The following is a 57671-nucleotide window of genomic DNA, read 5'->3' on the forward strand; positions in this document are numbered from 1 at the left end:
GTTTGCGACCGTCACACTCCTCGACGTAAACCCCCTGTAACTCCGGCGCAAAACCCGGCAGCAGATTGATCCCGTCTTCCAGCGCGGCGAAATAGCGCAGCACGGAACCGCCCCAGACTTCTCCCGGCACCACGCACAACACCCCCGGTGGGTAAGGCAGCGCGCCTTCCGCGGCGATACGGCCTTCCGCGTCGCGCAGGGACACCAGCTCGACCTCACCGCGCAGATAGGCATAGTTCGCCTCCTGCGGGTTCATCATGACGCGTGGGAAGTGAGACTTGCGGAACATCTCTTTTTGCAGTTGCTTCACGTTATGGCGGGCGTAGAGGTCATGCATCTCCTGACAAATCTGACGCAGGGTATAATCCGCATAACGTTCCGGATGTTGCTTATAAAGAGAGGGCAGAACCTCTTTCAGCGGCACATCGCTCTGGAGCAGTTTTTCGAAGCGCACCAGCTGGGCGACGAGCTGCTGCAATTTGCCCATGTCCTCCGCCGGGGTGAGCAGGAACAGAATGGAATTGAGGTCGCATTTTTCCGGCACGATACCGTTTTCACGCAGGAAGTTGGCGAGGATGGTGGCGGGCACGCCGAAATCATCGTACTCACCGGTGCGGGCGTTGATGCCCGGCGTAGTCAGCAGCAGTTTGCAGGGATCGATAAAATACTGATGCTCGGCATATCCCTCAAAGGCGTGCCAGCGTTCGCCCGGAACGAAATGGAAGAAGCGCAGATCGGTAGCAATCTCGGCCGTATCCCAGCTTTCCCATGGACGGCCGTCCACCGTCTCCGGCACGAACGGACGAATAAACTGACAGTTCTGAAGGATCAGTTTCCGCGCTTCGATACCCGTCACCACGCAGTCCATCCACATGTTGCGCCCACTTTGCCCCTCGTGCATGCGGGCGTTGATATCCAGGGCGGCAAACAGCGGATAAAACGGGCTGGTGGAGGCGTGCATCATAAAGGCGTTGTTGAGGCGTTTATGCGGGACATAGCGCGGCTGGCCTTTTATGTGGCTGTCCTTCTTATGGATTTGCGAGGTTTGCGAGAAGCCCGCCTGCTGCTTATGCACCGACTGGGTCACCAGAATGCCCGGATCGTTTTCGTTCAGCTCCAGCAGCAGCGGCGAGCAGTCGGCCATCATCGGGATAAACTGCTCGTAACCCACCCAGGCGGAGTCAAACAGAATGTAATCGCACAGGTGACCAATCTTATCCACCACCTGACGGGCGTTATAAATGGTACCGTCGTAGGTGCCCAGCTGGATCACCGCCAGACGGAACGGACGTTTATCCCGCGCACGGCCAGGCGCGACCTCTGACACCAGCTCCCGCAGGTAGCTCTCGTCGAAACAGTGTGCGTCGATACCGCCGATAAACCCGTACGGGTTGCGCGCCGTTTCCAGATACACCGGCGTCGCGCCCGCCTGTAACAGCGCCCCGTGGTGATTAGATTTATGGTTATTGCGATCGAACAGCACCAGATCGCCTGGCGTGAGCAGGGCATTGAGCACCACCTTGTTGGAAGAGGAGGTGCCGTTCAGCACGAAGTAGGTTTTATCCGCATTAAAGACTTTTGCCGCATGCTGCTGGGCGATGCATGGCGCGCCTTCGTGGATCAGCAGATCGCCCATTGCCACGTCGGCATTGCACAGATCGGCGCGGAAAAGCGTTTCGCCAAAGAAATCGACAAACTGGTTTCCGGCCGGATGGCGGCGGAAGAACTGGCCTCCCTGATGTCCGGGGCAGTCAAACGCGCTGTTCCCCTGCTGGACGTAATCGACCAGCGCGCGGAAGAACGGCGGGCGGAGCTGGGTTTCGTACTTCTGCGCAGCCGCTTCAAGCTGGCGTCCGTAGTACGCATTGCTGGTGTCAGAGTACTCAAAAACGCCGTGAATACGCGACAGAAATTCAGCCGGAACCCTTTCTTCTTTATGCGTGGCAATAAACACCGGGATGCCGAATCCCGTGGCTTCTATTTCTTCTATGGCGCCATTGAAAATATCGCTGACGGCCAGAACCACGGCTGCCACATCAATATAATCTGATGCGGTGATATCCACGATGTCGCGCGAAGTGGTAAAGCATTCAGGGCAGGCACGGCTGACGGCAATTTTTAACGTTTTCATCTTTATCTCTTTATTTCAGGCAATATGGGGCCCTCGACTTCTTGCGGTAAAGAAATCGATTATTTCCGGAAAAAAAAGCAAAGCGTGTCCGCTGATACGAAATCAGTTAATTGCTTTTTTGCGGAGTAGAATTCAGTCCGCCCGGTTGCGGAGAATCTGAATCACAAGGAGTGAGCGCAGGTGTTCACAGGCAACAGCCTGTAAAATAGCGTTTTTCAGGATAACCTGTAAGCAGATGCGCCAGAAGTCGAAGGACTACCGGGCGTTAAAGAGATGAAAGTCAAAACAGTTACGGTGGGCAAACATCATGATATGTGTTGTCCGCCTTATATGGGGCATTAAACGATTATTGTTTTCCATGTTCAGTTTCCTTTCAGTAATTGAAAGCATGGTCATTTTATCCAGGAAAAAGGGATTAACTGTGAAACAGATCACCAATAACCGATCATTTCAGAAATAATTAGTCGTTTTGAGTGAATAACGCAGATCAAAATGCTGTTTTGTTGGTTCGGTGTTAAATTGATGTTTTTATTGTGTTTAAAGAGGGCGAATATAGCCATGAAAATACTCTCATCGTTATTTTCATGGCTATATTTAGGCTGGTATGTTCTTTATTTAAAATTAAAGTGAATACTTATTCAGATCATAAACCGATATCCGATACCGGTTTCTGTTAATAAATGACGAGGACGCGCGGGATCGGCTTCAAGTTTCTGGCGAAGGTGTCCCATATAAATGCGTAAATAGTGACTATGCTCGACAGCATTCGGTCCCCAGACCTGGCTTAACAGCTGTCGCTGCGTTAACACTTTTCCGTGGTTATTGAGCAGCACGGCCAGCAGACGAAATTCGATAGGCGTAAGGTGGATCTCTTCTTCCCCTCGCACGATGCGGCGGGCGGCAAGATCGACGCGAATATCGCCAAAGGCGTACACCGGATCGGAAGAGGACGTGGCACTGTGTCGACGCAGCGCCACACGAAGCCGGGCCTGTAACTCGCCAATGCCAAACGGTTTGATCAGATAATCATCCGCTCCGGCATCCAGCGCGGCGATTTTATCCGTCTCTTCGGTGCGGGCAGAGAGCACCAGAATGGGCATCTGGCTCCACTGACGCACCTCACGAATAAAATCGATGCCGTCGCCATCCGGAAGTCCCAGATCCAGGATCACCAGATCTGGCTTGCGGGTGGCGGCTTCAATTAACCCCCGTTGAAGCGTACCGGCTTCATGCACGCGCAAGCCGTCGCCTTCCAGCGCGGTACGCAGAAATCGGCTGATAGCGAGCTCATCTTCAACAATCAGAACGTTAATCACAAATCCTCTGGTAATTCATCAAGTTCTGGTGGGGTTTCAAGAGGAAGTGTAACACAAAAGCGTGCCCCACCTTCCGGGCGGTTCTCTGCGGAAATGGTGCCACCATGCACGTCGACAATCGCCTGGCAGATCGCCAGACCCAGCCCAACGCCCGGAATGGCGGATTCCTTATTACCGCGCGCAAATTTTTCGAATATGGCGCGCTCCTGACCGGCCGGAATACCCGGCCCGTTATCCCAGACGTCGAGCCGCAGCACACGTTTATCCACCCTGGCAGCAATCCCCAGCCGGGCCTTTGTCCCGGCGTATTTAGCCGCGTTTTCCAGCAGATTAATCAGCACGCGCTCAAACAGCGGGCCATCCACATGGATTAACGTCAGGGGTTCCGGCATGTCCAGCTCAATATGGCGCCCGCCGAGACCCGGCTCCAGCATCTTCAGCGCACTGCCGACAACCTCCTCAAGGGTGAGCCACTCTTTTTTGAGGTTAAACCCGCCGGACTGAATGCGCGCCATGTCCAGCAGGTTGTTCACCAGGCGCGTGGTATTCAGCACGTGCTGGCGAATTTCGCTGGCCTGCATCGCGTGCTTTGATCCTTCCGCCGCCAGATCCAGCGTCAGAATTTCGGACTGGCCAAACAGCACGGTAAGCGGGGTGCGCAAATCGTGAGACAGCGCTGCCAGCAGCGAATTGCGAATACTTTCGCGCTCGCTTGCCAGCCGCGCCTGCTCTTCGCTGGCGGTGAGCGCCAGCCGTTCAAGGGCGCTGGCGACCAGCAGGGTGAAGGTTTCCAGCAGGCGCTGCTGCTCTGGGATCATCAGCTGACGCAGGTTAGACGGCTCGACGATGACCAGCCCGTGATTTTTATCCGCGCTGCGCAGCGGCAGGATCTGGTAAGGCACGCCGGGCAGCGTGTCGGTGCCGGCGCCGGCAGGTAACCCCTTATCGAAACTCCAGCGGGCAATCGCTTCATCCCAGGGCGTCATCCCCGAAGGGGAGGTCAGCGGGCGAAGGCGCCCCTGTTCGTCGGGGAGCAAAATCAGGTTACTGGCATGAAAGGTCGAACGAATAAACTGCTCGCTGGTCTGCACGATATCCCGCTGCGTGCGGCCAACCGCCAGCGATTTTGACATTTCATACAGATGGCGCGTGCGCTGCTCGCGATAGCGGGCAATGCGTGCCTGGTAGCGTACGCCTGCCGTCAGATTCCCGATCACCAGCCCGACGGTAAGCATCACGGCAAAGGTCAGAATGTACTGCACGTCCGAGACAGCAAGCGTCCCGCGCGGAGCGATAAAAAAAAGGTCGAAGCTGATGACGTTGATCACCGTTGCCAGCACCGACGGCCAGCGGCCATAAAAGAGCGCGACCACAACGACGCCGAGCAGATAAATCATGACCAGATTGGCGGCGTCGAAGGCGATGAGCCACTGGCTGGCAATCACCGTAATCAGGGCGCAAAGGACCACGGCCACCAGGCAACCCCGGATCTGAATGCGCCATTTATCGCCAAAGGTGCGAGCATCCGGCGTACGGTTGGGCAGAGGGGCGGGCTTGTCATCCAGCGCGACGATGACTAAATCAAGATCCGGCGCGCGGCGGGCCAGCCTGTCGGCAAAAGATTCGCGGCTAAACCAGCGGCGATGCTGTCGACGTCCAATGACAATCTTGCCCAGGTTGTGCTCGCGCGCGTAGCGCAGAATGGCTTTATCTTCCTGCGGTTCGGAAAGGGTGGCGGTTTCGGCACCCAGCTCCTGCGCCAGCCGCAGCGCGCTCAAAATGGCGCGACGCTGATTTTCTGGCAGACCATGCAGCTGCGGCGTTTCGACGTAGACCGCGTGCCAGACGCTGCCAAATTTCGCTGCCAGCCGGGCGGCGGTGCGAACCAGTTTTTCGTTGCCGCTGCCGTGACCAATGCATAACAGAATGGCGTCCCGCGTGTGCCAGACGCGCTCTTGTCCCTGTAGGTCTCGCCAGGCGCGCATCTGGTCATCAACGCGATCGGCGGTGCGGCGCAGGGCCAGCTCGCGCAGGGCAATCAGGTTTCCTTTGCGGAAAAAATGTTCGATGGCGCGTTCGGCCTGGCCGGCAATATACACTTTGCCTTCGTGCAGGCGCTGGCGTAGATCGTCCGGCGGCAGGTCAACCAGTACGACTTCATCGGCAGAATCAAAAAACGGATCGGGGACGGTTTCCCGCACCTGGATACCGGTTACGCCGCTCACTACGTCGTTCAGGCTTTCCAGATGCTGAACATTCACCGTGGTGAAGACGTCAATGCCTGCCTCAAGCAGCTCCTCAACATCCTGCCAGCGCTTCGGATGGCGGGAGCCTGGCGCATTGCTGTGCGCTAGTTCGTCCATCAGGATCAGGGCAGGGCGGCGGGCGAGGGCGGCATCAAGATCAAACTCCGTGACCAGCCGCCCGCGATGGCTGATACGCTGGGGCGGCTGCGTCGCCAGCCCCGTCAGCAGCGCAGCCGTCTCTTTGCGACCGTGGGTTTCCACCACGCCGATGAGAATATCAAGCCCCTGCGCCCGAAGCCGCTGGGCTTCCGTCAGCATGGCGAAGGTTTTCCCGACGCCCGCGCAGGCGCCGAAGAAAATTTTCAGCTTGCCGCGGTGGGCTTCAGCCGTCTGTTCAAGCAGCCTGTCCGGATCCGGGCGCATGGGCTCGTCGGTCATTTAGTTTTTCCTTAGCGCGTCCAGCGCCAGATTCAGCTCAACAATATTCACTACCGGCATGCCGATAAAGCTGACCAGCGGCTTTTGCGTATGTTCTGCAACCAGCTGGCTCACCTGCTCGACGGTCAGCTGACGGGCGGCTGCCACGCGTGGGATCTGCCACACCACCGCATCCGGCGTCAGGCTGTAATCCAGCCCGCTCGCGGAAGCGGTGATCAGCTCAACCGGCACCTCACGGCTGGCCTGCGGATTCGCGGCGCGCAGGGCGGCAACGCGTTCAGCAACGGCTTTGTCCAGGTCAGGATTACTGCCAGCCAGATTGCTGCCGCCGGAGGCCATTGGATTATACGGGCTTTCCGCAGTGGCGGAAGGGCGTCCCTGGAAGTAGCGCGGGTCCGTAAAGTTCTGCCCAATCAGACGCGAGCCGCGGTTTTCACCGTTCTGGATAATCAGCGAGCCGTTGGCCTGATCTTTAAACCACCACTGGCCCAGCGCGGTAGTCATCAGCGGGTAAAGCCCGCCGGTAATCAGAGACAGCAGAATAAACAACAGTATAGCGGGACGTAACATCGTCATTGGATCCACCTTTTAAACCAGCCCGAACAGCGTTAACAGCATGTCGATAACCTTGATCCCAATAAAGGGCACCCCCAGCCCACCCAGACCGTAAATCCACAGGTTACGGCGCAGCATGGCGGCGGCCGTCAGCGGCTTATAGCTCACCCCTTTCAGCGCCAGCGGAATAAGAAAGACAATAATCAGCGCGTTGAAGATCACCGCGCTCAAAATGGCCGAGGCCGGAGAGTGCAGGTGCATCACGTTCAGGGCATTCAACTGCGGGTAGGTTGCCGCAAAAGCCGCCGGAATGATGGCGAAATACTTCGCCACGTCGTTGGCGATACTGAACGTGGTCAGCGAGCCGCGCGTCATCAGCATCTGCTTCCCGATATGTACCACTTCGATCAGCTTGGTCGGGTTCGAGTCGAGATCCACCATGTTGCCCGCCTCTTTTGCCGCCTGGGTACCGGAGTTCATCGCCACCGCCACGTCGGCCTGCGCCAGCGCTGGGGCGTCGTTGGTGCCGTCGCCGGTCATCGCCACCAGACGGCCTTCCGCCTGATACTGGCGAATGAGTGCCAGCTTCGCTTCCGGCGTCGCTTCGGAAAGGAAATCATCCACGCCCGCTTCGGCGGCAATGGCCGCCGCAGTCAGACGGTTATCCCCGGTGATCATCACTGTTTTAATGCCCATCTTACGCATCTGGGCGAAACGCTCTTTAATACCGCCTTTAACGATATCCTTCAGGGCGATAACCCCCAGAACGCTTGCACCTTCCGCCACCACCAGCGGGGTTGCTCCCTGACGCGCCACGCTTTCCACCAGGTTGTCGACTTCCGGGGGGAAGTGTCCATTATTGGCTTCAATATGACGGCGAATGGCATCAACGGACCCTTTACGGATCATCCGGTCCTGAATGTTAATTCCGCTCATTCGGGTTTGCGCTGTGAAGGGCACGAACGTGGCGTGCAGGCTCTGAACGTCGCGCTGGCGCAGGTTAAAGCGCTGCTTGGCGAGGATCACGATACTGCGGCCTTCCGGCGTTTCATCGGCCAGCGAGGAAAGCTGCGCCGCGTCAGCCAGCGTTTTTTCATCCACGCCGGGAGCAGGTAGAAAGTCAGAGGCCTGACGATTGCCCAGGGTGATGGTCCCGGTTTTATCCAGCAGCAGCACGTCTACGTCACCCGCCGCTTCAACGGCGCGTCCGCTGGTGGCGATGACGTTCGCGCCCAGCATCCGGCTCATCCCCGCCACGCCAATCGCGGAAAGCAGGCCGCCGATAGTGGTGGGGATCAGACAGACGAGCAGGGCGATCAGTACGGTGATGCTAACCGCTGTACCGCCGTAGGCGGAGAAAGGCCACAGGGTCGCCGTTGCCAGCAGGAAAACAATGGTGAGCGCCACCAGCAGAATGGTCAGGGCGATCTCGTTCGGCGTTTTACGACGCTGTGCGCCTTCCACCATGGCGATCATCCGGTCGAGAAAGGTTTCGCCCGGGTTAACGCTGCACTGGATCACCAGCCAGTCGGAAAGAATGCGCGTTCCGCCGGTAACTGAGGCGAAATCTCCGCCCGACTCACGGATCACCGGTGCGGATTCCCCGGTAATGGCGCTTTCGTCTACCGATGCGCCGCCCTCAATCACCTCACCGTCGCAGGGGATGATGTCGCCAGCTTCCACCAGCACCACGTCACCTTTGCGCAGTTCATCCGCCGGAACGTGGTCCATCTGCGCGCCGTATTTAGGTTCGCGTAATTTGCGCGCAAAGGCGGTCTTTTTTACCCCTTTCAGGCTGTTGGCCTGTGCCTTACTGCGGCCTTCCGCTAACGCTTCGGCGAAGTTGGCGAACAGCACGGTAAACCACAGCCACAGGCTGATGGCGGCGGTAAAGGTTGCATTCCCTGAAAGGTGTCCCGTTCCCATGGCAATCGCCAGTGCGGTGGTGAGTAAACTTCCAGTCCAGACAATAAACATCACCGGGTTGTGCCACTGCACGCGCGGGCTCAGTTTTTTTACCGCATCCATGAGGGCCTGACGAACTAACGTCGGTTCGAGCAGGGCCAGTTGTTTACGACTCATGACAAATTCTCCGCAAAATCAGCGTAAAGAGAGATATTCCGCAACCGGGCCTAACGCGAGGGCGGGGATAAAGGTCAGGGCACCCACCAGCAAAACGGTGCCAATCAGCAGGCCGACGAACAGCGCGCCGTGAGTCGGTAACGTACCGGTGGTGGTCGGCTGGATCTTCTTATTCACCAGTGTTCCAGCGATCGCCATGACGGGAATAATCACGCCGAAACGTCCGATGAACATGCAGAACGCCAGCAAACAGTTCCAGAACGGCGAGTTGGCGCTTAATCCTGCAAAGGCGCTGCCGTTGTTGTTGGCGGCAGACGAAACGGCGTAAAGCACTTCGCTAAAGCCGTGAATGCCCGGGTTAAAGATGCCGTTGCGCCCGGCGTCGGTCATCAGCGCCAGCGCGGTACCGAGCAGCACAAGGGTGGGGGTGACCAGAATTGCCAGCGCGGTTAATTTCATTTCGCGGACGTCGATTTTTTTGCCGAGATACTCCGGCGTGCGACCGATCATTAGCCCGGCGATAAACACGGCGAGCAGAACGAACAACAGCATGCCGTACAGCCCCGAACCGACCCCACCGAAAACTACCTCGCCAATCTGCATCAGCCACATCGGGATCATGCCGCCGAGCGCGGTAAAAGAGTCGTGCATGGCGTTCACTGCCCCGCAGGAGGCCGCCGTGGTGACCACCGCATAGAGGCTGCTGGCAAGAATGCCGAAGCGGCTCTCTTTGCCTTCCAGGTTGATATTGCTGTTAGCCCCCAGCTGCATGAAGTGGCTGTTGCCGTTCCATTCGGCCCACATCACCAGTGCTACGCAGACCACGAAGATCAACGACATCGCCCACAGCAGCGTACGTCCCTGGCGGCGATCGTTAACCACATCGCCAAAGGCGAAGCAGAGCGCGGCGGGGATCAGGAAGATCGCCAGCATCTGTACAAAATTGGTTAATGCCGTTGGGTTTTCAAACGGATGCGATGAGTTGGCGTTGAAGAAGCCGCCGCCGTTGGTGCCCAGCATCTTGATCGCTTCCTGCGACGCCACCGGCCCCATAGGAAGGAGTTCCCTGGCCCCTTCAAGCGAGGTGTAAGGGGTATAAGGCAGCAGGTTTTGCAGAGTGCCTTGCTGAATAAAGAACAGGGCAATAATCAGCGCAACAGGCACCAGGATCCAAAGGGTGATGCGCGTGACATCAACCCAGGCGTTGCCGAGGGTGCTGACATTCTGACGGGCAAACGCGCGCGTCAGGGCGAAGATCACCGCGATACCGCTGGCCGCAGAAAGAAAGTTTTGCACGGTTAACCCGGCCATCTGGCTGAAGTAGCTGAGCGTGGTTTCACCAGCGTAAGACTGCCAGTTGGTGTTGGTGACAAAGCTGACCGCCGTGTTCAGCGCCAGATGCCAGGATAAACCCGGTAACTGCTGCGGGTTCAACGGCAGACTGCCCTGGAGCATCAGCAGCGTAAAGAGGGCAATAAGCCCCAGGATATTCAGAAGCAGTATCGCCATCAGGTACTGGCGCCAGTTCATTTCCCGATCGCTGATACCTGAAATGCGCCAGAGCACGTTTTCAATATTTCGCGTGCCCGGCAATGGCACGTTGTTTATCAGACGCGCCAGCGCTGTTCCCAGCGGCCTGGCGAGCACAAACAGCACCAGTAAAAAGCTGGCAATAAGCAAAAACGCCTGAGCAGCCATCAGAATGCCTCCGCATTAATCAGGGCATAAATCAGATAACCCAATAACAGGAACACCAGCACGATGCCGGCAATCAGACCTGCACTCACAATCCACCTCCGGGTGACTTTTGTTGTTGTACAAACGGTAGGATTTATGGCGCAAAGATTTCGCAAAAATCAGAAGGGCAGGTGTAAAAAAAGTATAAAAAGGGAAAGACCACAATTTAACTATTGGTAAGTAAATCGTTAACTTTTTTGTAACTTAATTACAGGCGGGAATGTAAATATTCACGAAATGGATGAAAATAAGTGGTCGGATGAGTAGTAAAATTACAAACAAAGCGGTATTATTTTAACCAGGTCACAGATTTCACATTTTCCGGAGACGGTTTCCGGCCAACTACAGGGGAGAAAATTATGGATCTTTATAAAGAGTTTCCGGTTCATATCATTTTCATGCGTCGCACTTTCGCCGTAGTGGCTGGCGTGCTGGCCCTGCCGGTGATGCTGTTCTGGAAAGATCGCGCACGTTTCTACAGTTATCTGCACCGCGTCTGGGCGAAAACCAGCGAGAAACCGGTGTGGATGGATCAGGCCGAGAAAGCAACCTGCGATTTCTACTGATACGGTATGACATCGTAGCCATAAAAAAACCGCCTACAGCAATGTGGCGGTTTTTTTGTCCCTCGGGATTCGCGGTCCGTTGGGTAATCTTGCAGCCCCTACCCGGGATTTTTATCATACCCTTCTTTAAAAAGTTCACAATCCACTTCACCTTTATAAATTCCTAATTTTACTGAAATAACTTACTTTTGGTGTTGGTGCTAATTATGATGCCACGTCCCTTTCCGCCATCTCGCAAATGGGCATCGGTCCTGGGAAAGGTGTATCCATAGCCGTAAAGCAGCCCACCTACCCGGGCTTGTGTCCACCGATTTATCACCGGTGGTGATAGGTGGAGCGGTTAGCAGCAGGGACCGCATAGTGAAACGCTATTTATGCATCGCGTTCATTGTCGCCAGCGCACTCGTTGTAAAGAGTGATAAACCGGATGTGTTTATTGCCTTTACCCTGATAGCGCAGGACAAGTAGCGTTAAGGCCGCCTCGGGCGGCCTTTTTTATTTCATCCCGTCTACACTTCATGGCAAAGTAGTTCAATGCATGCCTTTTTCCTTTTACGGCATGCCCTTACGGACATAATGGACAATTGCCTGGAGTTTTATGCCCACCCATCTGGTTTGGTTTCGCGCGGATTTACGCATTCACGACAACTTCGCTCTCGCGGCGGCCTGCCGCGCTAAAGACGCGAATGTGCTGGCCCTGTTTATCGCCACGCCTGAACAGTGGCGGCAACATGACATGGCGCCCCGGCAAGCGGCACTACTCAGCGCGTATCTGAATGACCTGCAACATTCACTGGCTGAAAAAGGCATTCCGCTGATCTATAAAGAGGCCCATGATTTTGCCGCGCAGCGCCAGACGGTGCAGGCAATCTGCCAGCAGCACGCAGTAACGCATCTTTATTACAACTATCAGTATGAATTCAACGAGCAACAGCGGGATCGTAAGCTGGAGAAAACCCTTGCGGGCGTGGTCTGTGAAGGCTTTGATGACAGCGTGATGCTCGCGCCGGGCAGCGTAATGACCGGTAGCCACGAAATGTATAAAGTTTTCACGCCGTTTAAAAATGCCTTTATCAAACGCCTGAAAGAGGGGCTACCTGAGTGCGTTACCGCCCCGACCGTGAGAGGGGAAACGATAACGGATCTGCCGGCGATCAGGCTGAATTATCCCCAGCAGTCGTTCGATGAAACGGTATTCCCCGCCAGTGAGAAAGCAGCTATTGACCGGTTGCGTCAGTTCTGCACGCAGGGGGCGGCTGAGTACGAGGCGCGTCGGGATTTTCCAGCGACTGAAGGCACCAGCCGCTTGTCGGCCTGTTTAGCGCTGGGCGCGCTCTCTCCGCGCCAGTGTTTACATCGCCTGCTGGCGGAACAGCCTCAGGCCTTAGACGGGGGGGCGGGCGCAGTGTGGCTGAACGAACTGATCTGGCGTGAGTTTTATCGCCATCTGATGACGTATCATCCTGATTTGTGTAAACATCGGCCCTTTATTCGTTGGACCGAACAGGTACAGTGGCAGTCGAATGAGAAGCTGCTTAAAGCATGGCAGCGTGGGCTCACCGGCTTCCCGATTGTTGATGCGGCTATGCGGCAGCTCAATGAAACCGGGTGGATGCATAACCGTCTGCGTATGATTACCGCCAGCTTCCTGGTGAAGGATCTGCTTATCGACTGGCGAACCGGAGAACGTTATTTTATCTCTCAGCTGATCGATGGCGATCTGGCGGCGAATAACGGCGGCTGGCAGTGGGCGGCCTCCACCGGAACGGATGCGGCTCCCTATTTTCGGATCTTCAATCCGACCACGCAGGGACAACGATTTGACGCCGACGGCGAGTTTATCCGTCGCTGGCTGCCGGAGCTTAAGGATGTCCCGGCCAAAGCCATTCATGAACCCTGGGTATGGGCGGATAAACAGCGTGTTACCCTGAACTATCCCCGTCCCATTGTCGACCATAAACAGGCGCGCGTCGCCACGCTGGCGGCGTACGAAGCCGCCCGAAAAGTTTGAGAGAATGATGATGAAAAACAGTGAACTGGAACGCCTGATTAACGAAAAACTCAACACGGCTTCGTTTAGCGACTACGGCCCGAATGGCTTGCAGGTGGAGGGGCGCGAGGCGGTGCAAAAAATCATCACCGGCGTAACGGCAAGCCAGGCGCTGCTGGATGAGGCGGTGCGTCAGGAAGCCGATGCGGTGATTGTCCACCACGGTTATTTCTGGAAAAACGAATCACCGATTATTCGCGGCATGAAGCGCAACCGACTCAAAACGCTGCTGGCGAATGACATCAACCTGTACGGCTATCACCTGCCGCTCGATGCGCATCCTGAACTGGGAAATAACGTTCAGCTTGCGCAGCTGCTGGGGATTACCGTGATGGGCGAAATTGAACCTCTGGTGCCGTGGGGCGAACTGTCGATGCCGGTTCCGGGTCTGGAGCTGGCTTCGTGGATCGAAGCGCGCCTGGGGCGTCGTCCGCTGTGGTGCGGCGACACCGGGCCGGATACCGTGAAGCGCGTGGCATGGTGCACCGGCGGCGGCCAGGGCTTTATTGACAGCGCGGCGCGTTTTGGTGTCGACGCCTTCATTACCGGCGAAGTCTCCGAGCAGACCATTCACTCAGCCCGTGAACAAGGCCTGCATTTTTACGCGGCGGGCCATCACGCCACCGAGCGTGGCGGCATCCGCGCCCTCAGCGAGTGGCTGACGGAAAATACCGGTCTGGATGTGACGTTTATTGATATCCCTAATCCGGCCTGATGAGAGGTAGTTAAGTGCAGCGAGCGCGTTGTTATCTTCTGGGTGAAACCGCGGTAGTTCTGGAGCTTGAGCCTCCGGTGACGCTTGCTACGCAAAAGCGTATCTGGCGTCTGGCTCAGCGACTGCCCGAGCTACCCGGCGTGGTTGAAGCTATTCCGGGTATGAATAATATCACCGTGGTGCTGCGTGATCCGCACACGGGGGCGCTGGATGCCATTGAGCGTCTGCAACGCTGGTGGGAGGAGAGCGAGGCGCTGGAGCCGGAATCGCGGACGATTGAGATCCCGGTTGTCTATGGCGGCAAGGGAGGTCCCGACCTTGTCGTGGTGGCCGAACACTGTGGATTAACGGAGAAGCAGGTTGTGGAGCTGCATAGCTCAGTCGACTATGTTGTCTGGTTTTTGGGATTTCAGCCGGGTTTCCCCTATCTGGGCGGGTTATCGCCCCAGCTGCATACGCCGCGCCGGGCTGAGCCGCGCCTGAGCGTACCGGCGGGCAGCGTGGCGATTGGTGGCGAGCAAACGGGAATTTATCCGCTCGCCTCACCGGGAGGCTGGCAGCTGATTGGGCACACGTCCACGCCGTTATTTGAACCAGGCCAGGACGCGCCCATACTCCTGCGTCCGGGGGATACCCTGCGCTTTATCCCGCAGAAGGAGGGGGTATGTTAACGCTTATTCGCGCAGGGCTTTACACCTCGGTACAGGATGCCGGGCGTTTTGGGCTGCGTCAGTCGGGCGTGAGCTACTGCGGTGCGCTCGATCGCCCTTCGCTGGAGATTGCCAACCTGCTGGTAGGTAACGCAGGCAGCACGGCGGCGTTAGAAATTACGCTGGGTCAGTGCGTGATTGAGTTTGGTCAGGAAACCTGGTTTGCCTTAACCGGCGCGGGCTGTGACGCGACGCTGGACGGCAAAGCGGTGTGGACCGGCTGGCGATTGCGGGCGAAGGCCGGGCAGCGTCTGACGCTCAAGCGTCCTCTGCACGGCGTGCGCAGCTATCTTGCGGTGGCGGGGGGGATCGACGTGCCGGAGGTGTTGGGCTCATCCAGCACCGACCAGAAAGCGGGAATGGGCGGCCATGAAGGACGGCTGCTGCGTGACGGCGATCGTCTGCGGATAAAGACCTCAACGCGCCATTTCACCACCACGCAGGGCGTGAAACAGCTGCTGTGGGGGAACGTGATCCGCGCCTTACCAGGACCGGAATACCATGAGTTTGATGAAGCCGCGAAAGAGTCTTTCTGGCGCTCGCCGTGGAAGATCAGCCCGCAGAGTAACCGCATGGGTTACCGGCTTCAGGGCCAGCCGCTGACCCGCACGACTGACCGGGAGCTGCTTTCCCATGGTCTGTTGCCCGGGGTGATTCAGGTGCCGGGCAACGGGCAGCCCATCGTACTGATGAACGATGCGCAAACCACGGGGGGATATCCGCGTATTGCCTGCATTATCGAAGCGGATCGCTACCATCTGGCGCAAATTCCTCTAGGTCAGCCCATTCATTTTATGCAGTGTTCGCTGGAGGAGGCGCTGAAAGCCCGGCAGGATCAGCAGCGTTATCTCGAACAGCTGGCCTGGAGGCTCGATGGTAAAGATTGATTTAAACGCCGATCTGGGGGAGGGCAGCAACGCCGATGCGGCGCTGATGACGCTGGTCTCCTCGGTGAATATCGCCTGCGGGTTTCATGCCGGCGATGCGCAGACCATGCTGGCGAGCGTGCGCAATGCCATGAAAAACGGCGTGGCGATTGGCGCTCACCCCAGCTTTCCCGACCGGGAAAACTTTGGTCGCACAGCGATGGATCTGCCGCCTGAGACGGTTTACGCGCAAATGCTCTACCAGATCGGCGCGCTGGAGGCGATAGTGCGCGCTGAGAATGGCGTGTTGCGCCACGTCAAGCCGCACGGCATGCTCTATAACCAGGCGGCGAAAGATCCGGCGCTGGCGGATGCCATTGCCCGCGCGGTGCGGGACTGTAATCCACAACTGATTCTGGTAGGCCTGGCGGGCAGCGAGCTTATTCGTGCCGGAGAACGGCTGGGGCTGACTACGCGGCAGGAAGTGTTTGCCGATCGGGGATACCTGCCGGACGGTAGCCTGGTTCCGCGTACGCAGGCCGGTGCGCTGATCACCGACGAAGGTAAAGCACTGGCGCAGACGCTGGAGATGGTGCGCTTCGGGCGAGTAACCTCAACGGAGGGGACAACGGCAAACGTTCAGGCTGATACGGTGTGCTTACACGGTGACGGCGAGCATGCGCTCCAGTTTGCGCGACGCCTGCGGGCGGCGTTCTCGGAAGAGGGCATTGTTGTCAGCGCAGAATAATCATGAAAGGACAATAACATGCCAGAAGGTCCGGAGATCCGCCGCGCGGCGGATAGCCTGGAGGCGGCGATAAAGGGCAAACCTCTGACACACGTCTGGTTTGCCTTTCCTCAACTCAAGCCGTTTGAATCGCAGCTGGTGGGGCAGACGGTGACCCACATTGAAACGCGCGGCAAGGCGTTACTCACCCACTTTTCCCATAACCTGACGTTATACAGCCATAATCAGCTTTACGGTGTCTGGCGGGTGGTGGAGGCGGACGAGCAGCCGCAAACGACCCGCGTGCTGCGCGTGCGGCTACAAACGGCGGATAAGGCGATCCTGCTTTACAGCGCCTCTGATATCGAAATGTTAACGCCGGAGCAGCTGCTGACGCATCCGTTCTTACAGCGGGTCGGGCCGGACGTGCTGGATCTGCGCCTGACGGAGAGCGACGTGAAGGCCCGGTTGTTATCACCTAAATTCCGTAACCGGCAGTTTTCCGGCCTGTTCCTCGACCAGGCCTTTCTGGCCGGGCTGGGTAACTACCTGCGGGTGGAGATCCTCTGGGAAGTCGGGCTGGCGGCGCAGCACAAGGCGTCTCAGCTCAATGATGAACAGCTTGATGCGTTATCCCATGCGCTGCTGGATATCCCACGCCTGTCGTACAACACGCGCGGCGTGGTGGATGATAACAAGCATCACGGGGCGCTGTTCCGCTTCAAGGTGTTTCATCGGGCAGGTAAAAAGTGTGAGCGGTGCGGCGGGGTGATTGAGAAGGCGACGATCTCTTCCAGGCCGTTTTACTGGTGTCCTGGGTGCCAGATGTAAAAAAGCCGGGTGGTGGCTACGCCTTACCCGGCCTACATCTCGCACTTGTAGGCCCGGCAAGCGAAGCGCCGCCGGGCGTGTTTTTTAGCGCTTAATGTCAGACTTAAAATCACGCTGCTCGTAGCCGGTATACAGCTGACGAGGACGCGCGATTTTCATGCCTTCGCTGTGCATTTCGTTCCAGTGCGCAATCCAGCCCACGGTACGCGCCATGGCGAAGATTACGGTGAACATGGAAGACGGAATGCCCATCGCTTTCAGAATAATGCCAGAGTAGAAATCGACGTTCGGGTAGAGTTTCTTCTCGATGAAGTACGGGTCGTTCAGCGCGATGTGTTCCAGCTCCATCGCCACTTCCAGCAGATCATCTTTGGTGCCCAGCTCTTTCAGCACTTCGTGGCAGGTCTCACGCATGACGGTCGCGCGCGGGTCGTAGTTTTTGTAAACACGGTGACCGAAGCCCATCAGACGGAAGGAGTCATTCTTGTCTTTCGCGCGGCGCACGAACTCAGGAATGTGCTCAACGGAGCTGATCTCTTCCAGCATCTTCAGCGCCGCTTCGTTCGCGCCGCCGTGCGCCGGTCCCCACAGGGAGGCGATGCCCGCAGCGATACAGGCGAACGGGTTCGCGCCGGAAGAGCCCGCGGTACGGACGGTAGAGGTCGAGGCGTTTTGTTCGTGGTCAGCGTGCAGGATCAGAATACGGTCCATCGCGCGTTCCAGCACCGGGTTCACTTCGTACTCTTCGCACGGCGTGGAGAACATCATACGCAGGAAGTTACCCGCGTAGGAGAGGTCGTTGCGTGGGTACACAAACGGCTGACCGATAGAGTATTTGTAACACATCGCCGCCATGGTAGGCATTTTAGACAGCAGACGGAACGCCGCGATATCACGGTGACGTGGGTTATTCACGTCCAGAGAATCGTGGTAGAACGCCGCCAGCGCACCGGTAATACCGCACATGACCGCCATCGGATGAGAGTCACGACGGAACGCATGGAACAGACGGGTAATCTGCTCATGGATCATGGTGTGACGGGTCACGGTGGTTTTAAATTCATCGTACTGGGCCTGCGTCGGTTTTTCGCCGTTCAGCAGGATGTAGCACACTTCCAGATAGTTGGATTCGGTGGCTAACTGATCGATGGGGAAGCCGCGATGGAGCAGGATACCTTCGTCACCGTCAATGTAGGTGATTTTGGATTCGCAAGATGCGGTGGAGGTGAATCCAGGGTCAAAGGTGAATACCCCTTTGGAACCCAGCGTACGGATATCAATAACATCCTGACCGAGCGTGCCTTTTAGCACATCCAGTTCAATAGCATCATCACCATTTAGGGTGAGTTTTGCCTTTGTATCAGCCATTTACGGTCTCCTTAGCGCCTTATGCTTAAGACTGCGCTTTACCGGATTTGCTTTCAGCTGTTAATCATCGTTACCAGATTGTTATTTGGCTTACCGCTCAGCTCACGAGGAGAAACCAGGGTACAGAGCTATGGCGCCTTGCAGGTAAACGAATGAAATATCAGTGAAACAACAGCAAATCAGCGTTTTTGCAGTCCGAATTATTCAAACCTGTATATCACTAATAACTGTCCTGATAACTTCGGTCAATACCATCACACTGTTACATAACTATTTGTCAGGTGAAAGAGAGACCTCATAACTTTTGCGCATTATATGCCTTTTCTGATGACGTTTGTAACAATATTGTTTAACATTTGTCAAATCAGATGATTAAAAATTAAAAAGATGTTGTTATCGTGACCCCGATCACTGTTCCAGAGAAAACCCAACAAACTGTATGTAGGTTAATTGTAATGATTTTGTGAACGGCCTATACTGCCGCCAGGTCTCCGGAACACCCTGCAATCCCGAGCCACCCAGCGTTGTAACGTGTCGTTTTAGCATTTGGAAGCAATGTTTTGCATGACGCGCAGTTATAGAAAAGGAACGCTGTCTGACCCGCATCGCAGTCCGGAGGAAGGAAACAATAAGAACAGCATGTGGGCGTTATTCATGATAAGAAATGTGAAAAAACAAAGACCTGTCAATCTGGATCTGAAAACGATCCGATTCCCTGTAACAGCAATAGCGTCCATTCTGCACCGTGTTTCTGGTGTGATTACGTTTGTGGCGGTCGGTATCTTGCTGTGGTTACTGGGAACCAGCCTCTCATCCCCTGAAGGATTCCTCCAGGCCTCAGCCATCATGAACAGCTTCTTCGTGAAATTTATCATGTGGGGCATTCTGACCGCGCTGGCCTATCACGTGGTTGGCGGCGTTCGCCATATGCTGATGGACTTTGGCTACCTGGAAGAGACGTTCGAGGCCGGTAAACGTACCGCTAACATTTCATTTGTGATCACTGTCGTGCTTTCACTTCTCGCAGGAGTTCTCGTATGGTAAGCAACGCCTCCGCATTAGGACGCAACGGCGTACATGACTTCATCCTGGTCCGTGCTACCGCCATCGTTCTCACCCTTTACATCATCTATATGATCGGTTTCTTCGCGACCAGCGGCACGCTGACGTGGGAAATCTGGAGTGGTTTCTTCGGATCGGCCTTCACCAAAGTGTTCACCCTGCTGGCTCTGTTCTCCATCCTTATTCATGCCTGGATCGGCATGTGGCAGGTGTTGACCGATTACGTTAAACCGCTGGCGATTCGCCTTCCGCTGCAACTGATTATTGTTGTTGCTCTGCTGGTTTACGTCATTTATGGATTTGTTGTGGTGTGGGGTGTGTAATGAAACTGCCAGTCAGAGAATTTGATGCTGTTGTGATTGGTGCGGGTGGCGCAGGTATGCGCGCCGCACTACAAATTTCCCAGAGCGGCCAGACCTGTGCGCTGCTCTCTAAAGTATTCCCGACCCGTTCCCACACTGTGTCTGCGCAGGGCGGTATCACCGTTGCGCTGGGTAATTCCCATGAAGATAACTGGGAATGGCATATGTACGATACGGTAAAAGGTTCCGATTACATCGGTGACCAGGATGCCATCGAATATATGTGTAAAACCGGCCCGGAAGCGATTCTGGAGCTGGACCACATGGGTCTGCCGTTCTCTCGTCTGGAAAATGGCACCATCTATCAGCGTCCGTTTGGCGGCCAGTCGAAAAACTTCGGCGGCGAGCAGGCGGCACGTACCGCAGCGGCGGCTGACCGTACCGGCCACGCGCTGCTGCACACGCTGTATCAGCAGAACCTGAAAAACCACACCACAATTTTCTCCGAGTGGTATGCGCTGGATCTGGTGAAAAACGCCGATGGCGCCGTGGTGGGTTGTACCGCCCTGTGCATCGAAACCGGTGAGGTGGTCTACTTCAAAGCCCGCGCAACCGTTCTGGCGACCGGCGGCGCAGGCCGTATCTATCAGTCCACTACCAATGCCCATATCAACACCGGTGACGGCGTTGGGATGGCGATCCGCGCTGGCGTGCCGGTGCAGGACATGGAGATGTGGCAGTTCCACCCAACCGGTATCGCCGGTGCGGGCGTACTGGTGACAGAAGGCTGCCGTGGTGAAGGTGGCTACCTGCTGAACAAACATGGCGAGCGCTTCATGGAGCGTTATGCGCCAAACGCAAAAGACCTTGCGGGCCGTGACGTGGTGGCGCGTTCCATCATGATCGAAATCCGTGAAGGCCGCGGCTGTGACGGCCCTTGGGGTCCACACGCGAAGCTGAAACTCGACCATCTGGGTAAAGAAGTGCTGGAATCCCGTCTGCCGGGCATTCTGGAACTGTCCCGCACCTTCGCTCACGTCGACCCGGTGAAAGAGCCAATTCCGGTTATCCCAACCTGTCACTACATGATGGGCGGTATTCCGACCAAAGTGACCGGTCAGGCGCTGACCGTGAACGAGCAGGGCGAAGACGTAGTCATCCCTGGCCTGTTCGCGGTAGGCGAAATTGCCTGCGTATCCGTGCACGGCGCAAACCGTCTGGGCGGCAACTCCCTGCTGGACCTGGTGGTATTTGGTCGTGCGGTGGGTCTGCATCTCCAGGAGTCTATTGCCGAGCAGGGCGCGCTGCGTGATGCGACCGACGACGAAATAGATGCCTCTCTTGAGCGCCTCAACCGCTGGAACGGCAACCGTAGCGGCGAAGATCCGGTGGAGATCCGTAAGGCGTTGCAGGAGTGTATGCAGCACAACTTCTCGGTATTCCGCGAAGGTGACGCGATGGCCAAAGGGCTTGAGCAGCTGAAAGCGATCCGCGAGCGTCTGAAGAATGCCCGTCTGGATGATACCTCCAGCGAGTTCAACACCCAGCGCGTTGAGTGCCTGGAGCTGGATAACCTGATGGAAACCGCGTTCGCCACTGCGATGTCGGCAAACTTCCGTACCGAAAGCCGTGGCGCCCATAGCCGCTTCGACTTCCCGGATCGTGATGACGAAAACTGGCTGTGCCATTCCCTGTATCTGCCAGAGTCGGAAACCATGACGCGTCGTAGCGTTAACATGGAACCGAAACTGCGTCCGGCGTTCCCGCCGAAGATTCGTACTTACTAATGCGGAGACAGGATAATGAAACTCGAATTCTCAGTTTATCGTTATAACCCGGATGTAGACGATGCTCCGCGTATGCAGGATTACACCCTCGAAGCGGAAGAAGGTCGTGACATGATGCTGCTGGATGCCTTAATCCAGCTGAAAGAGAAAGATCCTACGCTGTCGTTCCGCCGCTCCTGCCGTGAAGGGGTGTGTGGCTCTGACGGTGTAAACATGAACGGCAAAAACGGTCTGGCCTGTATTACGCCAATTTCAGCGCTACAGCGTTCTGGCCAGAAAATTGTGATCCGTCCTCTGCCTGGCCTGCCGGTCGTACGTGATTTGGTGGTGGACATGGGGCAATTCTATGCACAATATGAGAAGATTAAGCCTTACTTATTGAATAATGGGCAAAATCCACCCGCTCGCGAGCACTTACAGTCTCCTGAGCAGCGTGAAAAACTCGATGGGTTGTACGAGTGTATTCTCTGTGCATGCTGTTCAACGTCATGCCCGTCATTCTGGTGGAACCCGGATAAATTTATCGGCCCTGCGGGTCTGCTGGCTGCCTATCGCTTCCTGATCGACAGCCGCGATACCGAAACCGAGAATCGTCTGGAAGGGCTAAGTGACGCTTTCAGCGTATTCCGCTGCCATAGCATCATGAACTGCGTCAGTGTGTGTCCTAAGGGGCTGAACCCGACGCGCGCCATCGGCCATATTAAGTCGATGTTGTTGCAGCGCAGTGCGTAAGTAACAACGCCGGATGGCGCTGCGCTTATCCGGCCTACGTAACAGTAGGCCCGGTAAGCGTAGCGCCACCGGGCAAATTGCAGAAACCTTTAAAAACTGCCAGATAAGTAAATAATCGAGACGTTCAGCGCGAGACAAGGCGCGGTTGAACGAATCCCCTGGAGCATAGTTGACTATGTGACTGGGGTGAGTGAAAGCCGCAACGCAGTCGCAGCCGGAACGACGAAGATTATTTAGACAGTTTCTAAAGGTTCCTTCGCGGGCCACAAAGAGCTCGCAGGTGAACCCCGGCACGTACACGTGGTGTGCGTGGTAGTTTCTACGGCGAAAGTAAGCATAAAAATGCTTAAGGGATCACGATGCAGAACGGCGCAATGAAAGCCTGGCTGGACTCTTCTTACCTCTCTGGTTCAAACCAGAGCTGGATAGAACAGCTCTATGAAGACTTCTTAACCGATCCTGACTCAGTGGACGCAAACTGGCGTTCCATGTTCCAGCAGTTGCCTGGTACAGGGGTCAAACCGGATCAATTCCATTCAAAAACACGTGATTATTTCCGTCGTCTGGCGAAGGATGCCTCACGTTACTCTTCTGCGATTTCCGACCCTGACACCAATGCGAAGCAGGTTAAAGTCCTGCAACTTATCAACGCTTATCGCTTCCGTGGTCACCAGCATGCGAATCTCGATCCGCTGGGACTGTGGCAGCAGGAACGTGTAGCGGATCTTGATCCGGCTTATCACGATCTGACCGAGGCCGATTTCCAGGAAAGCTTTAACGTAGGTTCCTTTGCCATCGGCAAAGACACGATGAAGCTGGGCGATCTGATTGACGCGCTCAAGCAAACCTACTGCGGCTCCATCGGCGCGGAATATATGCACATTACCTCCACCGAAGAGAAACGCTGGATCCAGCAGCGTATCGAATCCGTGGCAGGCCACGCGAATTTCTCAGCAGAAGAGAAAAAACGTTTCCTCAGCGAACTGACCGCAGCGGAAGGCCTTGAGCGCTATCTGGGCGCGAAATTCCCTGGCGCAAAACGCTTCTCACTGGAGGGCGGCGATGCGTTAGTCCCGATGCTGAAAGAGCTGATTCGTCATGCCGGTAAGAGCGGCACGCGCGAAGTGGTGCTGGGCATGGCGCACCGTGGTCGCCTGAACGTGCTGGTTAACGTGCTGGGTAAAAAGCCGCAGGATCTGTTCGACGAATTTGCGGGTAAACATAAAGAGCACCTCGGCACCGGTGACGTGAAGTACCACATGGGCTTCTCGTCAGATATCGAAACCGAGGGCGGTCAGGTTCACCTGGCGCTGGCGTTTAACCCGTCGCACCTGGAAATCGTCAGCCCGGTGGTTATCGGTTCCGTGCGTGCGCGTCTGGATCGTCTGGACGAGCCGAGCAGCAATAAAGTGCTGCCAATCACCATTCACGGTGATGCGGCGGTCACAGGGCAGGGCGTGGTTCAGGAAACCCTGAACATGTCGAAAGCGCGTGGTTATGAAGTGGGCGGTACCGTTCGCATCGTAATCAACAACCAGGTGGGCTTCACCACCTCTAACCCGCTGGATGCGCGTTCCACCCCGTACTGCACCGACATCGGTAAAATGGTTCAGGCACCCATCTTCCACGTTAACGCGGATGACCCTGAAGCCGTTGCTTTCGTTACCCGTCTGGCGCTGGACTTCCGTAACACCTTCAAGCGCGACGTGTTCATTGACCTCTTCTGCTACCGCCGTCACGGCCACAACGAAGCGGATGAGCCAAGTGCAACCCAGCCGCTGATGTACCAGAAAATCAAAAAACACCCGACGCCGCGTAAAATCTACGCTGACAAGCTGGAAAGCGAAAAAGTGGCGACGCTGGAAGATGCGACCGAGATGGTCAATCTTTATCGCGACGCGCTGGATGCGGGTGAATGCGTAGTGAAAGAGCTGCGCCCAATGAACATGCACTCCTTTACCTGGTCGCCGTATCTCAACCACGAGTGGGACGAGAGCTACCCGAACAAGGTTGAGATGAAGCGTTTGCAGGAACTGGCTAAACGCATCAGCACCGTGCCGGAAGCGATCGAGATGCAGTCCCGCGTGGCCAAGATCTATGGCGATCGCCAGGCAATGGCGGCGGGTGAGAAGCTGTTCGACTGGGGCGGCGCGGAAACGCTGGCCTATGCGACGCTGGTTGACGAAGGTATTCCGGTTCGTCTGTCCGGTGAAGATGCGGGTCGTGGCACCTTCTTCCACCGTCATGCGGTTGTGCACAACCAGTCTAACGGTTCAACGTACACTCCGCTTCAGCACGTGCATAACGGTCAGGGCCAGTTCAAGGTCTGGGACTCCGTGCTGTCAGAAGAAGCAGTTCTGGCCTTCGAATACGGCTACGCCACCGCAGAACCCCGCACTCTGACCATCTGGGAAGCGCAGTTCGGTGACTTCGCCAACGGTGCGCAGGTCGTCATCGACCAGTTCATCTCCTCCGGTGAGCAGAAGTGGGGCCGTATGTGCGGTCTGGTGATGCTGCTGCCGCACGGCTATGAAGGACAAGGTCCGGAGCACTCCTCCGCGCGTCTGGAGCGTTATCTGCAACTCTGCGCCGAGCAGAATATGCAGGTTTGCGTGCCGTCCACTCCGGCTCAGGTTTACCACATGCTGCGTCGTCAGGCGCTGCGCGGTATGCGCCGTCCGCTGGTAGTCATGTCACCAAAATCCCTGCTGCGCCATCCACTGGCGGTCTCCAGCCTGGAAGAGCTGGCAAACGGCACCTTCCTGCCGGCCATCGGTGAAATTGACGAGCTGGATCCGCAGGCCGTTAAGCGTGTCGTAATGTGTTCTGGTAAGGTTTATTACGACCTGCTGGAACAGCGCCGTAAGAACGATCAGAAAGATGTCGCCATCGTGCGTATCGAACAGCTTTATCCGTTCCCGCATCAGGCGATGCAGGAAGTGCTGAAACAGTACGCTCACGTTCATGATTTTGTCTGGTGCCAGGAAGAGCCGCTCAACCAGGGCGCATGGTATTGCAGCCAGCATCATTTCCGTGAAGTGATTCCATTTGGGTCTGCCCTGCGTTATGCAGGTCGCCCGGCCTCCGCCTCTCCGGCGGTAGGGTATATGTCCGTTCACCAGAAGCAGCAACAAGATCTGGTCAATGACGCGCTGAACGTCGATTAATTAAAGGATACATAATGAGTAGCGTAGATATTCTTGTTCCCGACCTGCCTGAGTCCGTAGCAGATGCAACCGTCGCCACCTGGCACAAAAAACCAGGCGACGCGGTAACCCGTGACGAAGTGCTGGTAGAAATCGAAACTGACAAAGTGGTACTGGAAGTACCGGCTTCAGCGGATGGCATTCTGGATGCAGTCCTGGAAGATGAAGGTACGACCGTCACTTCTCGCCAGATCCTGGGTCGCCTGCGTGAAGGCAATAGCGCGGGCAAAGAGTCCAGCGCCAAATCTGAAGAAAAAGCGTCTACCCCGGCCCAGCGCCAGCAGGCGTCTCTGTCCGATCAGACCAATGACGCGCTCAGCCCGGCGATCCGTCGCCTGCTGGCTGAGCACAGCCTCGATCCGGCAGCCATCAAAGGCACCGGCGTGGGTGGCCGTCTGACGCGCGAAGACATCGACAAGCATCTGGCAAAAGCGCCTTCTGAGGCGAAAGCGGAAGCGAAAGCCCCTGCGGCAGCACCAGCGGCACAGCCAGCTCTGGGCGCACGTAGCGAAAAACGCGTGCCGATGACCCGCCTGCGTAAGCGCGTGGCCGAGCGTCTGCTGGAAGCGAAAAACTCCACCGCGATGCTGACCACCTTTAACGAAGTCAACATGAAGCCAATCATGGATCTGCGCAAGCAGTACGGTGACGCGTTTGAAAAACGTCACGGTATCCGTCTGGGTTTCATGTCCTTCTACGTGAAAGCGGTAGTTGAAGCGCTGAAACGCTACCCGGAAGTGAACGCGTCTATCGATGGCGATGACGTGGTTTACCACAACTACTTCGACGTCAGCATGGCGGTTTCTACCCCACGCGGCCTGGTTACCCCAGTTCTGCGTGACGTAGACACCCTGGGTATGGCTGACATTGAGAAGAAAATCAAAGAGCTGGCCGTGAAAGGCCGCGACGGCAAGCTGACCGTTGAGGATCTGACCGGCGGTAACTTCACCATTACCAACGGTGGTGTGTTCGGCTCGCTGATGTCTACCCCGATCATCAACCCGCCGCAGAGCGCGATCCTGGGTATGCACGCCATTAAAGATCGTCCAATGGCGGTAGACGGTAAAGTGGAGATCCTGCCGATGATGTACCTGGCGCTCTCTTACGATCACCGCCTGATCGACGGCCGCGAGTCCGTAGGCTTCCTGGTTGCCATTAAAGAGCTGCTGGAAGATCCAACGCGTCTGCTGCTGGACGTCTAGTTTTTGCAGTCTTGCCCGGCGGCGCGTTGCTTGCCGGGCCTACAAAGCACTACCTAACGATTACCTGAAGGATGGATAGAACACATGAACTTACATGAATATCAGGCCAAACAGCTGTTTGCCCGGTATGGCTTACCGGCTCCGGTGGGTTATGCCTGTACTACCCCGCGTGAAGCAGAAGAAGCCGCGTCTAAAATCGGTTCCGGCCCGTGGGTAGTTAAATGTCAGGTTCACGCTGGTGGCCGTGGTAAAGCGGGCGGTGTGAAGGTTGTTAAGAGCAAAGAAGAGATCCGTGCGTTTGCTGAACATTGGCTCGGCAAGCGTCTGGTAACCTACCAGACAGATGCGAACGGCCAGCCGGTTAACCAGATCCTGGTTGAAGCGGCAACCGACATCGCGAAAGAACTGTACCTCGGCGCAGTCGTAGACCGTAGCTCCCGTCGCGTGGTGTTCATGGCGTCTACCGAAGGCGGCGTGGAAATCGAAAAAGTGGCGGAAGAGACCCCGCACCTGATCCACAAAGTGGCTATCGATCCGCTGGCGGGCCCAATGCCTTACCAGGGTCGTGAGCTGGCGTTCAAACTGGGTCTGGAAGGCAAGCTGGTTCAGCAGTTCACCAAGATCTTCATGGGTCTGGCGACCATCTTCCTGGAGCGCGATCTGGCGCTGATCGAGATCAACCCGCTGGTGATCACCACCCAGGGCGACCTGATCTGCCTCGACGGCAAGCTGGGCGCTGACGGCAACGCGCTGTTCCGCCAGTCCGATCTGCGCGAAATGCGCGACCAGTCTCAGGAAGATCCGCGTGAAGCGCAGGCTGCACAGTGGGAACTGAACTACGTGGCGCTGGATGGCAACATCGGCTGCATGGTTAACGGTGCGGGCCTGGCAATGGGCACCATGGACATCGTTAAGCTGCACGGCGGTGAGCCAGCGAACTTCCTCGACGTGGGCGGTGGCGCAACCAAAGAGCGCGTAACCGAAGCGTTCAAAATCATTCTCTCTGACAGCAACGTGAAAGCGGTTCTGGTGAACATCTTCGGCGGTATCGTACGTTGCGACCTGATCGCCGACGGTATCATCGGCGCGGTAGAAGAAGTGGGCGTTAACGTTCCGGTTGTTGTACGTCTGGAAGGGAACAACGCTGAACTCGGCGCGAAAAAACTGGCTGACAGCGGCCTCAATATTATTGCAGCGAAAAGTCTGACGGATGCAGCTCAGCAGGTTGTTGCCGCAGTGGAGGGGAAATAATGTCCGTTTTAATTAATAAAGATACCAAGGTTATCTGCCAGGGCTTCACCGGTAGCCAGGGGACTTTCCACTCCGAACAGGCGATTGCCTACGGTACGCAGATGGTTGGCGGCGTAACGCCAGGTAAAGGCGGCACCACCCACCTGGGCCTGCCGGTGTTCAACACCGTGCGTGAAGCGGTAGAAGCGACGGGCGCAACCGCGACCGTGATCTACGTACCGGCGCCGTTCTGCAAAGACTCTATTCTGGAAGCGATCGACGCAGGCATTAAGCTGATCATCACCATCACCGAAGGCATCCCGACGCTGGATATGCTGACCGTGAAGGTGAAGCTGGACGAAGCAGGCGTGCGCATGATCGGCCCGAACTGCCCAGGCGTTATCACTCCAGGCGAATGCAAAATCGGCATCATGCCGGGCCACATTCATCGCCCAGGCAAAGTGGGTATCGTGTCCCGTTCCGGTACCCTGACCTATGAAGCGGTTAAGCAGACCACCGACTACGGTTTCGGCCAGTCCACCTGCGTGGGCATCGGCGGTGACCCGATCCCGGGCTCTAACTTCATCGACATCCTGAAGCTGTTCCAGGAAGATCCACAGACCGAAGCGATCGTGATGATCGGTGAGATCGGTGGTAGCGCGGAAGAAGAAGCGGCTGCTTACATCAAAGATCATGTGACCAAGCCGGTGGTGGGTTACATCGCGGGTGTGACCGCGCCGAAAGGCAAACGTATGGGTCACGCGGGCGCGATTATCGCAGGCGGTAAAGGTACGGCTGATGAGAAATTCGCAGCACTGGAAGCCGCAGGCGTGAAAACCGTTCGCAGCCTGGCGGATATCGGTGAAGCACTGAAATCCATCATTAAGTAAGTCCTCTCTGCTCCCCGAATGGGGCGCGTTGAAGTATAAAAAAATGTCCGTTTCGACATGGTTGGCCGCTGTAAAGCGGCCTTTTTTTATTGCCTGCGTTTAGCCACCAGAGTGAATTTATAGTCGTCGGTGTTAAACACGTTGCGACTGTATTCAAATACCCGGCCGTCTTTCAGAAAGCCACGAGAGACTTTTTCCAGAATCGGTTTTGCCGGATCGAGCGCCAGGGCGGCAATCGCCTCATCCGATGGCATGACTGGCACCAGCTCCTGCTCGCTGCGATCGATCACCATCTTTTTGATCTGCTCAATGTAATGGTATTTCGACTGTTCCATCACTTCCCAGGTGAGGTCGGGGAACATCGCCAGCGGCATCCATGTCTCTTCCAGATTCACCGGCTTTTCCCTGATGAAGCGTACGCGCTTGACGTGCCAGACCTTATCATCCGGATTGAGCGCAAGTTTTGCCGCGAGCCGCTCATCGGCTTTCACCACTTCGAAGACGCTGACGTCGCTGTGCGTATCGACGTTGCGATCCGCTAACTTTTCGTAAAAACCGGTGAGCTGATAAATATCGTAATTCACCCGCTCCTCTTTTACATACGAGCCGCTGCCCTGAATACTTTCGATGATCTGCTCGTCGGCGAGCAGCTTCAAAGCCTGCCGCACGGTGACCCGGCTGACGCTAAACGCCTCCTGAAGGCTGGATTCCGTCGGCAGCGCGTCGCCAGGTTTTAACTCACCGGCATTAATTTTCTCGCGGAACGCATCGGCGATCTGCCGGTACATCGGTTTATTGCCCATTGTGTCGCGCCTTTTTAATACGTTTTCAGGGAATTATGCCTTCAGTGGTAAATTTGTAAATAATACAAATAAGATACAAATATCAGTGTTAGTGAAAATGATCACATAAATGTATTATCCGGTCTGCCACAATCCTGCCCAGACAATAACTTTGGATAGGTGAGGATCTTATGAACCTGACGACTCTGACCGACCCCCGTGCTGTCTGCGTGCAGGCGCAGTTTACCAGCCGTGATGAGGCAATCCGTCAGCTTGCGACGCGGCTGGTGGCGTTGGGCAAAATAGCCAACGCCGATACGTTTCTGGCAGACGTTTTCCATCGGGAATCGCTTGGCCCGACGGCGCTGGGCGAGGGGCTGGCCGTACCTCATGGTAAATCAGTGGCGGTAAACGAAGCGGCTTTTGCCGTGGCCACACTGCGTGAGCCGCTGGCCTGGGAAGGTGTGGACGGACCGGAGGAGGTCGAGCTGATTTTTCTGCTCGCCATTCCTCCCGCACAAGCGGGATCAACGCATATTCAGGTCCTGACGGAACTGACGTCTCGCCTGGCGGATGACGAGCTCAGGGCGCGCGTGATGACGGCGACCAGCGCGGAAGCGGTGCTTGCGGCGCTGGAAACAGCGCCTGACACACAAGAAACCGCCGTTGCGGAGAATGCCCCGACGATCGTCTGCGTTACCGCCTGTCCGGCCGGGATCGCCCATACCTACATGGCAGCGGAGTATCTCGAAAAAGCGGGACGTAAGCTCGGCGTCAATGTGGTGGTCGAAAAGCAGGGGGCAAATGGTATTGAGGGGCGCATCACCGCGCAGCAGTTGCAGGAGGCAAAAGCGTGTATCTTCGCGGCGGAAGTGGCGATCAAAGAGCGTGAGCGTTTTCAGGGGATGCCCGCCATTTCCGTGCCCGTCGCGGAACCCTTACGCCATGCGGAAGCGCTCATTGAGCGTGCGCTGGCGCTACAGCCTGTATCCGATGCGCGTCCTGCGCACGTCGACACGGACGCGAAAAAGTGCGTTAAAACCGAACTCAAGCAGGCGCTGCTCAGCGGTATCTCCTTTGCGGTACCGCTGATTGTCGCCGGCGGTACGGTGCTGGCGGTGTCGGTACTGCTGGCGCAAATCCTGGGCTTGCAGCATCTGTTCGATCAGGAAAATTCGTGGCTGTGGATGTACCGCAAACTGGGCGGCGGGATGCTCGGTATTCTGATGGTGCCTGTTCTGGCGGCCTATACCGCTTACTCGCTGGCGGATAAACCTGCGCTAACGCCGGGCTTTGCGGCGGGTCTTGCCGCCAATATGATCGGCTCTGGTTTTCTCGGGGCCATCGTCGGCGGGCTGATTGCGGGCTACCTGATGCGCTGGGTGAAAAACCACATCCGGCTGAGTAGCCGCTACAACGGCTTTCTGACCTTTTATCTCTATCCGGTGATTGGCGTGCTGGGCGCAGGCAGCCTGATGCTGTTTGTGATCGGCGAACCGGTGGCCTGGATCAATAATGCCCTGACCGCCTGGCTTAACGGTCTGTCCGGCGCGAATGCGCTGCTGCTGGGGGCGATCCTGGGCTTTATGTGCTCGTTCGATCTGGGCGGTCCGGTCAACAAAGCCTCTTACGCGTTCTGTCTGGGAGCGATGGCCAATGGCGTATACGGGCCTTATGCGATTTTTGCCTCCGTCAAAATGGTATCGGCCTTTACCGTGACGGCATCAACGATGCTGGCTCCGAACCTGTTCAAACAGTTCGAAATTGAAACCGGCAAGTCCACCTGGCTGCTGGGGCTGGCGGGCATCACCGAAGGGGCAATTCCGATGGCTATCGAGGATCCGTTGCGGGTCATTGGCTCATTTGTTCTGGGGTCAATGGTGACCGGAGCGATTGTCGGGGCGATGGGGATTGGGCTATCCACCCCCGGCGCGGGCATTTTCTCGCTCTTCTTACTGCATGATGCCGGGCTGGGCGGCGTGATGGCCGCTGTCGGCTGGTTTGGCGCCGCGCTGGCTGGCGCCGCAATCTCTACGCTCATTTTACTGCTCTGGCGACGCCAGGCCGTGAAGAGCGGCACCTACGTGACTGAAGACATACCATCGTAAACACGCACTGACAGGAAACGAAGATGAAAGCTGTATCTCGCGTTCATATCACGCCACATATGCACTGGGACCGGGAGTGGTACTTCACCACCGAAGCGTCACGTATTCTTCTGGTCAATAATATGGAAGAGATCCTCACCCGTCTTGAGCAGGACGCAGAGTATAAATACTACGTTCTCGACGGCCAGACGGCGGTGCTGGAAGATTATTTTGCCGTGAAACCGGAAAACAGGCCACGCGTGAAGGCGCTGGTGGCGGCCGGGAAGCTGATTATCGGGCCGTGGTATACCCAGACGGACACCACCCTTGTCTCCGGCGAGTCGATTGTCCGAAATCTGATGTACGGTATTCGCGACTGTCTGGCCTTTGGCGAGCCGATGAAAATTGGCTATCTGCCGGACTCCTTCGGCATGTCTTCCCAGCTGCCGCACATTTACAACGGTTTTGGCATCACGCGCACCATGTTCTGGCGCGGGTGTTCCGAGCGGCACGGTACCGATAAAACCGAATTTCTCTGGCAAAGCCAGGACGGCAGCGAAGTGACGGCACAGGTGCTGCCGCTGGGCTACGCGATTGGTAAGTACTTACCGGAGGATGAGGCCGGGCTGCGCAAACGGCTCGACACGTACTTCGAGGTGCTGGAAAAAGCCTCCGTGACGAAAGAAATTTTACTGCCTAACGGCCATGATCAGATGCCGCTCCAGCAGAACATCTTTGCGGTGATGGATAAGCTGCGCGAAATCTATCCGCAGCGTCAGTTTGTGATGAGCCGCTTCGAGGAGGTGTTTGACCACATTGACGCGCACCGCGATGAACTGGCGACGCTGAAAGGGGAGTTTATTGACGGTAAATATATGCGAGTGCACCGGACGATAGGCTCCACGCGGATGGATATCAAAATCGCCCACGCCCGGATAGAGAATAAAATCGTCAACGTCCTTGAGCCGCTGGCCACGCTTGCCTGGACGCTGGGCTTTGAGTATCACCACGGCTTGCTGGAAAAAATGTGGAAAGAGATCCTCAAGAATCACGCCCACGACAGTATCGGCTGCTGCTGTAGTGACAAAGTGCATCGTGAGGTGATGTCACGCTTCGAGCTGGCGGAAGACATGGCCGATAACCTGACATGCTTCTATATGCGCAAGATTGTCGACAACATGCCGCAGAGCGAGGAAGACAAACTGGTGATGTTTAACCTCACGCCCTGGCCGCGTGAGGAAGTGATTAACACCACGATACGTCTGCGCGCCAGCCAGTTCCGCCTGCTGGACGATAGGGGGAATGAAATCCCTTACTGCCTGCGCAGCGCGCGTGAAATCGACCCCGGCTTGATTGACCGGCAAATTGTGCATTACGGCAACTACGATCCCTTTATGGAGTTTGATATCCAGCTCAATCAGATCCTGCCATCAATGGGTTACCGCACGCTCTATATCGAGCCGCACGTGGCCGGCAAGCTGCTGGCGGCAGAAAAATCGTCGGAGGCGTTGCTGGAAAATGCTTTCTGGGAAATAACGTTAAACGACGACGGCACCCTGCGTCTGCTCGATAAAGCGTCCGGGCTTATCTATGACCGCGCGCTGGAAATAGAAGAGAGCTCGGATGATGGCGATGAGTACGACTACTCGCCTTCACGGGAAGAGTGGAGACTCACTTCCGCTCAGGGCGAGCATGAGGTTGAGGTGATCCACGAGGCCTGGCAGAGCAGGGCGGTGATCCGCCATCGCATGGCGGTGCCAGCGGATCTCGCTGAACGTTCTGCGCGTCAGCAGACGGGAACGCTTGAGGCAGAACTCACGGTCACGCTCAGCCATAACAGCCGACGTATCGACGTTGAGGCGCGTCTCGGAAATCACGCGGATGACCACCGTGTGCGGGTGCTGATCCCGACGCCATTTACCACAGACACGGTGTTAGCCGATACCCAGTTCGGTTCGCTGACGCGTCCTGTACAGGATGAAGCGATGGCGAACTGGCAGGAGGAGGGCTGGAAGGAAGCGCCGCTGCCGGTGTGGAATCTGCTTAACTACGCTGTGCTCCAGGAACGGCGTAACGGGATGGCGCTGTTTACCGAAGGGTTGCGCGAATTTGAAGTGACTGGCGAGCGTCAAAAAACGTTTGCCCTGACGTTGCTTCGCGGCGTGGGGGTGCTTGGGAAGGAAGATTTACTGCTGCGCCCCGGCAGACCGTCCGGGATCAAAATGCCGGTGCCTGATTCGCAGATGCGGGGCCAGTTAACCTGTCGCTTTAGCCTGTTCAGTTTTAATGGTACGCCCGTCAGTGCTGGCGTTGCGCAGCAGGCGAAGTCGTGGTTAACGCCAGTGCACTGCTATAACAAAATCCCGTGGGATGCGATGAAGCTTAACCGCGCCTCTTTCACCACCCCTTGTAGCTATAGCCTGTTAACGCTGGCGCCTAACGGATGCGTACTCAGTGCGCTGAAAAAAGCGGAGGATCGTGACGAGATGATTCTTCGTCTGTACAACCCTGCGGAGACCCGCTCCGGTGACGTGGCTTTGTCTGTGAACCGTGAGGTCCAGGCCTGTTGCGAAACGGACATGAATGAGGTGCGCAAGGCGCAAGGGGAGGAGGGTTCAGCCATTACGGGGTCGTTCCGGCCATGCCAGTCACGCACCTTTAGCATAAAAATTGAAAGGTAATCCTCCGAACAAAATAAAGGCCGCAGGAATGCGGCCTTTATTTCATCAAATAGTCACGAAAGGGTGTTAATTTTAAGATTATTAAAGGTGAATGAAATGTAATCGCTTCGGCGGGTAGCAAAGCGAAAGAAAAATACTGTGAAGCAGATAACATTATATGTTTATCTTCCGGCAAAATGCGTTTTTTCTTGCGCGTTAATAAAAATCACAACTGTTTATATTATCTTCTGGCTTTTATAACCAATAACGCCTTTAAATATACATATTGTTAACAAGGTTTTTACTATCCGCACCACAAAGAAACATCATTAACAGCTCTGACTGTTTTTGATTTAAATCAATGTTTAATACTTGGAAAAAGGCTCCGAAAGGCGTTAAATTGTTCCCGATCAAAATGGCCGAAAAGTGGTAATTTTGCTATAAATTGATCGCCGTCGAAAAACGTAAATCTGTTCGAATAAAAACCTGTTTATTGTAAGGGTTTTGCAGCGTATTATATTTACGGGATCAATTTGGTTTTTTCTTAACGTATTTGTAACCTTTCATCATTGCTTTTTCCTCCTGAAGAGAATAAGCAACGAAGAAGGGAAGCAGATAACTTTGTATTGGGGCATGCGTGTGGATCCTTATCTAACGGGGTTCACTCTCGGAGTCTTCATGCGATGAGCAAGGAGTCATAATGTTAGACGTAGTCGAACTGTCGCGCTTACAGTTTGCCTTGACCGCGATGTACCACTTCCTGTTTGTGCCGCTGACGCTCGGTATGGCGTTCCTGCTGGCCATCATGGAAACGGTTTACGTCCTCTCCGGCAAACAGATTTATAAAGATATGACCAAGTTCTGGGGCAAGTTGTTTGGTATCAACTTTGCGCTGGGCGTGGCAACCGGTCTGACCATGGAGTTCCAGTTCGGGACAAACTGGTCTTACTATTCCCATTATGTGGGGGATATTTTCGGTGCGCCGCTGGCCATTGAAGGTCTGATGGCCTTCTTCCTCGAATCCACCTTTGTAGGTCTGTTCTTCTTCGGTTGGGACCGTCTGGGTAAAGTCCAGCATATGGCGGTAACCTGGCTGGTGGCATTAGGCTCCAACTTGTCCGCACTGTGGATCCTGGTGGCGAACGGCTGGATGCAAAACCCAATCGCATCTGATTTCAACTTCGAAACCATGCGTATGGAGATGGTCAGCTTCGCTGAGCTGGTCCTGAACCCGGTTGCTCAGGTTAAATTCGTTCACACCGTGGCGTCTGGCTATGTGTGCGGCGCGATGTTCGTGCTGGGCATCAGCTCCTACTATATGCTGCGCGGCCGCGACTTCGCCTTTGCCAAGCGTTCTTTTGCTATCGCAGCAAGCTTCGGTATGGCCGCGATTCTGTCCGTTATTGTTCTGGGTGATGAATCCGGTTATGAAATGGGCGACGTGCAGAAAACCAAACTCGCCGCAATTGAAGCTGAATGGGAAACCCAGCCGGCACCGGCAGCGTTTACCCTGTTCGGTGTGCCTGACCAGGAAGCGCAGGAAAACCGCTTCGCCATTCAAATTCCTTACGCTCTGGGTATTATCGCCACGCGCTCCGTCGACAAACAGGTGACTGGCCTGAAAGATCTGATGGTGCAGCATGAAGAGCGTATCCGTAACGGGATGAAAGCCTACTCGCTGCTGGAACAGCTGCGCGCCGGCTCTACCGACCAGGCCGTTCGCGATCAATTTAACGACGTGAAGAAAGACCTCGGTTACGGTCTGCTGCTGAAACGCTATACCCCGAACGTCTCCGACGCGACGGAAGCGCAGATTCAGATGGCAACCAAAGACTCTATTCCACGCGTTGCGCCGCTGTACTTCGCGTTCCGCATCATGGTGGGTTGCGGCATTATCATGCTGCTGATCATCGCGGCCTCGTTCTGGTCAGTCATTCGTAACCGTATCGGTGAGAAAAAATGGCTGCTGCGCACCGCGCTGTACGGTATCCCACTGCCATGGATTGCTATCGAGTCCGGCTGGTTTGTTGCGGAATATGGCCGTCAGCCGTGGGCGATCGGTGAGGTGCTGCCAACAGCGGTAGCGAACTCCTCCCTGACCGCAGGCGACCTGATCTTCTCCATGTTGCTCATTTGCGGTCTGTACACCCTGTTCCTGGTGGCTGAACTGTTCCTGATGTTCAAGTTCGCGCGCCTTGGCCCAAGCAGCCTGAAAACCGGTCGCTACCACTACGAGCAGTCTGTTGCGACTACTCAGCCGGCACGCTAAGACAGGAGTCATCAAATGATCGATTATGAAGTATTGCGTTTTATCTGGTGGCTGCTGATCGGTGTTCTGCTGATTGGTTTTGCGGTCACCGATGGTTTCGACATGGGCGTGGGCATGCTCACCCGTTTCCTCGGTCGTAATGACACCGAGCGTCGAATCATGATCAACTCCATCGCCCCGCACTGGGACGGTAACCAGGTGTGGCTGATCACCGCAGGTGGCGCGCTGTTCGCTGCCTGGCCGATGGTCTACGCGGCTGCGTTCTCCGGCTTCTATGTGGCGATGATTCTGGTGCTGGCTTCTTTATTCTTCCGTCCGGTGGGTTTCGACTACCGTTCCAAGATTGAAGACACCCGCTGGCGTAACATGTGGGACTGGGGCATCTTCATCGGTAGCTTCGTTCCACCGCTGGTCATTGGTGTGGCGTTCGGTAACCTGTTGCAGGGCGTACCGTTCCACGTCGACGAATATATGCGTCTGTTCTACACCGGTAACTTCTTCCAGCTGCTGAATCCGTTTGGTCTGCTGGCGGGCGTGGTGAGCGTGGCGATGATCATCACCCAGGGCGCAACCTATCTCCAGATGCGTACCGTAGGTGAACTGCACCTGCGTTCCCGCGCTACCGCTCAGGTGGCGGCGCTGGTGACGCTGGTCTGCTTCGCGCTGGCAGGCGTGTGGGTGGTGTATGGTATTGATGGATACGTGGTGACCTCCGCGATCAACCACGCTGCACCGTCTAACCCGCTGACCAAAGAGGTGGCGCGTCAGGCCGGTGCATGGCTGGTGAACTTCAACACTACCCCTGTGCTGTGGGCTATCCCGGCTCTGGGTGTGCTGCTGCCACTGCTGACCGTGCTGACGTCTCGTCTGGAGAAAGGCGCTCTGGCGTTCGTATTTTCTTCCCTGACGCTGGCGTGCATCATCCTGACGGCCGGTATTGCGATGTTCCCGTTCGTGATGCCATCCAGCACCATGATGAATGCCAGCCTGACCATGTGGGATGCAACGTCCAGCCATATGACGCTGAACTTAATGACCTATGTGGCTTGCGTGTTCGTTCCGATTGTTCTGGCTTACACCATCTGGTGTTACTGGAAAATGTTCGGTCGTATCACTAAAGAACATATCGAAAGCAACACCCACTCTATGTACTAAGTAAGGAGCTGAATATGTGGTATTTCGCATGGATTTTAGGGACGCTTCTTGCCTGTGCGTTTGGTGTCATCACTGCCCTGGCGCTTGAGCATGTAGAAGCGACCAAAGCAGGTGAAGAAAAGCACTAATGAATATTATCGCAACGTTATATGCGGTAATGGATAAGCGCCCCTTAAGGGCGCTTTCCCTCATTATGGCATTACTGCTGGCAGGCTGTATCTTCTGGGACCCGTCGCGCTTCGCGGCGAAAACCAGCGAGCTTGAAATCTGGCACGGCTTCCTGATTATGTGGGCGGTGTGCGCAGGCGTGATTCACGGTGTCGGCTTTCGTCCGAAAGCGCTACACTGGCAGGGCATCTTCTGCCCACTGATTGCCGATCTGGTTCTCCTCGCCGGTTTGATTTTCTTCTTCTTCTGAATAAGAAATGTCCGTTAACGTTATGGGCTTACCCTGGCCCATAAAAATTTACTCTCCGTTTACTTTCTCCCATTCCAAACCATCATTCCCGCGCGTATAGTAGCGAAGTTTGAAAGCTCCAACTTTTCTTGTATTACCGGGATGTAAAGTGAATACAACGCTGTTTCGATGGCCGGTACGTGTCTATTACGAAGATACCGATGCCGGTGGTGTGGTCTACCACGCCAGCTACGTTGCTTTTTATGAACGGGCACGCACAGAGATGCTGCGCCATCATCACTTTAGTCAACAGGTGCTGTTGGCTGAGCGAGTTGCCTTCGTGGTACGCAAGATGACGCTTGAGTATTTTGCGCCTGCCAGACTCGACGATATGCTCGAAGTCCAAACAGAAATTACATCAATGCGCGGAACTTCACTGGTTTTCACGCAGCGGATAGTCAATGCAGAGAACACGGTACTGAACTCAGCTGAAGTCCTGATTGTCTGTGTTGATCCAACCATAATGAAGCCTCGTGCGCTTCCTAAGTCTATTGTCGCGGAGTTTAAGCAGTGACTGACATGAATATCCTTGATTTGTTCCTGAAGGCAAGCCTTCTGGTTAAACTTATCATGTTGATTTTGATTGGTTTTTCAATCGCATCCTGGGCCATCATCATCCAGAGAACGCGTATCCTCAATGCCGCTGGCCGCGAAGCCGAAGCGTTTGAAGATAAGTTCTGGTCGGGTATTGAGCTTTCGCGTCTGTACCAGGAAAGCCAGGGACGCCGTGATAACCTTTCAGGCTCCGAACAAATTTTCTACAGCGGTTTCAAAGAGTTCGCTCGCTTACATCGCGCTAACAGCCATGCGCCGGAAGCCGTGGTAGAAGGGGCGTCGCGTGCGATGCGCATCTCCATGAACCGCGAACTGGAAAATCTTGAAACGCATATTCCTTTCCTCGGAACCGTTGGCTCCATCAGCCCGTATATCGGCCTGTTTGGTACGGTGTGGGGGATCATGCACGCCTTTATCGCCCTTGGGGCGGTGAAGCAGGCAACGTTGCAGATGGTTGCGCCGGGTATCGCAGAAGCACTGATCGCGACCGCAATCGGTCTGTTCGCCGCAATTCCGGCGGTAATGGCGTACAACCGTCTGAACCAGCGCGTGAACAAACTGGAACTGAACTACGACAACTTTATGGAAGAGTTCACCGCGATTCTGCATCGTCAGGCGTTTACCAGCACCGAGAGCAACAAGGGGTAAACCATGGCCAGATCGCGTGGACGAGGTCGTCGCGAGCTCAAGTCCGAAATCAATATCGTTCCGTTACTGGACGTGCTGCTGGTGCTGCTGCTGATCTTTATGGCGACGGCGCCCATCATCACCCAGAGCGTGGAAGTTGATCTGCCGGATGCGACAGAATCACAGGCGGTAAGCACCAATGACGATCCTCCGGTCATCATTGAGGTTTCCGGCGTAGGGCAGTACAGCGTGGTGGTAGAGAAAGATCGTATGGATCAGCTTCCGCCAGAGCAGGTTATTGCTGAAGCGCAACGACGCCTGGAGTCAAATCCGAAGACGGTCTTCTTAATCGGTGGTGCGAAAGACGTACCATATGATGAAATTATCAAAGCGCTGAACTTGCTACATAGCGCGGGCGTTAAGTCAGTTGGCTTAATGACTCAGCCTATTTGATCATCTGCGTAGTTTTTGGGAACCGATAGTGTCAAAGGCAACCGAACAGAACGACAAGCTTAAGCGAGCGATAATCGTCTCCGCAGTGCTGCACGTAATTCTTTTTGCAGCGCTGATCTGGAGTTCGTTCGATGAGCACCTTGATGCATCAGGCGGCGGTGGGGGCTCGTCCATCGACGCCGTCATGGTGGATCCCGGTGCGGTAGTGCAGAACTATAATCGCCAGCAACAGCAGCAGGCGAGCGCAAAACGCGCGGAAGAACAGCGTGAAAAACAGGCGCAACAGCAGGCGGAAGAGCTGCGTGAAAAGCAGGCCGCCGAGCAGGAACGTCTGAAGCAGCTTGAGAAAGAGCGTTTGCAGGCGCAGGAAGCCGCTAAAGAGCAGGCGGAGCAGCAGAAACAGGCTGAAGCCGCAGCGAAGAAAGCTCAGGAACAGCAGAAGCAGGCGGAAGAGGCGGCAGCCAAAGCCGCAGCAGACGCGAAGGCGCAGGCAGATGCTCAGGCTAAGTTAGCCGCAGACGCGGCGAAGAAAGCGGCTGCTGATGCGCAGAAGAAAGCGGAAGCCGAAGCAGCGAAGAAAGCCGCTGCTGATGCCCAGAAGAAAGCGGAAGCAGAAGCTGCGAAGAAAGCCGCTCAGGAAGCAGAGAAGAAAGCTGCTGCCGATGCTGCGAAGAAAGCGGCTGCTGCCGAGAAGGCTGCGGCTGAAAAAGCGGCTGCCGCTGAAAAAGCTGCGGCTGATAAAAAAGCGGCTGCCGATAAAGCTGCCGCAGCTAAAAAAGCTGCTGCCGAAAAAGCCGCAGCCGACAAGAAAGCTGCCGCTGAAAAAGCCGCTGCCAGGAAGGCCGCTGCTGAAAAAGCTGCCGCTGAAGCAGCCACCGCTGACGATATCATTGGCGACCTGAGTTCTGGTAAGAATGCGCCGAAAACTGGCGGTGGGGCAAAAGGGAGTAATGCAGCCCCGGCGGGAAGCGGTAACACTAAGAACAACGGTGCTTCTGGCGCTGAGATTAACGACTACAAGAACCAGATTGCTGCGGCTATATCCAGCAGGCTTAACGATAAATCATTGTATACAGGGAAAACATGCAGACTGCATATTAAACTGCATACTGATGGTACCGTGCTGAGCGTTGAGTCTGAAGGAGGCGATGACGCGTTATGCCAGGCTGCACTTGTGGCAGTGAATCAGGCAAAACTGCCAAAACCTCCGTCACAGGCTGTCTATGAAGTGTTCAAAGACGCTTCGCTGAACTTTAAGCCGTAAGCAGAGCTGCGGTTATCGGGTTCTGATAGTTTTGTGTATTTGAGTTTGTTAACCTTCTGCTAAATTATCCAGGACTTATTGTTCGGATAAGGGAGATATGATGAAGCAGGCATTACGATTAGCTTTTGGTTTTTTAGTACTGTTGACGTCAGCAGTGCATGCCACAGTAAGCATCGACATTACCGACTGGAACGACTCAGCGCGTCCAATCGGTGTCGTTCCGTTCCAGTGGGCAGGCCCGGGCGCTGCGCCTGAAGATATTGGCGGCATTGTTGCAGCTGACCTGCGTAACAGCGGTAAATTTAACCCCTTAGATCGTTCTCGTCTGCCGCAGCAGCCGGGTACCGCTCAGGAAGTTCAACCTGCTGCATGGTCTGCACTGGGTATTGATGCCGTGGTTGTCGGACAGGTTACTCCTGCGCCAGACGGCGGCTATAACGTCGCTTATCAGCTGGTGGATACCGGCGGTGCGCCGGGTACCGTTCTGGCTCAAAACACGTATAAGGTGAACAAGCAGTGGCTGCGTTACGCAGGCCATACGGCGAGTGACGAAGTGTTTGAGAAGCTGACCGGTATTAAAGGTGCGTTCCGTACTCGTATCGCGTACGTAGTACAGACCAACGGCGGCCAGTTCCCTTATGAGCTGCGCGTCTCTGATTACGATGGCTACAACCAGTTCACCGTACACCGTTCACCACAGCCGCTGATGTCTCCGGCATGGTCTCCGGACGGCTCTAAGCTGGCGTACGTGACCTTCGAAAGCGGCCGTTCCGCGCTGGTTATCCAGACGCTCTCTAACGGTGCTGTGCGTCAGGTTGCGTCATTCCCGCGTCACAACGGTGCGCCTGCGTTCTCTCCGGACGGTACCAAACTGGCGTTTGCCCTGTCTAAAACCGGTAGCCTGAACCTGTACGTGATGGATATTGGTTCTGGTCAGATCCGTCAGGTCACGGATGGTCGTAGCAACAACACTGAGCCAACCTGGTTCCCGGACAGCCAGAATCTGGCCTTTACGTCTGACCAGGCAGGTCGTCCACAAGTTTATAAAGTGAATATCAACGGCGGAGCAGCGCAGCGTATTACCTGGGAAGGTTCTCAGAACCAGGATGCTGACGTCAGTGCCGATGGTAAAACGATGGTAATGGTCAGTACTGCGGGTGGTCAGCAGCACATTGCCAAACAAGATCTGGTAACGGGGGGCGTACAAGTACTGTCGTCAACGTTCCTGGATGAAACGCCAAGTCTGGCACCTAACGGCACCATGGTAATCTACAGCTCTTCTCAGGGGATGGGATCCGTGCTGAATCTGGTTTCTACAGATGGGCGTTTCAAAGCGCGTCTTCCGGCAACTGATGGACAGGTAAAATCACCTGCCTGGTCGCCGTATCTGTAATAATAATTAATTGATTACTAAAGGAATCTTAGAAATGCAACTGAACAAAGTGCTGAAGGGGCTGATGATCGCTCTGCCTGTTATGGCAATCGCAGCGTGTTCTTCTAACAAGAATGCAAGCAATGACCAGAGCGGCGAAGGCATGATGGGTGCCGGCACCGGTATGGACGCTAACGGCAATGGCAATATGTCTTCTGAAGAGCAAGCGCGTCTTCAGATGCAGCAGTTACAGCAGAACAACATCGTTTACTTCGATCTGGATAAATACGACATCCGTTCTGACTTCGCTGCAATGCTGGATGCGCACGCAAACTTCCTGCGTAGCAACCCGTCTTACAAAGTCACCGTAGAAGGTCATGCGGACGAACGTGGTACTCCGGAGTACAACATCTCCCTGGGTGAACGTCGTGCAAACGCTGTTAAAATGTACCTCCAGGGTAAAGGCGTTTCTGCTGACCAGATCTCCATCGTTTCTTACGGTAAAGAAAAACCAGCAGTACTGGGTCACGACGAAGCGGCTTACTCCAAAAACCGTCGTGCCGTACTCGTTTACTAAGAGAATTGCATGAGCAGTAACTTCAGACATCATCTGATGAGTCTGTCGTTACTGGTTGGAATAGCGGCCCCCTGGGCCGCTTTTGCTCAGGCACCAATCAGTAGTGTCGGCTCAGGCTCGGTAGAAGACCGGGTCACTCAACTCGAGCGTATTTCTAACGCTCACAGCCAGCTTTTAACTCAACTCCAGCAGCAGCTTTCCGATAACCAGAATGATATTGATTCCCTTCGTGGTCAGATCCAGGAGAGTCAGTATCAGCTTAATCAGGTTGTGGAGCGCCAGAAGCAAATTTTGTTGCAGATGGATAGCCTTAACAGCGGCGGAGCAGCAGCACAGCCAGCAGCAGGCGATCAAAGCGGTGCGGCAACGCCTGCACCTGCGGCAGATGCCTCCGCGTCGTCTGGTGCGCCTGTACAGAGCGGTGACGCGAATACGGACTACAACGCGGCCATTGCCCTGGTGCAGGACAAATCGCGCCAGGACGATGCTATCGTTGCGTTTCAGAACTTCGTTAAGAAGTACCCTGATTCCACTTACCAGCCAAATGCGAACTACTGGCTGGGTCAGTTGAATTACAACAAGGGTAAAAAGGATGATGCGGCGTTTTATTTTGCCTCTGTGGTGAAAAATTACCCGAAATCACCGAAAGCGCCTGATGCGATGTATAAAGTCGGCGTGATCATGCAGGACAAAGGCGACACTGCAAAAGCCAAAGCGGTTTATCAGCAGGTGGTTGCGAAATTCCCGGGTACAGACGGCGCCAAACAAGCGCAAAAACGTTTAAGTTCGATGGGTTGATTATCGCATGACCAGAAATCGCGTCATTTCTGGTCGTGCAGCATGATTCCTAAGCAGTTAAGTGATCTTCATCGAAATTTTTGTTGCGCAGAATTCTTAAATCAGTAATATATGCCGCCGTTGCCACGGGATATCAAACAACGTGAAAGCAGCGCAAAAGTGGGTCGTTAGCTCAGTTGGTAGAGCAGTTGACTTTTAATCAATTGGTCGCAGGTTCGAATCCTGCACGACCCACCACTTAAAGCAGTTCTGGCAGTACAGAGTGGGTGATTAGCTCAGTTGGTAGAGCATCTCCTTTACACGGAGGGGGTCGGCGGTTCGAGCCCGTCATCACCCACCACTCGGGTCGTTAGCTCAGTTGGTAGAGCAGTTGACTTTTAATCAATTGGTCGCAGGTTCGAATCCTGCACGACCCACCAATTTTATTGGTTCCGAGTGATAATTCAGGCAACACCCGAATGGGTCGTTAGCTCAGTTGGTAGAGCAGTTGACTTTTAATCAATTGGTCGCAGGTTCGAATCCTGCACGACCCACCAGCCTGAATAGATTTGAAGTACATCCCGCAAGGGGTCGTTAGCTCAGTTGGTAGAGCAGTTGACTTTTAATCAATTGGTCGCAGGTTCGAATCCTGCACGACCCACCAGTGTTGAAAGGCGCCCTAAAGGCGCCTTTTTGCTATCTGTCGTTCGCCAGTGCCTTGTAGGTCGGGTAAGGCGAAGCCGCCACCCGACAGATGCTACCGGCATCAATTCCCGATGACATTCCCCCTCAAATTCGCTATCTTGTTTAGTATACAAAACACCATTGCCTCATTTTTGTTATCTCATGCAAAACAAAGGCAATATTGTTAAGCCAGTAAAACGAGAAGCCATAATGAGCGTGATGTTTGATCCCGAAACCGCAATCTATCCCTTCCCGCCGAAGCCCGCTCCGCTAAGCCGGGATGAAAAACAGTTCTATCTTGAAAAAATCAAGCGCCTGCTTAAAGAGCGTGATGCGGTGATGGTGGCGCATTACTACACCGACCCGGAAATTCAGCAGCTGGCAGAAGAGACGGGCGGCTGTATCTCAGATTCCCTGGAAATGGCGCGTTTCGGTGCAAAACATCCTGCCTCCACGCTGCTGGTTGCAGGTGTGCGCTTCATGGGCGAAACGGCAAAAATTCTCAGCCCGGAAAAAACCATACTGATGCCGACGCTGAATGCCGAATGCTCCCTTGACCTCGGTTGCCCGATTGATGAGTTCACCGCCTTCTGTGATGCCCACCCTGATCGTACCGTGGTGGTCTATGCCAACACGTCTGCGGCGGTGAAAGCCCGGGCAGACTGGGTGGTGACCTCTAGTATCGCCGTTGAGCTGATTGAGCATCTGGACAGCCTGGGGGAGAAAATCATCTGGGCGCCCGATCGTCACCTGGGAAACTATGTACAAAAACAAACCGGTGCGGATGTGCTGTGCTGGCAGGGCGCCTGTATCGTTCACGACGAGTTTAAGACCCAGGCCCTGACGCGCATGAGAGGATTATACCCGGACGCCGCGATTCTGGTGCACCCGGAATCCCCGCAGTCCATCGTCGACATGGCGGATGCCGTCGGGTCAACCAGCCAGCTCATTCATGCTGCGAAAACCCTGTCACACAAGCAGCTCATTGTGGCGACCGATCGCGGTATCTTCTACAAGATGCAGCAGGCCGTGCCGGAAAAAACGTTGCTCGAAGCGCCGACCGCCGGAGAAGGGGCGACCTGCCGAAGCTGCGCGCATTGCCCGTGGATGGCGATGAATGGGCTCAAAGCGATTGCGGAGGGGCTGGAGAACGGTGGCGAAGCGCATGAGATCCACGTGGATGCCGCTCTGCGTGAAGGCGCGTTAATTCCACTTAACCGTATGCTGGATTTTGCGGCTACACTACGTACTTAACTTATTACGCCCCGGAGAAAAAATGGATTTTTTTAGCACACAGAACATCCTGGTTCATATCCCGATTGGTGCGGGCGGCTATGACCTGTCGTGGATTGAAGCGGTGGGTACGCTGGCCGGTTTACTCTGTATCTGGCTGGCCAGCCTTGAGAAGATCAGCAACTATGCGTTCGGGCTGATAAACGTCACGCTGTTTGCGATCATCTTTTTCCAGATCCAGCTCTACGCCAGCCTGCTTCTACAGCTGTTCTTCTTCGCAGCCAATATCTATGGCTGGTACGCCTGGTCTCGGCAAAACAGTCAGCAGGAGGCGGAACTGCAAATCCGCTGGCTGCCGTTGCCAAAAGCCATCGCCTGGTTCGCGGCCTGCGTGGTGGCTATCGGCTTTATGACCGTCTTTATTGATCCGGTATTTGCCTTCCTGACGCGCGTGGCGGTCTCGGTCATGTCGGGTCTGGGATTAAATGTGACGATGCCTGAGCTTCAGCCGGATGCCTTCCCGTTCTGGGATTCCTGCATGATGGTGTTGTCGATTGCCGCAATGATCCTGATGACCCGTAAATACGTTGAGAACTGGCTGCTGTGGGTGGTTATCAACGTCATTAGCGTGGTGATTTTTGCCCGCCAGGGTGTTTATGCCATGTCGCTGGAGTACATGCTGCTGACGGTCATTGCCCTGAACGGCAGTCGCATGTGGATTAACAGCGCGCGTGAGCGTGGCTCGCGCGCGCTTTCCCGTTAATGGTGATGGGCGTGTGAGTGGCCGGACTGCGCCTCGTTCAGGTGACAGTCTGGCCCGTTACATGGCTGATACTCCATCTGGATGGTGGCGTGCGCAATTTCGTAGTGATGCTCAAGGAAGTGCCGAATACGTTCAAGCAACGCATCGTGATCGTGGGGCGGAATAACCTGAACGTGCAGCGTCATAAGCGGTTTCTCACCCACCAGCCAGACGTGAACGTGGTGAACGTTACGGACTTCAGGAATGGAACGACACAGATTGCGTTTTAGCTCGCCAATATCCAGCGACGTGGGAGCGCCTTCCAGCAGCTCATTGACGCTCTCTTTCAACAGCCGCCAGGCACTGCGTAATACAAGGCACGATACCAGCACGGAAAGAATCGGGTCGATGGGAGTCCAGCCCGTGCCCATAATGATCAGCGCGGCTACGATGGCCCCTACGGAACCCAGCAGATCGCCCAGCACATGAAGCGCCGCGGCCCGTACGTTCAGATTTTTTTCACTGCTGCCGCGGTGCAATATCCAGAACGCCAGAATATTGGCGACCAACCCGGCAATGGCGATAACCATCATTGTCGTCCCGGCTATCGGTTGTGGATGCCGAAAGCGCTGAAAAGCCTCCCAGACGATAAGAAGAGTAATGACCACCAGTGCAATCGCATTCACAAAGGCGGCAAGCGTGGTCAGTCTGAGCCAGCCAAAGGTGTGGCGAGTATTGGGAGGGCGACGGGCAAACTGCACGGCCAGCAGAGCAAACAGGAGCGCGGCAGCGTCGGTCAGCATATGCCCGGCATCGGCCAGCAGCGCCAGCGATCCGGATATCAGCCCGCCTGTTACCTCAATTATCATAAAGGTGGCAGTGACGCCAAAAGCCAGCAGAAGCCGTTTGGCATTTTCATCGCCAGTGGAGTGGGAATGGGAGTGGGAGTGCGCCATGGTATCGTTCCTGATTTATTATTATTTTTAGTGTAGCGTTTTTAAGAGCTTAAATAAAAAAGGAGAGCATTCGCTCTCCCTGTTTTACCTTACGGAAGGTTACTGGGTAGTACCGTCCGTTTTGGTATTGGCATCGCTGCCTACTTTGTCATTCGGGTCCGGGCATTTCCCGTCTTTACACACAGAGTTTTTATGAACCTCGTCGGTGGTCATACCCTCATGGTTCATCGTGCCTGTGCTCGTCCCGCCGGTGTTGGTATTGCCCGTGTTGATATTACTGTTATCAACATTGTTTGGCGCAATATTCTGTTTTGCATCCGGCGCAACCTGGCCCGCTTCGGCAGCGGCATTCGCGTCGCCGTTGCTGCCGGATGAGCCTGCGTCAGCAGCCAGTACGCTACCGCTTGCCAGAGTAAGGGTTGCCGTCAGGAAAAGCGTAGTCAGTTTCGTCATTTTCATCATGGTGCTCCTGTTCTTATCGTTACGCTGGATAACATTCTCCAACAGTGCATCTTGTTCAGTGGCGAAAGATCCCAGTTTCCTGATTTATGTCAGGATGGAATCGCGTATAAATATTTAAAAACAGTCGTTACAAGTAAAAAGCTTAGGCCAGATCTCATTTTTCGCTATTTTGTTGTGTATTTTAGGCGAATTCCAGGAATTATCTGCGCGAAGTGTAAAAGCCCGTTTACACTTCGTGGCCGACAAGTTAGATTGAAAGGATTGCTTTCATTACTAAAGATATGGCAGAGCCGGAAAGAAGATGAATTATCAGAACGACGATTTACGCATTAAAGAGATCAATGAGTTATTACCTCCCGTAGCGCTCCTTGAAAAATTCCCCGCCACCGAAAATGCCGCCAACACGGTGTCTCATGCCCGCAAGGCGATCCACAAGATCCTGAAAGGTAGCGACGATCGTCTTCTGGTGGTCATTGGGCCGTGCTCCATTCACGATCCTGCTGCGGCCAAAGAGTATGCGTCCCGTCTGCTCGCCCTGCGTGAAGAGCTGAAAGGCGAACTGGAAATCGTGATGCGCGTTTATTTCGAAAAACCGCGTACCACCGTGGGCTGGAAAGGGTTGATCAACGATCCGCATATGGACAACAGTTTCCAGATCAACGACGGCCTGCGCATTGCGCGTAAGCTGCTGCTGGAGATCAACGACAGCGGGCTGCCTGCTGCCGGAGAATTCCTCGATATGATCACCCCGCAGTATCTGGCTGACCTGATGAGCTGGGGCGCTATTGGCGCGCGTACGACGGAATCTCAGGTTCACCGTGAGCTGGCGTCTGGCCTGTCATGCCCGGTGGGGTTCAAAAATGGCACTGATGGCACCATTAAAGTCGCTATTGACGCCATTAATGCGGCGGGCGCGCCGCACTGCTTCCTGTCGGTGACCAAGTGGGGCCACTCCGCTATCGTGAATACCAGCGGTAATGGCGATTGCCATATCATACTGCGCGGCGGTAAAGAGCCTAACTACAGTGCTAAACACGTAGCGGAGGTAAAAGCAGGGCTGGAGAAAGCGGGTCTGGCACCGCAGGTGATGATCGATTTCAGCCATGCCAACTCCAGCAAACAGTTTAAAAAGCAGATGGAAGTCGGCGCAGATGTGTGTCAGCAAATCGCCAGCGGTGAACGCGCAGTGATTGGGGTGATGATTGAGAGCCATCTGGTGGAAGGCAACCAGAACCTGGAGGGCAGTGAGCCGCTGGTCTACGGTAAGAGCGTGACGGATGCCTGCATTGGCTGGGACGATACCGATGCGATCCTGCGTCAGTTGGCGGATGCGGTTAAAGCGCGTCGCGGCTAAGTTTGTCCCGGGCAATAAAAAAGCGTGGATTGCTCCACGCTTTTTTTATGTCCGGCGAATATTACTTCGCTTTACCCTGGTTCGCCACGGCCGCCGCTTTTGCAGCGATTTCGTCGGCGTTACCCAGGTAGTAATGTTTAACTGGCTTGAAGTTTTCGTCGAACTCGTACACCAGCGGCACGCCGGTAGGGATATTCAGCTCGAGGATTTCATCTTCACCCATGTTGTCCAGGTATTTCACCAGCGCACGCAGGGAGTTACCGTGAGCAGCGATAATGACGCGCTCGCCGCTTTTCAGGCGTGGCAGAATGGTTTCGTTCCAGTAAGGCACAACGCGGTCGATGGTCAGCGCCAGGCTTTCGGTCTGCGGCAGTTCAGCCTCAGTCAGCTTCGCGTAACGCGGATCGTGGCCCGGGTAGCGCTCGTCATCTTTGCTCAGCTCTGGAGGCGTGACCGCAAAACCACGACGCCACTGCTTAACCTGCTCGTCACCGTATTTTTCTGCGGTTTCCGCTTTGTTCAGACCTTGCAGCGCACCGTAGTGACGCTCGTTCAGTTTCCAGGATTTCTCAACCGGCAGCCAGGCCTGATCCAGCTCGTCCAGAACGTTCCACAGGGTATGGATGGCACGTTTCAGCACAGAGGTGTAAGCAAAGTCAAAGGTGAAGCCTTCTTCTTTCAGCAGTTTACCTGCCGCTTTTGCTTCGCTCACGCCTTTCTCGGACAGATCAACGTCATACCAACCGGTGAAGCGGTTTTCGTTGTTCCACTGGCTTTCGCCGTGGCGCACCAGGACAAGCTTAGTATTAGCCATTTCTTACTCCTCAAGCATTTTTGAATGATAACAATTCTCATTATATTGCCGTGACTGTGCCAGCAGCAACGCTTAACCCTAACCATAGCGAAAATAGTTCGAGAGTGTAAGATGCATGTGAATCCAGGGTTATGATTTTGTCTGCGATCGCCGCTATTTTCAGCAAGGCGGAGATAAAAAAGCCCTCGCGATGAGGGCCAGTCTTTTTTGCCGGATGGCGCTTCGCTTATCAGGCCTATATTCGTAGGCCCGTGCGCCGCCGGACATTAAGCGCGCGGAATGAAATGATACTCGGTGACGCTTACGTACTCTTCACCCGGACGTAGCACGCAGTCCGGCTGCGGCCATTCAGGATGGTTAGGCGTGTCCGGCAGGAACTCGCTCTCCAGCGCCAGTCCTTGCCAGGCGCCGTAGGCGTCATGTTCACGCGCCGTGGTACCCTCCAGATAGTTACCGGAGTAGAACTGTAGGGCGGGGGCGGTGGTGTAGACCGTCATCTGTAACTTCTCATCAGCAGACCAGACCTGTGCGGCAGGTTGAGAAAGATCGCCTTTTGCCTGCAACAGGAACGCGTGGTCGTAGCCTTTCACCTTGCGCTGATCGTCATCACTCAGGAAATCCTGAGCAATGGTTTTCGGCTGACGGAAATCAAAGCTATTTCCGCTTACCGGTTTCAGCGCCTGATAAGGGATACCCATCTCATCGACCGGGAGATACTCGTCCGCCAGGATCTGGAGTTTGTGGCTGCGGACATCGGTCTGATTACCGTCAAGGTTGAAATAGGCGTGGTTAGTCAGATTGACCGGGCACGGCTTATCGACGGTCGCGCGATACTCAATGGCGATGCGATTATCTTCGGTCAGGGTGAAGCGCGCGGTTGCGGTGAGATTGCCCGGGAAGCCCTGGTCTCCATCGAGGGAGTCCAGAGAGAACCAGACCTCACCGTCATTTTGCTGCACAATCTTCCAGCGACGTTTATCAAACCCTTCCGGGCCGCCGTGCAGCTGATTTTCGCCCTGGCTGGCAAGCAGGGAATACGTTACGCCGTCCAGCGTAAACTGGCTTCTGGCGATGCGGTTAGCGTAGCGGCCTATGGATGCGCCCAGAAAAGCGGTCTGCTCGATATACTGCTCCGGCGATGCGCAGCCAAGCAGGGTTTCGCGCACGCTGCCGTCAGGCATCGGTACGCGGGCAGAAAGTAACGTTGCGCCCCAGTCCATCAGCGTAACCACCATCCCGGCGCTGTTGCGCAGGGTTAACAGGCGATACGGCAGACCATCCGGTGCGAGTGTTGGTGTTTCGTTTAGCACTGTCCGGCTCCTTGTGATGCTTTGCAGACATAGAAAGTTTCTTTGATGCCCGTTTTGGCTTCGTACTGTTTTGCCACCGCGTCCTGAATGGCAGGGACCAGCTCTTCCGGCACCAGGGCGACGACGCACCCGCCAAATCCGCCGCCGGTCATACGCACGCCGCCTTTGTCGCCAATCGTGGCTTTCACAATTTCAACCAGGGTGTCGATTTGCGGCACGGTGATTTCGAAATCGTCACGCATGGAGGAATGCGATTCGGCCATCAGCTCGCCCATCCGCTTCAGGTCACCTTTTGCCAGCGCGGAGGCGGCTTCTACGGTACGGGCATTTTCCGTCAGTATATGACGCACGCGCTTCGTGACAACCGGGTCCAGCTCGTGGGCAACCTTGTTAAATTCATCAAGTGAGACATCACGCAGGGCTGGCTGCTGGAAGAAGCGCGCGCCGGTTTCGCACTGTTCGCGACGGGTGTTGTACTCGCTGCCCACCAGGGTGCGTTTGAAGTTGCTGTTGATGATCACCACAGCCGCCCCTTTAGGCAGTGGAACCGCTTTGGTCCCGAGGGAGCGGCAGTCAATCAGCAAAGCGTGTTCTTTCTTGCCCAGCGCGGAAATCAGCTGATCCATAATGCCGCAGTTGCAGCCTACGAACTGGTTTTCCGCTTCCTGACCGTTGAGGGCGATTTGCGCCCCGTCCAGCGGCAGATGATAAAGCTGCTGGAACACGGTGCCGACCGCCACTTCCAGCGATGCGGAAGAGCTTAATCCCGCCCCCTGCGGCACGTTGCCGCTGATCACCAGATCGGCCCCGCCGAAATTCTTGTTACGCTTTTGCAGGTGCTTCACCACGCCGCGAACATAGTTCGACCACTGCTGGCTGTCGTGGGTCACGATCGGCGCATCGAGGGAAAATTCGTCAATTTCGTTGCCGTAATCCGCGGCCATCACTCTCACCTGACGATCGTCGCGTTTCGCGCAGCTGATCACCGTCTGGTAGTCGATGGCACACGGCAGGACAAAACCGTCGTTATAGTCGGTGTGCTCGCCGATCAGATTAACGCGGCCTGGCGCCTGGATAACATGGGTGGCAGGGTAGCCAAATTTTTCAGCAAACAGGGATTGTGTTTTATCTTTCAGACTCATTTTTAGACTCCTGATTCGCGGTAATGGACGTCGCTAACGGCACGCAGACGTTCTGCCGCCTGTTCCGCCGTCAGGTCGCGCTGGGTTTCCGCCAGCATTTCATAGCCCACCATGAATTTACGTACCGTCGCAGAACGCAGCAGCGGCGGGTAGAAGTGTGCATGTAACTGCCAGTGTTGATTCTCTTCGCCGTTAAACGGCGCGCCGTGCCAGCCCATGGAGTAGGGGAAGGAGCACTGGAAGAGGTTGTCGTAGCGGCTGGTCAGTTTTTTCAGCGCCAGCGCAAGGTCGTCTCGCTGGGCGCCGCTGAGGTCCGTAATGCGCTGAACATGGGCTTTCGGCAGCAGCAGCGTCTCAAACGGCCACGCCGCCCAGTAAGGGACCACCGCAAGCCAGTGCTCGGTTTCCACCACGGTACGGCTGCCATCCGCCAGCTCACGCTGGGTGTAATCCACCAGCATCGGCGAACCGTTCTGGGCGAAATACGCTTTTTGCAGTCGGTCCTCACGCTCGGCTTCATTCGGCAGGAAGCTGTTCGCCCAGATCTGACCGTGCGGATGCGGGTTGGAGCAGCCCATCGCCGCGCCTTTGTTTTCGAACACCTGCACCCAGGGATAGCTCTGCCCCAGCTCCGCGGTTTGCGCCTGCCAGGTGCTGACCACCTCTTTCAGGGCCTCCACGCTCAGCTCCGGCAGCGTTTTGCTGTGATCGGGCGAGAAGCAGATCACGCGGCTGGTGCCGCGGGCGCTTTCGCAGCGCATCAGCGGGTCATGGCTTTCCGGCGCGTCTGGCGTATCGGTCATCAGCGCGGCAAAGTCGTTAGTAAACACGAAGGTGCCTTGGTAGTCCGGGTTTTTATCGCCCGTCACGCGCGTATTGCCCGGGCAGAGGAAACAGTCCGGATCATGCTGCGGCAGCGTCTGTTTGGCAGGCGTCTCTTGCGCCCCCTGCCAGGGGCGCTTGGCGCGATGCGGTGAAACTAAAATCCATTGCCCGCTGAGCGGGTTAAAACGACGATGCGGGTGATCGACGGGATTGAATTGCGTCATGACAAATCCTTAATCCGGATAACCCTGCGGATGGCGTGACTGCCAGTGCCAGGTATCCTGTGCCATTTCATCAAGCGTGCGGGTGACACGCCAGTTAAGCTCTTTATCCGCTTTGGTGGCATCGGCCCAGTAAGCCGGGAGGTCGCCATCACGGCGGGGAGCGAAGTGATACTTCACCGGCTTGCCGCAGGCTTTACTGAAGGCATTCACCACGTCCAGCACGCTGCTGCCGATCCCGGCGCCGAGGTTGTAAATATGCACGCCCGGTTTATCCGCCAGCTGCTGCATCGCCGCCACGTGGCCGTCGGCCAGATCCATGACGTGAATGTAATCGCGCACGCCGGTGCCATCTTCGGTGGGATAATCGTTACCAAAAATCGCCAGGGAATCGCGGCGCCCTACGGCAACCTGCGCGATATACGGCATCAGGTTATTAGGAATGCCCTGCGGATCTTCGCCCATATCCCCTGACGGATGCGCGCCAACCGGGTTGAAGTAGCGCAGCAATGCGATGCTCCACTCAGGCTGGGCTTTTTGCAGGTCGGTCAGGATCTGCTCTACCATCAGCTTGCTTTTGCCATACGGGCTTTGCGGCGTACCGGTCGGGAAGCTTTCAACGTAAGGAATTTTTGGCTGATCGCCGTAGACGGTCGCGGAGGAGCTGAAGATAAAATTTTTAACGTTGGCCGCTCGCATGGCGGAGATCAGACGCAGGGTACCGTTAACGTTGTTGTCATAGTACTCAAGCGGTTTTGCCACCGATTCGCCAACCGCTTTCAGGCCCGCGAAGTGGATAACGGTTTCAATCGCGTGATCGTGAAGGATTTCAGTCATCAACGCTTCATTGCGGATGTCGCCTTCCACGAAAGTCGGCTGTTTACCCGAAAGGCGTTCAATGACCGGCAGCACGCTGCGCTTACTGTTGCACAGGTTATCAAGAATGACGACATCGTGGCCGCTTTGCAGCAGTTGCACACAGGTATGACTTCCTATGTAACCGCTACCACCTGTTACCAGAACTCGCATATTTCGCTCCATTAGGCTTATGGTATGAATTAACCATAGCATATCAGAGACGCGAAAAGTGTGACATGGGATAAAATAGTGGTATCGTTTACACTGGTTTTCACACGCGCTTTTTCACAGACTGAGTGCATTGTAGATCAAAGAGATAGAGATGTATTGTTGCAGGTTGTCTGAAAAGCGGAGGGCAGCGCCCTCCATGTGTTAATCGATTTTGCTCAGCAGGTAGCGGTATTGCTCGCCGTCAGGGACAAATTCCAGCCGATGGGTGATGCAGGACGGGGCATCTTCAGCATGGTGGGACACAAACAGCAGCTGGGTTTCACCTTCGCTAATCAGGACATCCACAAAGCGGCGGATCAGCTGACGGTTGAGCGGATCCAGCCCCTGCAACGGTTCGTCAAGAATCAGCAGCGTAGGGTGCTTGACCAGCGCGCGGACGATCAATGCCAGCCGCTGCTGCCCCCACGACAGGCTGTGGAATGGCGCATCGGCGACCCGGTTATCCATACCCAGAATATCCAGCCACTGCTGCGCCAGCTTGTGCTGCTTGTCGGATACCGCCTGATAAATACCAATGGAGTCGAAGAAGCCAGAGAGGATCACGTTTCGCACCGTGGTGCTCACCCGGTAGTCCAGGTGCAGGCTGCTGCTGACATAGCCGATGTGCTTTTTGATATCCCAGATGGTTTCCCCGCTGCCGCGGCGACGGCCGAACAGGGTGAGATCGTTGCTGTATCCCTGCGGGTGATCCCCGGTGATCAGGCTCAGCAGCGTGGATTTACCCGCCCCGTTGGGGCCGACGATCTGCCAGTGCTCACCAGGATTAACCGTCCAGCTGAGGTGATTAAGAATAGGGCGATCGTCGTAAGCAACCACCCCATCGCGCAGCACAATGCGCGGCTGGTCAGGCTCCAGCCCGTGGCGTGCTGAAGGCGCATCCGGCTCCGGCAGGGCAATACCGTCCAGTTTCTCGCTGTGCGCCAGCTGCGCAATCAGCGCCTGCCGAAGCAGTACGGCTTTCTCGCCGGTTTCGGTCAGGCTACAGTCCGCCAGCACGCCCGCATAATGTACGAAATCCGGGATCTCATCAAAGCGGTTAAGAACCAGCACAAGCGTGTATCCCTGCTGGTTAAGCGACGCCAGCAACGCTGCCAGTTGCGCGCGGGATTGCACATCCAGTCCGTCAAACGGTTCATCCAGGATCAGGAGTTCCGGCTCGCTCATCAGCGCCTGACACAGCAGCGTTTTGCGCGTTTCACCGGTTGAAAGGTATTTAAAGCGGCGATTAAGCAGGGCGGTAATGCCAAATTGTTCCGCCAGCTGCTGGCAGCGGGCAGGATCTTTTATCTCATCCTGGATAATTTCCGCCGTCGTGCGGCCGGTATCTTCTTCGCCGGGGCTGAGCAAATCGGTATTGTTACGCTGCCACTCATCGCTGACCAGCTTTTGCAGCTGTTCGAAGGAAAGGCGCGTCAGCCGGGTAAAGGTGCACCGACGTTCACCCTTCAGTTGGGTTAATTCGCCTGCCAGGGCGCGGGCCAGCGCGGATTTTCCGCTGCCATTCGTGCCCACAAACGCCCAGCTTTCTCCGGCGCGAAGGGTTAACTCTGGCAGCGATAAGGTACGGGTATCGCTAAGACGAAACGTGCCTTGCGAAATATGCAATGATGACATGTGTTATCCCATTTTTTGCAGCAAGAGATGTCAGGGATACTCAGTGTTAACGGGGTTGTCAATGCGCTTAGCACAATGTGGCGATAATTACCCGGTCTGCATTGAAATATGCGGTCACCACAGCACCTTCGTCTAATTCGGTCGCGTCGTTCACCGGAACGGTGGCGCAGAGCAACTGTCCATCCGGCAGGGTCATCAGCACTTCACACTGTTCTGCGCCGCGCTCGATGTGGCTGATACGCCCGCGTAGCTGGTTGTCGGCCTCTGCGGCCTGCTCAGGGTTGAGTGCGATGCTGATCCAGGGCGCTTTGAGTAATACCAGCACCTCCTGACCTTCGTTCAGCCCAAGGCGTTGACCACTTTGCGCGGTGATGGCGGCTTTCAGACGCGTCGTACCGTCCGCGAGCAGGATCTCGATATGCTCCTGCACCTGCGAATGATCGCGCCCCGTCACCGTACCAAACCACTGGTTGCGGGCGCTGGTCTGCAAAGAGAAACGGGAGATGGCGCCCAGCAGGCTGTCCAGCGGCAGATTGTCGTCATCGCTCAGCACATCAAATGCTTTTTGCTGGATCTGCGCCAGTAAATCGTAGAGCTGGATCAGACGTTGCCCGTAACGCGTCAACACGGCGCCGCCGCCGCCTTTCCCGCCGGTGGCGCGCTCAACCAGCGTGTGTTCGCTCAGGGTGTTCATGTCGTTAATTGCATCCCAGGCGCTTTTATAGCTGATGCCGGCGTTTTTGGCTCCCTGGCTAATCGAGCCAGTTTGTTCTATTTGTTTTAACAGGGCGATGCGTCGCGGATCGGCGAAAAGCTTCTGCTGAAGTCGTAGTGTGAGGAGAATTTCGGCCTGCATAACAGTGTCCCGGCAAAAAGGCTATTGTGACCCAAATGCCCGGGGGCGGAAAGCGCACCGCACAAAAGGGGATGTTTTTCTTACTTTTCAGGGTAGAATAAGCCGTTCACAAGATCTGGAGAAAACCATGTTAGAGTTGTTGAAAAGTCTGGTATTCGCGGTAATCATGGTGCCAGTAGTGATGGCTATCATCCTCGGTGCCATCTACGGCCTGGGTGAAGTGTTCAACGTCTTTTCGAACATTGGTCATCGTCGTGACCAGCCTAAAAAGCAGCAATGATTTCCTCCAAAACGCCCGGCCAGCCCGGGCGTTTTGCTCTCAAGTTTATTCCTTTCCCGCCGATATCTTTTACAACGTTCCTTGAGTTTACGCATTAATGGGTACGATTTAGCGCTAGGAACGCCTGCGATATGTCGTTATATTTATTTGTATATAACGACACGCACAGGAGCTTCAAATGGCACGTTCATGGGTACGCCTTTTCGCAGGGGCAACGCTGACTCTCTCACTCACCGCCCACGCACTGGCGGATGAAGGAAAAATCACGGTCTTTGCGGCGGCGTCGCTGACTAACGCGATGCAGG

General features: G+C 55.5%; 52 protein-coding genes and 5 tRNA genes (2 of these 57 only partly in view). 38 read left to right on the forward strand and 19 right to left on the reverse strand.

Features of this window, described 5'->3' with window-relative positions; genetic code table 11:
- The 8 genes from speF to kdpF form a co-directional block, all read right to left on the reverse strand.
- Positions 1-2131 carry the 5' portion of an ornithine decarboxylase SpeF gene (gene speF, locus ACOTY5_RS02315; protein WP_045142394.1) on the reverse strand. Its footprint begins 68 nt before the window's first position, so only the first 2131 of its 2199 coding nucleotides appear in the window; it begins with the start codon at positions 2129-2131; its stop codon lies off the left edge, out of view.
- A 255-nt stretch (positions 2132-2386) separates the two neighbouring features.
- On the reverse strand, positions 2387-2491 hold the full coding sequence (gene speFL, locus ACOTY5_RS02320; protein ID WP_003858645.1) for a leader peptide SpeFL: 105 nt from the start codon (positions 2489-2491) through the stop codon (positions 2387-2389).
- A gap of 278 nt (positions 2492-2769) precedes the next feature.
- Positions 2770-3447 (reverse strand): two-component system response regulator KdpE, encoded by a 678-nt coding sequence (gene kdpE / locus ACOTY5_RS02325; RefSeq protein ID WP_032670340.1) that lies wholly within the window; start codon positions 3445-3447, stop codon positions 2770-2772.
- Positions 3444-6131 (reverse strand): two-component system sensor histidine kinase KdpD, encoded by a 2688-nt coding sequence (kdpD, locus tag ACOTY5_RS02330; protein WP_015571120.1) that lies wholly within the window; start codon positions 6129-6131, stop codon positions 3444-3446. The genes kdpE and kdpD overlap by 4 nt, the downstream gene beginning before the upstream one ends.
- Positions 6132-6707, reverse strand: coding sequence for a potassium-transporting ATPase subunit KdpC (gene kdpC / locus ACOTY5_RS02335; protein ID WP_015571119.1), 576 nt, complete (start codon positions 6705-6707; stop codon positions 6132-6134).
- 12 nt (positions 6708-6719) lie between these two features.
- Entirely contained in the window at positions 6720-8768 is a 2049-nt protein-coding gene (gene kdpB / locus ACOTY5_RS02340) for a potassium-transporting ATPase subunit KdpB (protein ID WP_421631827.1), read from the reverse strand.
- An 18-nt stretch (positions 8769-8786) separates the two neighbouring features.
- Positions 8787-10466, reverse strand: coding sequence for a potassium-transporting ATPase subunit KdpA (gene kdpA / locus ACOTY5_RS02345; RefSeq protein ID WP_023296127.1), 1680 nt, complete (start codon positions 10464-10466; stop codon positions 8787-8789).
- On the reverse strand, positions 10466-10555 hold the full coding sequence (gene kdpF / locus ACOTY5_RS02350) for a K(+)-transporting ATPase subunit F (RefSeq protein ID WP_003858638.1): 90 nt from the start codon (positions 10553-10555) through the stop codon (positions 10466-10468). The genes kdpA and kdpF overlap by 1 nt, the downstream gene beginning before the upstream one ends.
- Before the next feature lie 309 nt (positions 10556-10864).
- On the opposite strand from kdpF, the gene ACOTY5_RS02355 reads away from it, so the two are divergent.
- The 7 genes from ACOTY5_RS02355 to nei all read left to right on the forward strand — a co-directional run bounded on the left by ACOTY5_RS02355 (position 10865) and on the right by nei (position 16970).
- The gene (locus ACOTY5_RS02355) at positions 10865-11071 is read left to right on the forward strand and encodes a YbfA family protein (RefSeq protein WP_045142392.1); all 207 of its coding nucleotides are present in this window, start codon (positions 10865-10867) and stop codon (positions 11069-11071) included.
- Between the two features lie 598 nt (positions 11072-11669).
- Positions 11670-13082: a deoxyribodipyrimidine photo-lyase gene (gene phrB / locus ACOTY5_RS02360; RefSeq protein ID WP_045142391.1), complete on the forward strand. Its 1413-nt coding sequence runs from the start codon at positions 11670-11672 to the stop codon at positions 13080-13082.
- A 10-nt stretch (positions 13083-13092) separates the two neighbouring features.
- Positions 13093-13836, forward strand: coding sequence for a type 2 GTP cyclohydrolase I (locus tag ACOTY5_RS02365; protein ID WP_045142411.1), 744 nt, complete (start codon positions 13093-13095; stop codon positions 13834-13836).
- A 14-nt stretch (positions 13837-13850) separates the two neighbouring features.
- The gene (gene pxpB, locus ACOTY5_RS02370) at positions 13851-14507 is read left to right on the forward strand and encodes a 5-oxoprolinase subunit PxpB (protein ID WP_045142390.1); all 657 of its coding nucleotides are present in this window, start codon (positions 13851-13853) and stop codon (positions 14505-14507) included.
- A complete protein-coding gene (pxpC, locus tag ACOTY5_RS02375; RefSeq protein WP_045142389.1) occupies positions 14501-15433 on the forward strand; it encodes a 5-oxoprolinase subunit PxpC in 933 nt (310 codons plus the stop codon). The genes pxpB and pxpC overlap by 7 nt, the downstream gene beginning before the upstream one ends.
- Entirely contained in the window at positions 15420-16160 is a 741-nt protein-coding gene (gene pxpA, locus ACOTY5_RS02380) for a 5-oxoprolinase subunit PxpA (RefSeq protein ID WP_023296130.1), read from the forward strand. The genes pxpC and pxpA overlap by 14 nt, the downstream gene beginning before the upstream one ends.
- An 18-nt stretch (positions 16161-16178) precedes the next feature.
- The gene (gene nei, locus ACOTY5_RS02385) at positions 16179-16970 is read left to right on the forward strand and encodes an endonuclease VIII (protein WP_045142388.1); all 792 of its coding nucleotides are present in this window, start codon (positions 16179-16181) and stop codon (positions 16968-16970) included.
- Positions 16971-17054: 84 nt separating this feature from the next.
- On the opposite strand, the gene ACOTY5_RS02390 is transcribed toward nei, so the two are convergent.
- Positions 17055-18338 (reverse strand): citrate synthase, encoded by a 1284-nt coding sequence (locus tag ACOTY5_RS02390; RefSeq protein WP_006809584.1) that lies wholly within the window; start codon positions 18336-18338, stop codon positions 17055-17057.
- A gap of 639 nt (positions 18339-18977) precedes the next feature.
- On the opposite strand from ACOTY5_RS02390, the gene sdhC reads away from it, so the two are divergent.
- From sdhC to sucD, 8 genes are all read left to right on the forward strand, one after another.
- Complete coding sequence (sdhC, locus tag ACOTY5_RS02395; RefSeq protein ID WP_026080740.1) at positions 18978-19382, forward strand: succinate dehydrogenase cytochrome b556 subunit; 405 nt, start codon at positions 18978-18980, stop codon at positions 19380-19382.
- Positions 19376-19723, forward strand: a complete 348-nt coding sequence (sdhD, locus tag ACOTY5_RS02400; RefSeq protein ID WP_003858621.1) for a succinate dehydrogenase membrane anchor subunit — start codon at positions 19376-19378, stop codon at positions 19721-19723. The genes sdhC and sdhD overlap by 7 nt, the downstream gene beginning before the upstream one ends.
- On the forward strand, positions 19723-21489 hold the full coding sequence (gene sdhA, locus ACOTY5_RS02405) for a succinate dehydrogenase flavoprotein subunit (RefSeq protein ID WP_017384970.1): 1767 nt from the start codon (positions 19723-19725) through the stop codon (positions 21487-21489). Before sdhD ends, sdhA begins: the two co-directional genes overlap by 1 nt.
- A gap of 15 nt (positions 21490-21504) precedes the next feature.
- Positions 21505-22221 (forward strand): succinate dehydrogenase iron-sulfur subunit, encoded by a 717-nt coding sequence (locus ACOTY5_RS02410; RefSeq protein WP_023303307.1) that lies wholly within the window; start codon positions 21505-21507, stop codon positions 22219-22221.
- Positions 22222-22580: 359 nt separating this feature from the next.
- Complete coding sequence (sucA, locus tag ACOTY5_RS02415) at positions 22581-25388, forward strand: 2-oxoglutarate dehydrogenase E1 component (RefSeq protein ID WP_003858615.1); 2808 nt, start codon at positions 22581-22583, stop codon at positions 25386-25388.
- Between the two features lie 14 nt (positions 25389-25402).
- Positions 25403-26629, forward strand: coding sequence for a 2-oxoglutarate dehydrogenase complex dihydrolipoyllysine-residue succinyltransferase (odhB, locus tag ACOTY5_RS02420; protein ID WP_003858613.1), 1227 nt, complete (start codon positions 25403-25405; stop codon positions 26627-26629).
- An 84-nt stretch (positions 26630-26713) separates the two neighbouring features.
- Entirely contained in the window at positions 26714-27880 is a 1167-nt protein-coding gene (gene sucC, locus ACOTY5_RS02425) for an ADP-forming succinate--CoA ligase subunit beta (RefSeq protein WP_017384968.1), read from the forward strand.
- A complete protein-coding gene (gene sucD / locus ACOTY5_RS02430; protein ID WP_003858609.1) occupies positions 27880-28749 on the forward strand; it encodes a succinate--CoA ligase subunit alpha in 870 nt (289 codons plus the stop codon). Before sucC ends, sucD begins: the two co-directional genes overlap by 1 nt.
- An 86-nt stretch (positions 28750-28835) precedes the next feature.
- Here the strand turns inward: sucD and ACOTY5_RS02435 are convergent, their stop codons facing one another.
- Positions 28836-29552 carry a GntR family transcriptional regulator gene (locus tag ACOTY5_RS02435; protein WP_017384967.1) on the reverse strand — a complete coding sequence of 239 codons (717 nt, stop codon included), beginning with the start codon at positions 29550-29552 and terminating at the stop codon, positions 28836-28838.
- Between the two features lie 170 nt (positions 29553-29722).
- Here ACOTY5_RS02435 and mngA point away from each other — a divergent pair, with 170 nt between their 5' ends.
- The 20 genes from mngA to pnuC all read left to right on the forward strand — a co-directional run bounded on the left by mngA (position 29723) and on the right by pnuC (position 46464).
- Positions 29723-31639, forward strand: coding sequence for a PTS 2-O-a-mannosyl-D-glycerate transporter subunit IIABC (mngA, locus tag ACOTY5_RS02440; protein ID WP_023303308.1), 1917 nt, complete (start codon positions 29723-29725; stop codon positions 31637-31639).
- A gap of 23 nt (positions 31640-31662) precedes the next feature.
- The gene (gene mngB / locus ACOTY5_RS02445; RefSeq protein ID WP_017694135.1) at positions 31663-34299 is read left to right on the forward strand and encodes a mannosylglycerate hydrolase; all 2637 of its coding nucleotides are present in this window, start codon (positions 31663-31665) and stop codon (positions 34297-34299) included.
- Positions 34300-34978: 679 nt separating this feature from the next.
- Complete coding sequence (gene cydA, locus ACOTY5_RS02450; protein ID WP_003858601.1) at positions 34979-36547, forward strand: cytochrome ubiquinol oxidase subunit I; 1569 nt, start codon at positions 34979-34981, stop codon at positions 36545-36547.
- Positions 36548-36562: 15 nt separating this feature from the next.
- A complete protein-coding gene (cydB, locus tag ACOTY5_RS02455) occupies positions 36563-37702 on the forward strand; it encodes a cytochrome d ubiquinol oxidase subunit II (protein ID WP_015571108.1) in 1140 nt (379 codons plus the stop codon).
- A gap of 14 nt (positions 37703-37716) precedes the next feature.
- Complete coding sequence (gene cydX, locus ACOTY5_RS02460; protein WP_003858598.1) at positions 37717-37830, forward strand: cytochrome bd-I oxidase subunit CydX; 114 nt, start codon at positions 37717-37719, stop codon at positions 37828-37830.
- Positions 37830-38120 (forward strand): cyd operon protein YbgE, encoded by a 291-nt coding sequence (gene ybgE, locus ACOTY5_RS02465; RefSeq protein WP_003858596.1) that lies wholly within the window; start codon positions 37830-37832, stop codon positions 38118-38120. The genes cydX and ybgE overlap by 1 nt, the downstream gene beginning before the upstream one ends.
- Positions 38121-38268: 148 nt before the next feature.
- On the forward strand, positions 38269-38673 hold the full coding sequence (gene ybgC, locus ACOTY5_RS02470; RefSeq protein WP_003858593.1) for a tol-pal system-associated acyl-CoA thioesterase: 405 nt from the start codon (positions 38269-38271) through the stop codon (positions 38671-38673).
- The gene (tolQ, locus tag ACOTY5_RS02475) at positions 38670-39362 is read left to right on the forward strand and encodes a Tol-Pal system protein TolQ (RefSeq protein WP_003858590.1); all 693 of its coding nucleotides are present in this window, start codon (positions 38670-38672) and stop codon (positions 39360-39362) included. Before ybgC ends, tolQ begins: the two co-directional genes overlap by 4 nt.
- 3 nt (positions 39363-39365) lie before the next feature.
- A complete protein-coding gene (gene tolR / locus ACOTY5_RS02480) occupies positions 39366-39794 on the forward strand; it encodes a colicin uptake protein TolR (RefSeq protein WP_003858589.1) in 429 nt (142 codons plus the stop codon).
- Positions 39795-39822: 28 nt separating this feature from the next.
- Positions 39823-41058: a cell envelope integrity protein TolA gene (gene tolA, locus ACOTY5_RS02485; RefSeq protein ID WP_045142387.1), complete on the forward strand. Its 1236-nt coding sequence runs from the start codon at positions 39823-39825 to the stop codon at positions 41056-41058.
- 100 nt (positions 41059-41158) lie between these two features.
- On the forward strand, positions 41159-42451 hold the full coding sequence (tolB, locus tag ACOTY5_RS02490) for a Tol-Pal system beta propeller repeat protein TolB (RefSeq protein ID WP_017384962.1): 1293 nt from the start codon (positions 41159-41161) through the stop codon (positions 42449-42451).
- Between the two features lie 34 nt (positions 42452-42485).
- On the forward strand, positions 42486-43007 hold the full coding sequence (gene pal / locus ACOTY5_RS02495) for a peptidoglycan-associated lipoprotein Pal (RefSeq protein ID WP_003858578.1): 522 nt from the start codon (positions 42486-42488) through the stop codon (positions 43005-43007).
- 9 nt (positions 43008-43016) lie between these two features.
- The gene (gene cpoB / locus ACOTY5_RS02500) at positions 43017-43805 is read left to right on the forward strand and encodes a cell division protein CpoB (protein WP_003858574.1); all 789 of its coding nucleotides are present in this window, start codon (positions 43017-43019) and stop codon (positions 43803-43805) included.
- Between the two features lie 161 nt (positions 43806-43966).
- Positions 43967-44042: transfer RNA gene (locus ACOTY5_RS02505), tRNA-Lys, on the forward strand.
- Positions 44043-44069: 27 nt separating this feature from the next.
- Positions 44070-44145, forward strand: a tRNA-Val gene (locus ACOTY5_RS02510).
- 3 nt (positions 44146-44148) lie between these two features.
- Positions 44149-44224, forward strand: a tRNA-Lys gene (locus ACOTY5_RS02515).
- 41 nt (positions 44225-44265) lie between these two features.
- Positions 44266-44341 (forward strand) — tRNA-Lys (locus ACOTY5_RS02520).
- Between the two features lie 31 nt (positions 44342-44372).
- Positions 44373-44448, forward strand: a tRNA-Lys gene (locus tag ACOTY5_RS02525).
- Positions 44449-44678: 230 nt separating this feature from the next.
- Positions 44679-45722 (forward strand): quinolinate synthase NadA, encoded by a 1044-nt coding sequence (gene nadA / locus ACOTY5_RS02530; RefSeq protein WP_015571104.1) that lies wholly within the window; start codon positions 44679-44681, stop codon positions 45720-45722.
- A gap of 22 nt (positions 45723-45744) precedes the next feature.
- A complete protein-coding gene (pnuC, locus tag ACOTY5_RS02535) occupies positions 45745-46464 on the forward strand; it encodes a nicotinamide riboside transporter PnuC (RefSeq protein WP_023296141.1) in 720 nt (239 codons plus the stop codon).
- Here pnuC and zitB read toward each other — a convergent pair.
- Positions 46461-47399, reverse strand: coding sequence for a CDF family zinc transporter ZitB (gene zitB / locus ACOTY5_RS02540; RefSeq protein WP_015571102.1), 939 nt, complete (start codon positions 47397-47399; stop codon positions 46461-46463). The two genes, pnuC and zitB, sit on opposite strands and share 4 nt — an antisense overlap.
- Positions 47400-47498: 99 nt before the next feature.
- Positions 47499-47858: a protein YbgS gene (locus ACOTY5_RS02545; protein ID WP_017384957.1), complete on the reverse strand. Its 360-nt coding sequence runs from the start codon at positions 47856-47858 to the stop codon at positions 47499-47501.
- A 304-nt stretch (positions 47859-48162) separates the two neighbouring features.
- Between ACOTY5_RS02545 and aroG the strand changes: the two genes are divergently transcribed.
- Positions 48163-49215, forward strand: a complete 1053-nt coding sequence (aroG, locus tag ACOTY5_RS02550) for a 3-deoxy-7-phosphoheptulonate synthase AroG (RefSeq protein WP_003858564.1) — start codon at positions 48163-48165, stop codon at positions 49213-49215.
- Between the two features lie 61 nt (positions 49216-49276).
- On the opposite strand, the gene gpmA is transcribed toward aroG, so the two are convergent.
- The 7 genes from gpmA to modE all read right to left on the reverse strand — a co-directional run bounded on the left by gpmA (position 49277) and on the right by modE (position 57086).
- On the reverse strand, positions 49277-50029 hold the full coding sequence (gpmA, locus tag ACOTY5_RS02555; protein WP_006809557.1) for a 2,3-diphosphoglycerate-dependent phosphoglycerate mutase: 753 nt from the start codon (positions 50027-50029) through the stop codon (positions 49277-49279).
- Positions 50030-50295: 266 nt separating this feature from the next.
- Positions 50296-51339: a galactose-1-epimerase gene (galM, locus tag ACOTY5_RS02560; RefSeq protein WP_040117389.1), complete on the reverse strand. Its 1044-nt coding sequence runs from the start codon at positions 51337-51339 to the stop codon at positions 50296-50298.
- The gene (galK, locus tag ACOTY5_RS02565) at positions 51333-52481 is read right to left on the reverse strand and encodes a galactokinase (RefSeq protein WP_015571101.1); all 1149 of its coding nucleotides are present in this window, start codon (positions 52479-52481) and stop codon (positions 51333-51335) included. Before galK ends, galM begins: the two co-directional genes overlap by 7 nt.
- 2 nt (positions 52482-52483) lie before the next feature.
- Positions 52484-53530, reverse strand: a complete 1047-nt coding sequence (gene galT, locus ACOTY5_RS02570) for a galactose-1-phosphate uridylyltransferase (RefSeq protein ID WP_045142386.1) — start codon at positions 53528-53530, stop codon at positions 52484-52486.
- A gap of 9 nt (positions 53531-53539) precedes the next feature.
- Positions 53540-54556: a UDP-glucose 4-epimerase GalE gene (gene galE / locus ACOTY5_RS02575; protein ID WP_003858554.1), complete on the reverse strand. Its 1017-nt coding sequence runs from the start codon at positions 54554-54556 to the stop codon at positions 53540-53542.
- Between the two features lie 201 nt (positions 54557-54757).
- Positions 54758-56230, reverse strand: coding sequence for a molybdate ABC transporter ATP-binding protein ModF (gene modF / locus ACOTY5_RS02580; RefSeq protein WP_017384953.1), 1473 nt, complete (start codon positions 56228-56230; stop codon positions 54758-54760).
- A gap of 67 nt (positions 56231-56297) precedes the next feature.
- Positions 56298-57086 carry a molybdenum-dependent transcriptional regulator gene (modE, locus tag ACOTY5_RS02585; protein WP_015571099.1) on the reverse strand — a complete coding sequence of 263 codons (789 nt, stop codon included), beginning with the start codon at positions 57084-57086 and terminating at the stop codon, positions 56298-56300.
- A 127-nt stretch (positions 57087-57213) separates the two neighbouring features.
- Here modE and ACOTY5_RS02590 point away from each other — a divergent pair, with 127 nt between their 5' ends.
- Together ACOTY5_RS02590 and modA are read left to right on the forward strand one after the other, a co-directional pair.
- A complete protein-coding gene (locus ACOTY5_RS02590; protein ID WP_003858549.1) occupies positions 57214-57366 on the forward strand; it encodes an AcrZ family multidrug efflux pump-associated protein in 153 nt (50 codons plus the stop codon).
- A gap of 178 nt (positions 57367-57544) precedes the next feature.
- Positions 57545-57671: the 5' portion of a molybdate ABC transporter substrate-binding protein gene (gene modA / locus ACOTY5_RS02595; RefSeq protein WP_045142384.1), read on the forward strand. Its footprint extends 650 nt past the window's final position; the window shows 127 of its 777 coding nt (coding positions 1-127); it begins with the start codon at positions 57545-57547; its stop codon lies off the right edge, out of view.

This window comes from Enterobacter cloacae complex sp. SHL018, assembly GCF_049237905.1.
GTDB lineage: Bacteria > Pseudomonadota > Gammaproteobacteria > Enterobacterales > Enterobacteriaceae > Enterobacter > Enterobacter hormaechei_C.

Coding starts and splice junctions, on each gene's coding strand:
- speFL (WP_003858645.1), bottom strand. CDS start 2,491: ATGGAAAACAATAATCGTTTAATGCCCCATATAAGGCGGACAACACAT.
- kdpD (WP_015571120.1), bottom strand. CDS start 6,131: ATGACCGACGAGCCCATGCGCCCGGATCCGGACAGGCTGCTTGAACAG.
- kdpC (WP_015571119.1), bottom strand. CDS start 6,707: ATGACGATGTTACGTCCCGCTATACTGTTGTTTATTCTGCTGTCTCTG.
- kdpB (WP_421631827.1), bottom strand. CDS start 8,768: ATGAGTCGTAAACAACTGGCCCTGCTCGAACCGACGTTAGTTCGTCAG.
- kdpA (WP_023296127.1), bottom strand. CDS start 10,466: ATGGCTGCTCAGGCGTTTTTGCTTATTGCCAGCTTTTTACTGGTGCTG.
- ACOTY5_RS02355 (WP_045142392.1), top strand. CDS start 10,865: ATGGATCTTTATAAAGAGTTTCCGGTTCATATCATTTTCATGCGTCGC.
- phrB (WP_045142391.1), top strand. CDS start 11,670: ATGCCCACCCATCTGGTTTGGTTTCGCGCGGATTTACGCATTCACGAC.
- ACOTY5_RS02365 (WP_045142411.1), top strand. CDS start 13,093: ATGAAAAACAGTGAACTGGAACGCCTGATTAACGAAAAACTCAACACG.
- pxpC (WP_045142389.1), top strand. CDS start 14,501: ATGTTAACGCTTATTCGCGCAGGGCTTTACACCTCGGTACAGGATGCC.
- pxpA (WP_023296130.1), top strand. CDS start 15,420: ATGGTAAAGATTGATTTAAACGCCGATCTGGGGGAGGGCAGCAACGCC.
- nei (WP_045142388.1), top strand. CDS start 16,179: ATGCCAGAAGGTCCGGAGATCCGCCGCGCGGCGGATAGCCTGGAGGCG.
- ACOTY5_RS02390 (WP_006809584.1), bottom strand. CDS start 18,338: ATGGCTGATACAAAGGCAAAACTCACCCTAAATGGTGATGATGCTATT.
- sdhC (WP_026080740.1), top strand. CDS start 18,978: ATGTGGGCGTTATTCATGATAAGAAATGTGAAAAAACAAAGACCTGTC.
- sdhD (WP_003858621.1), top strand. CDS start 19,376: ATGGTAAGCAACGCCTCCGCATTAGGACGCAACGGCGTACATGACTTC.
- sdhA (WP_017384970.1), top strand. CDS start 19,723: ATGAAACTGCCAGTCAGAGAATTTGATGCTGTTGTGATTGGTGCGGGT.
- ACOTY5_RS02410 (WP_023303307.1), top strand. CDS start 21,505: ATGAAACTCGAATTCTCAGTTTATCGTTATAACCCGGATGTAGACGAT.
- sucA (WP_003858615.1), top strand. CDS start 22,581: ATGCAGAACGGCGCAATGAAAGCCTGGCTGGACTCTTCTTACCTCTCT.
- odhB (WP_003858613.1), top strand. CDS start 25,403: ATGAGTAGCGTAGATATTCTTGTTCCCGACCTGCCTGAGTCCGTAGCA.
- sucC (WP_017384968.1), top strand. CDS start 26,714: ATGAACTTACATGAATATCAGGCCAAACAGCTGTTTGCCCGGTATGGC.
- sucD (WP_003858609.1), top strand. CDS start 27,880: ATGTCCGTTTTAATTAATAAAGATACCAAGGTTATCTGCCAGGGCTTC.
- ACOTY5_RS02435 (WP_017384967.1), bottom strand. CDS start 29,552: ATGGGCAATAAACCGATGTACCGGCAGATCGCCGATGCGTTCCGCGAG.
- mngA (WP_023303308.1), top strand. CDS start 29,723: ATGAACCTGACGACTCTGACCGACCCCCGTGCTGTCTGCGTGCAGGCG.
- mngB (WP_017694135.1), top strand. CDS start 31,663: ATGAAAGCTGTATCTCGCGTTCATATCACGCCACATATGCACTGGGAC.
- cydA (WP_003858601.1), top strand. CDS start 34,979: ATGTTAGACGTAGTCGAACTGTCGCGCTTACAGTTTGCCTTGACCGCG.
- cydB (WP_015571108.1), top strand. CDS start 36,563: ATGATCGATTATGAAGTATTGCGTTTTATCTGGTGGCTGCTGATCGGT.
- cydX (WP_003858598.1), top strand. CDS start 37,717: ATGTGGTATTTCGCATGGATTTTAGGGACGCTTCTTGCCTGTGCGTTT.
- ybgE (WP_003858596.1), top strand. CDS start 37,830: ATGAATATTATCGCAACGTTATATGCGGTAATGGATAAGCGCCCCTTA.
- tolR (WP_003858589.1), top strand. CDS start 39,366: ATGGCCAGATCGCGTGGACGAGGTCGTCGCGAGCTCAAGTCCGAAATC.
- tolB (WP_017384962.1), top strand. CDS start 41,159: ATGAAGCAGGCATTACGATTAGCTTTTGGTTTTTTAGTACTGTTGACG.
- pal (WP_003858578.1), top strand. CDS start 42,486: ATGCAACTGAACAAAGTGCTGAAGGGGCTGATGATCGCTCTGCCTGTT.
- cpoB (WP_003858574.1), top strand. CDS start 43,017: ATGAGCAGTAACTTCAGACATCATCTGATGAGTCTGTCGTTACTGGTT.
- nadA (WP_015571104.1), top strand. CDS start 44,679: ATGAGCGTGATGTTTGATCCCGAAACCGCAATCTATCCCTTCCCGCCG.
- pnuC (WP_023296141.1), top strand. CDS start 45,745: ATGGATTTTTTTAGCACACAGAACATCCTGGTTCATATCCCGATTGGT.
- zitB (WP_015571102.1), bottom strand. CDS start 47,399: ATGGCGCACTCCCACTCCCATTCCCACTCCACTGGCGATGAAAATGCC.
- ACOTY5_RS02545 (WP_017384957.1), bottom strand. CDS start 47,858: ATGAAAATGACGAAACTGACTACGCTTTTCCTGACGGCAACCCTTACT.
- aroG (WP_003858564.1), top strand. CDS start 48,163: ATGAATTATCAGAACGACGATTTACGCATTAAAGAGATCAATGAGTTA.
- gpmA (WP_006809557.1), bottom strand. CDS start 50,029: ATGGCTAATACTAAGCTTGTCCTGGTGCGCCACGGCGAAAGCCAGTGG.
- galK (WP_015571101.1), bottom strand. CDS start 52,481: ATGAGTCTGAAAGATAAAACACAATCCCTGTTTGCTGAAAAATTTGGC.
- galT (WP_045142386.1), bottom strand. CDS start 53,530: ATGACGCAATTCAATCCCGTCGATCACCCGCATCGTCGTTTTAACCCG.
- galE (WP_003858554.1), bottom strand. CDS start 54,556: ATGCGAGTTCTGGTAACAGGTGGTAGCGGTTACATAGGAAGTCATACC.
- modF (WP_017384953.1), bottom strand. CDS start 56,230: ATGTCATCATTGCATATTTCGCAAGGCACGTTTCGTCTTAGCGATACC.
- modE (WP_015571099.1), bottom strand. CDS start 57,086: ATGCAGGCCGAAATTCTCCTCACACTACGACTTCAGCAGAAGCTTTTC.
- ACOTY5_RS02590 (WP_003858549.1), top strand. CDS start 57,214: ATGTTAGAGTTGTTGAAAAGTCTGGTATTCGCGGTAATCATGGTGCCA.